The organism is Kingella bonacorsii (assembly GCF_016623605.1).
GTDB classification, from domain to species: domain Bacteria; phylum Pseudomonadota; class Gammaproteobacteria; order Burkholderiales; family Neisseriaceae; genus Kingella_B; species Kingella_B oralis.
On the sequence record NZ_JAEHNZ010000004.1, the window covers coordinates 57,672 to 114,776 of the forward strand.

Genomic DNA, 57,105 nt, shown 5'->3' on the forward strand with positions numbered 1-57,105 from the left:
GCGCAAATCAACGACTGCGGACACCGCGCCGCCGCGCATTATCCCAATATCGTGTATTGGGATTACAACTGGCGCAAGGGCGGCGGCTCAGCGCGTATGATAGAAATCAGCAAGCGCGAGCATTTTTATCAGCAGGAATACTGCGGCTGCGTGTACTCCCTGCGCGACACCAACGCATGGCGGCACGAAAAAGGACGCGAGGCGATTAAAATCGGCGTGAAGTATTACGGCGACGATGATGCCAACGATGCCAACGAAGGGCGGTAGGTTTTTGCTGCGTTCCATGTTTTCAGGCTGCCTTTGGTGAACATAGGCAGCCTGAAATGTTTGTTGTAGCACGCTTGGGCGGATAAGGGCGCGACGGGGGTTGGCTGATATGTTGAACAACGTGCTATTTTGTTTTTCAGGCTGCCTATTGCCCGCGCATTGAGGCAGCCTGAAAATAAAAATACCGTTATTCCTACGCGACACGAGTAGGGTGTGTGGCTTTGCCACGCACCGTTTAGCAAAGGTTCAATGAATGGTGCGTGGCAAGCCACACACCCTACGCCAACGGCATCGGCTATTTCTTATCATTCCTTCCACTATAAAACCGATACCGCCCTCATCCCCATCATTCTCTCGTAAACAAGAACAAGCGCATCAATTGCTTTTCAGGCTGCCTATCACCCACGCATTAAGGCAGCCTGAAAACGTTGCCAACCCTGCAATCAATAGCGCATCAGCAACTCGCCAACATTATGCCAATCAGCAAAGCCTTGTTGAATACCATTTGGCAACAAGCCGTTTCCGCTCCATTTTCGTTTTCAGGCTGCCTCTGTTTACCAAACCGTAAGCATAGGCAGCCTGAAACCTACCCCCGCCGCACAATATGCTCAATCGCCGCCGTGGCGCAATGTAAACCAAAACTCGCGGTTACCAGCATACTTGCGCCGTAGCCCGCGCAGGATAAGCCTTGTGGCGCATTCATTCTGTCTTCGGCTTTCAGGCTGCCTCGTGGCGCATCGCAGGCTTGGGCGATTTGCGGCGGCGTGATTTGCTCGCGCGAATACACGCAGGGCACGCGCATTTTGCCCTCGCGCGGAAAGCCGTGTTTTTTGCGCAGCGTGTAGCGCAGATTAGACAGCAACGGGTCGTGCGTGGTTTGGCTTAAATCGGCGGTGGCAATCAGCGCGGGATTGCGTTGTCCGCCTGCGCCGCCGCTCACGATAAACGGCTGCTTGTGGCGCACAAAATGCGCTGCCATCGCGGTTTTGATACGCACTTGGTCAATCGCGTCAATCACAAAATCAAACGGCAGCCTGAAAAGCTCGGCAAGGTTGCCCTCGTCCACAAAGTCTTCTATTTCAACCAGTTGGCAAGCAGGGTTGATTTGCGCGATGCGCTCGCGCAGGGCGGTTACTTTGGCTTTGCCAAAATCGGCGGTGAGCGCGTGGATTTGGCGGTTTACATTGGATTCGGCGATATTGTCCAAATCAATCAGCGTGAGCTTACCGACTCCGCTGCGGGCAAGCGCTTCCACCGCCCACGAGCCGACACCGCCCACGCCCACCACGCAAACGTGCGCGTGTTGCAAGGCGTGCAAACCGTGTTCGCCGTAAAGCCGTGCGATGCCGCCGAAGCGGCGGTTGGTATGTGTTTCCATGTTGCGTTTCCAAGAAAATTTCGCTGATTTGGATTATACTGTATGTGTAGTATCTTTATCGTGAACCCATGTTTAACAAGGAGAAGTGTGTGATGTACAAACATATTGTTGTGGCTGTTGATGGTAGTAGAACTTCTTTGAATGCGTTGCAGCACGCATCCAGCCTTGCGGTGGCGGGCAATGCGCGTTTGACGCTGATTACGGTCGCCAACCCAAGCGAATACATGACGCTTGCGCCTGAGTTTTTGCAACACGATAGCTACGAAGCGGCGGCGGTTGCGGGCGGCAACGAAGTGTTGGCCGAGGCGCGCGAAGCGGCGAAAAACGCGGGCGTGGCGGATGTGCAAGCGCATTTGCTGGTGTCTTCAAAAGGCGCGAAGGAAATGGCGCAAGGCTTGGTGGATTATGCCGACAGCCACGGCGCGGATTTGATTGTGATTGGCACGCACGGCCGCACGGGTTTGATGCATTTGCTGATGGGCAGCTTTGCCGAAACGGTGATGCGCCAAAGCCATTTGCCTTTGCTGGTGATTCGCAGCGTGTACAGCGAAGATGCGGATGAAAGCGAAAATGACCGCGAAGAGTTTTCATCTTCGGCGATGTAAACCGCTATGGATAGTCGGCAGCCTGAAAACGGATAAAGCGCGTTTCAGGCTGCCTTTGTTGTATATATTTTGATTTGATGATTGCGCCACTATGCTCCGTTCTCTTGCCCTCTTTGCCATTCGGCTTTACCAACGCCATTTGTCGCCCAAAAAAGGGTTTGGCTGCGCCTATCGCTTGGTGTATGGCGGCTGCGGCTGCTCAGGCGTGGGTTATCGTTTGATTCGGCGGTATGGCGTGTTTTCAGGCTGCCGCCTGTTGCGCCTGCGCTTGGCGCATTGCCGTTTTGCCTACACGCATTATTGCGCCCCCGCTAAACCGCCTGCCCCCGTAGTAAAACGAGTAAACGGCATGGCGTATTACCAGCGCGGCGATTGCGTGCCGTGCGATGCGGGCTGCTTGGATGTGGGCGGTTGCGATTCATGCGACTTGGGCGCGCCCGATGCTTGCCATTGCGACACGAAATCGCGCGCGTGCGACACATTGGGCGATTATGCCAACGCCTGCCCTTGCGATGCCTGCGATGCAATGGATTGCGGGCGCAAGGAGGAAGAGCGCGAGCCGAAGAAGAAACCAATTCGGATGCCGAATTTGAGGTGAAACGGTTTTCAGGCTGCCTATTCGTTGCAATGAATAGGCAGCCTGAAAATGTTTTAAATGCCAATTTGGTTTCGCTGGAACCCGTTTTAACTTTGTGGCAGCCTTCGTTTTAACTTTGCAAAAGCGCGTAAATCCGTTTTCAGGCTGCCTAATGTGCACGCGAAAGGCAGCCTGAAAACACACTTTCAGGCTGCCGCTAACGTTTGCCTACTCCCACTCAATCGTAGCAGGCGGCTTACCGCTCACGTCATACACCACGCGGTTAATCCCGCGCACCTCGTTAATAATCCGATTAGACACGCGCCCCAACAGTGCATACGGCAGCTCCGCCCAATGCGCCGTCATAAAATCGCTGGTAACCACCGCGCGCAGCGCCACCACATAATCATAAGTGCGCCCGTCGCCCATCACGCCCACCGACTTCACCGGCAAAAACACCGCAAACGCTTGGCTGGTCAAATCATACCAAGACACACCGTTTTCATCGGTCGTGTTACGCAATTCCTCAATAAAAATCGCGTCCGCTTGGCGCAGCAAATCCGCATATTCGCGCTTCACCTCGCCCAACACGCGCACGCCCAAGCCTGGGCCGGGGAACGGATGGCGGTACACCATTTCGCGCGGCAAGCCCAACGCCACGCCCAACTCGCGCACCTCGTCTTTAAACAAATCGCGCAACGGTTCCAGCAGCTTCAAATTCATGTTTTCAGGCAGCCCACCCACATTGTGATGCGATTTAATTGCGTGCGCCTTTTTCGTTTTCGCCCCCGCCGATTCAATCACATCAGGGTAAATTGTGCCCTGCGCCAGCCATTTAGCCTGCGTGAGCTTTTTCTCTTCCGCATCAAACACTTCAATAAATTCCGCGCCGATAATTTTGCGTTTTTGCTCAGGGTCGGTAACGCCCGCCAACTTCGCCATAAACTGCGCACTCGCGTCCACGTGCACCACTTTCACGCCTAAATTCTGCGCGAACATCTGCATCACATTTTTGCCCTCGTCCAAGCGCAACAAACCATGATCCACAAACACGCAAGTCAATTGGTCGCCAATGGCGCGATGAATCAACGCCGCCGCCACCGAGCTGTCCACCCCGCCCGACAAGCCCAAAATCACCTCATCGCTGCCCACTTGCGCGCGGATTTTCGCCACCGCTTCGTCGATGTAATTGGGCATCGTCCAGCTTGGGTTGGCGCCGCAAATGTCCAGCACAAAGCGGTTAAGCAACGCGCGGCCCTGCTTGGTGTGGGTAACTTCGGGGTGGAACTGAATGCCGTAAAAGCGTTTCGCGCTGTTTTCCATAATGGCAACTGGGCAAGAAGGCGTGTGCCCCGTGATGCGGAACCCCTGAGGCAGCCTGAAAACCTTATCGCCGTGGCTCATCCACACATCCAGCGTATGCGGTGCATCTTCAATGCCGCGCGTCAAATCGCCCTCTTCCGTGCGCACCTGAGCATAGCCAAACTCGCGCTGATTGCCCGCCTGTACCTCGCCGCCCAACTGATGCGCCATAAACTGCATGCCATAGCAAATCCCCAGCACAGGCACGCCCAAATCAAACAGCCCCGTATCCGCCTGATAATCCGAGTCATACACCGAATTGGGCCCGCCCGATAAAATAATCCCCTTAGGATTGAACGCTTTAATATCCGCCAGCGGCATATCATAAGGATGTAATTCGCAATAAACATGCGCCTCGCGCACGCGGCGGGCGATAAGCTGGGTTACTTGCGAGCCGAAATCTAAAATCAGAATTTTGTCTTGGGTCATGATGTTTAATCTTGTAAAGAAAAAGAAAGAATTGTGGCGCGATTGGCAACACAATAAGGGCTGAAAAACAACGCATATTTTAGCATAATGGATTGAAATTCAGGGCTTAACTATCACAGCAAACCCAAAAACAACCCCGCCATACTAACCATAACCAATTATTTTTTAACAAAAATTAAAACAAATCAACAAGCCGCCCTGCTTACCAACCCATCAAAACGCAAACCTATCTCATTATTTCAACAGCCAGAATTGGGTAAACAATCACAGCTTTTACCTTTACTAAATAAGGCACTAGTTTTATAATTTGCTCCTAGTTCCTAGGCAGCAAAACAAACCAGCAAGCGAATTTGTACTGGCTAGTGGGAACCTGGTAACGAATAGGCAATACATCCGTATGCCTTATGTTTATTTGGTTAAACCGCTATTTTGCGGTATAAATTTTATTTAAATTTCACGGAGTTTTATCATGAACTATGAAGGTGCAGTATCAGAATTATTGAATGTTGATGGCGCGTTGGCTGCTGCCGTTGTGGACTTTGCCAGCGGCATGCTGTTGGCTGGTAACGGCACTTCTGGCATTGATTTGGAAATCGCTGCCGCAGGTAACACCGAAGTGATGCGTGCCAAAATGAAAACCATGCAAATGCTTGGTTTGAAAGACAGCATTGAAGACATCTTGATTACTCTGGGCAAACAATACCACCTATTGCGCCCCTTGGCTAAACACGAAGGCTTGTTCCTTTACACTGTGTTGGATCGTTCAAAATCTAACCTAGCTTTGGCTCGCCGCGCGTTGATTGATACTGAACGCCACTTGGACGTTTAATTTAGCCGTTCAACGAATTTGCAAACCGAGTGATTTTCGCTCGGTTTTTTTGTAGCCAAACAAGTCATAGAATAAAAAATCTAGCAAATCAACAACAAGCGGCCGGCAGCTCAACAAGCGGCGTGTTTTGCAGCGTTTTGCGGATATTTTGCTAGACTTTTGCGCCTAACTTCGGGAAAATTACCTTTTTTTGTGCTGCGCAAACATAGCGCGTCAATCGCAACAGATTTTACCAAAAACCGCGTTTCAGGCTGCCTGAAACAACCCGTTTTATTTTTATAGGAATTGCTCAAAATGGATTTACGCAAACTCAAAAAACTGATTGATTTGGTTGAAGAATCAGGCATTGCCGAAATTGAAGTAACCGAGGGCGAAGAAAAAGTCCGCATCACGCGCAGCGTGGCCGCGCCTGCCATGCAAACGGTTTACGCAACCGCCGCGCCCGTTCAGGCTGCCCCTGCGCCGGTTGCCGCGCCCGCCCAACCGGCTGCGCCTGCGCCCGCCCCTGTGGCGCGCGATTTGTCCAACGCGCAAAAATCGCCCATGGTGGGCACATTCTATCGCGCTGCCAGCCCTTCTACGCCTGCGTTTGTGGAAGTGGGGCAAACGGTGAAAGCGGGCGACACGCTGTGCATCATTGAAGCGATGAAGCTGATGAACGAAATCGAAGCGGAAAAATCGGGCGTGGTAAAAGAGATTTTGGTGGAAAACGGGCAGCCTGTGGAATTCGGCGAACCCTTGTTTATCATTGAATAATGCGTTTCAGGCTGCCTGAAAAAGGAAAACATCATGCGCTTTCTCTTGGCTTTATTGCTGCCGTGGCTGCAATTTTTCACCATCGGCAAGCCCATTTCCGGATTGGTTTGCTTGCTTTTGCAGCTGACCGTTATCGGCTGGATACCGGCCGCCATTTGGTCGGTTTACGCGCTCAGCCAATATAAAACCGACCAAAAAATCCGCCGCGCGCTGGGCGAGCGTTGATTGAGGCAGCCTGAAATCCGATTCAAGTGAGTTAAACCATGCGGCAAAAATACCCTTTTTTCTATCTTTCCACACAAACGCGCGACATTCGCATCTCGGTTGAACCCGATCGCAGCCCGTTGGATTATTTTGCTTTGGAAGACATCGTTGCCCGTCTTTATGAAAACGGAGAAGATTTTGTCGTGTTGGGCTACATTCCGTCTGCCAAATACGCGCAAAACCACCACTATATCCAAACCACGTTGGAAGACGACGGCAACCCCCAAAGCCGCTATCTTTTGGAAACGCGGATTTGGGAGCAAAACGGCGATTTCAAGCATTACCGCACGTTTGCCGAGTTTCGCCCGCTGATGGCGGAATTCAAACGGTTTGCCGAGTTGAAAACGCCGACTGATTTGACACAATGGGAAGACGTTACCGCCGAATTTGCGGATTAGCTTTTCAGGCTGCCTGAAACGGCTGGTTTCTGCGCAGCGGCGGTGGCGTACCGCCCGAGCCTTTCATTTCCGCGCATCAAGCGCGTGGCACGTGCCACTCAAAAAACACGTTCAGGCAGCCTGAAAACGCTTTTGCGACGCGGTTCAGATATTGCTTCAAAATAGGGCGCATAAACAAAAAGGGCGTTCAATCTGCCCCGACAATCTAGGAAAATCTTATGTTAAAAAAAGTTCTTATCGCCAACCGAGGCGAAATTGCTTTGCGCGTATTGCGCGCCTGCCGCGAGATGGGCATTGCCACCGTTGCCGTGCATTCCGAAGCCGATAAAGACAGCTTGCACGTTAAGCTGGCAGACGAAAGCGTGTGCATCGGGCCTGCGCCCAGCCCGCAGAGCTATTTGCACATCCCCTCCATCATCGCCGCCGCCGAAGTTACCGGCGCGGATGCAATCCACCCCGGCTACGGCTTTCTGGCGGAAAACGCCAATTTTGCCGAGCAAGTGGAAAATTCGGGCTTTGTGTTTATTGGCCCCCGCGCCGATACCATCCGCCTGATGGGCGACAAAGTATCCGCCAAAAAAGCGATGATTGAAGCGGGCGTGCCTTGCGTGCCGGGGTCGGACGGGGCGTTGCCCGGCGACCCGAGTGAAATCTTGAAAACGGCGGATAAGGTGGGCTTCCCTGTGATTATCAAGGCATCGGGCGGCGGCGGCGGGCGCGGTATGCGCGTGGTGGAAAAGAAAGAAGATTTGCTCAAAGCGGTGGAAATGACCCGCGCCGAAGCGGAAGCCGCGTTTGGCAACCCGATGGTGTACATGGAACGCTTTTTGCAACGCCCGCGCCATGTGGAAATTCAGGTGCTGGCGGATGAACACGGCAATGCGGTTTATTTGGGCGAGCGCGATTGTTCCATGCAGCGCCGTCATCAAAAGATTATTGAAGAAGCCCCCGCGCCGTTTATCACGCCGGTGCAGCGCAAAAAAATCGGTGAGGCTTGCGTGGCGGCGTGCAAACGCATCGGCTATCGCGGCGCGGGCACGTTTGAATTCTTGTATGAAGACGGCGAGTTTTTCTTTATTGAGATGAACACGCGCGTGCAAGTGGAACACCCTGTTACCGAGCTAATTACGGGCGTGGACATTGTGCAGGAACAGCTGCGCGTGGCGGCGGGGCTGCCCTTGCAATACACGCAAAAAGACATTGTGATTGAAGGGCATGCGTTTGAATGCCGCATCAACGCGGAAGACCCGTACACCTTTATCCCCAGCCCGGGGGTGATTGAAAGCTGCCATCTGCCCGGCGGCTTCGGCATCCGCGTGGACAGCCACATTTATCAGGGCTACCGCATCCCGCCGAACTACGACAGCCTCATCGGCAAAATCTGCGTGCACGGCAAAGACCGCGCGCAGGCGATGGCAAAAATGCGCGTGGCGATGGCGGAATTGACCGTGGACGGCATCAAAACCAACGCGCCCCTGCACCGCGAGCTGTTCAACGACACGGGCTTCGCGCAAGGCGGCGTGAGCATTCATTATTTGGAGCATTGGTTGGAAGAGCGCAAAGCGCGGATGCGCAGCGAGAAGTAAGTTTGAGATAAATAGGCAGCCTGAAAATGGAAAATGGTTTGAGCTTGGCTAAACCTGTTTATCCGTTTTCAGGCTGCCTTTGTATGCCGACCAATAGGCAGCCTGAAACCCCTAACCCATTGAGAAAAAAATGAAAGCCATGATACTTGCCGCAGGGCGCGGCGAACGAATGCGCCCGCTCACCGACCACACCCCCAAACCCCTCCTGATGGCAGGCGGCGAACCGCTGATTGGCTGGCACTTGCGCCGCCTCAAAGCCGCAGGCATCCGCCAAATCGTCATCAACCACGCATGGCTGGGCGCGCAAATTGAAGCCGCGCTGGGCGACGGCGCGGCATACGGCGTGCACATCGCCTATTCGCCCGAAGGCGGCAAAGGTTTGGAAACCGCAGGCGGCATCGCCACCGCCCTGCCCTTGCTGGGCGACGCGCCGTTTCTGGTGATTAACGGCGATGTGCTCACCGATATAGATTTTCAGGCTGCCGCCCGCATCGCCGCCGCGCTGCCGCAAAGCGGCAAACTCGCCCATTTGTGGCTGGTGCCCAACCCGCCGCACAACCCCAACGGCGATTTCGGGCTGGACGACCACGGCACCGTTCACGCCAGCGCAGCCATCGGCACGTCCGCCACATTCAGCGGCGCAGGCGTGTATCTGCCCGAGCTGTTCCGCCACACCCCGCCGCGCCAGCCCGCCAAACTCGCCCCGCTGCTGCGCCAAGCCATGCAGCAAAACCAAGTTTCAGGCTGCCTGCACACCGGCTTGTGGCTGGATGTGGGCACGCCCGAGCGTTTAGCCGAGGCCGATAGCATTGTGCGGCAGCGGTTTGCGATACGTTGAGGCAGCCTGAAAACAATATAACCCACTCATCTTTTTAAAAAAGGAAAATCCCATGCTCTCCCAAGCCCACGCAACCATCAAACAACTTATCGCCCAATTCCAAGCCCACTCATCCCACTACCTCTCGCCCAAATACCAAGAAGCCGAAGTGCGCGCCGACTTTATCGACAAACTCTTCACCGCGCTGGGCTGGGACGTGGCGCACGATTATCAGAAAAACCCCTACGCCCAAGAAGTCAAAGTGGAAAAAGCCCAACGCCAAGCCGATGCCGCATCGCAAAAACGCGCCGACTACGCCTTCTCCCTCGCCCCCGACTACAAAACCGTGCAGTTTTTCGTAGAAGCCAAAAAGCCCAGTTTGACCCTGCGCCAAAACCGCGACGGCTACTTCCAAACCGCCAAATACGGCTGGAACGCCCAAACAGGCGTATCCATCCTCACCGATTTTGAAGAAATCGTCATCATCGACTGCCGCGCCAAGCCCGATTTTGACACCATCCTGCAAAACGAACTGCGCTACTTCAAATACACCGACTTGCAAGACGAAGACACCTTCGCCGAGTTCTACTGGCTCTTCTCCCGCGAAGCCGTTGCCGCAGGCAACCTTGCCCGCTACATCACCGATTTGCCCAAAGCCAAAGGCAGCAGCAAACAACTGCGCCTGCTCGGTGGGCGTTACCTCTCCATCGACGACAGCTTTTTAAGCTACATCGACGACATCCGCCTGCACCTTGCCCAAGCCTTCTACCAAAACAACCCCGCGCTCAACTCCTACCAGCTCACCGAAGCCACCCAGCGCACCATCGACCGCCTTGTGTTTATGCGCTTTTTAGAAGACAAGCAAATTGAACCCGAAACCCTGCTCTACAACATCGCCAGCGCAGCCCACCCATGGGCAAAATTCATCGCCGAATGCAAACGGCTAGACACCAAATACAACGGCATCGTCTTCAAACCCCACTTCATCGACCAAAACAGCTTTCTCGGCGCAGACGAAACCGCCTTCCGCGACATTGCCTCCGACCTAGACCACACCAACACCCCCTACGACTTCAACTACATCCCCGTCCACATCCTCGGCAGCATCTACGAGCGTTTTTTGGGCAACATCATCGCCATTGACAACGGCAAAGCCGCGATAGAACAAAAGCCCGAAGTGCGCAAAGCAGGCGGCGTGTTCTACACCCCCAAATACATCGTGGACTACATCGTAGAAAACACAGTCGGCAAAATCATCGCAGGCAAAAACCCCGACTACATCGCCAAGCTCAAATTCGCCGACATCGCCTGCGGCAGCGGCAGCTTCCTCATCGGCGTGTACGACTGCCTGCTGGACTACCACAAAAACTACTACAACCGCTATCCCGACAAAGCCAAATCCGCAGGCTGCCATTTTGACGAAGCCACAGGCACATGGGTGTTAAGCATCAAACAAAAACAGCGCATCCTGCTCAACAACATCTACGGCGTGGACATAGACCTGCAAGCCACCGAAGTAACCCAGCTATCCCTGTTTTTAAAACTGCTGGAAGACGAAACCATGGCCAGCGCCAACGATATGCAAGTGCTGTTTGCCGACAAAATCCTGCCTAATTTAAGCGGCAACATCTGCTGCGGCAACTCGCTAATCGGCTACGAAATCATGGACATCATGGGCAACGAACTCGCCCAAGACGAAGACATCCGCCGCAAAATCAACCCCTTTGATTTTCAGGCTGCCTTTGCCAGCGTATTCGCCACAGGCGGCTTCGATGCCATAGTGGGCAATCCGCCGTATGTGAAAGTGTCTGATAAAGAACTGCTGGCTTATTTCAAGCAGCATTTCCAGCATCAGAATTACCAATACGATTTATACCTGCTGTTTTTGGAACGCTATCACGCGCTGCTCAAAGAAAAAGGGCTGCTCGGCGTAATCGTGCCGAACACATGGTTGCAATCGGTAACGTTCACCAAAATCCGCAAGCATCTGTTGGGCGATTACCGCTGGCACAAAATCCTACACGGCAAAGAGCATATTTTTGACGCAGTAGTGGACACCCACGTTTTGGTATTTGAAAAAGGCAGCCTGAAAGGCAAAAGTCTGTTTGACGTGGACATCACCGAAAACCAAACCATCGTTTTCTATCAGCAGCTAGACCAAAACAGCTTTGACAAAAACGGCGGCATCATCAATATTCTCGCCAAACCTGAAGCCACCGCGCTGTTTAAGAAAATTCAGGCTGCCTCGGAAACACTGGGAACGGCAGCAACGGTTTACAACGGCATAAAACCGTTTGAAAAAGGCAAAGGCACGCCGCCACAAACCGAAGAAATCGTTGAAGCCAAGCCTTTTGTTAAAGAAAACCAGTCCAAGCCCGCAGGTGCAAACTGGAAACCCTTATTACGCGGCAGTTTAATTAACCGCTATGAAAACCTGTGGCACGAAGACAGTTGGATACAATACGGCGAATGGCTGGCAGCACCGCGAGACAGCAAAATTTTTGAAGCCGAAGAAAAAATCGTTGTGCGCCAAACGGGAGACCGCATCATTGCCACCGTTATCGGTAAAGACATCATCTGCCGCAATAATCTGCACATCGTTATCGCCCAACAGCGCAACCATAAATTTTTGCTGGGCGTGTTAAACAGCAAACTGGCGAATTTTTGCTATTACCAAATCAACCCCGAACGCGGCGAAGCCTTAGCCGAAGTAAAAAAAGCACACGTTGAGCAACTGCCTATGCCCAAAATCCGCAGCGCAGCACAGCAAAAACTGCACAACGAAATCGTCAAACTGGTGGAACAAATGCTCGCCGCCCAACCCAAAGCCCGCGCCGCCGTATCCGACAGCGACAAAAACTTCCACGAACGCTTTATCGCCAGCTTAGAGCAGCGCATCAACCAAGCCGTGTACCAAATCTACGGCTTAACCGCAGACGAAATCGCGCTGATTGAAGCAGCGGTTTAACACGCAAAAGGCAGCCTGAAAACGCATTTCGTATTTTCAGGCTGCCTCAGTTACCACGCCCCAAAGGCAGCCTGAGACGAAGTTCAGCGTAGCTAAAACACAAAAGGAGAAACCATGGCCGAATTCATCAAATGGTATTTGCTCTACACCAGCGTTTGCCTGGCGATGGCGATGCTGGACGCTTGGTCTGACGGCTTGCCGTTTGAAACCAAGCCGCGCCTGTGGCAATGCGCTGCGGCGGGCTTGCTGCTCACGCTGATGGATTATTGGTTTTAACCCGTCGGCAGCCTGAAACGCCGTCTTGCGCCGCAAACAAAAACCGTGCCCATTCGGGACACGGTTTTTCCGTTTGCCGTTTGGTTGAGCCACCCCGCGCCCAATGGCGTTTCAGGCTGCCTCAACGGCTATTTGTCGTGGTACTCATGCACCTCATAATCATAATCCACCGCCTTGCCCGCGCGCACTTTCGCCAAATAATCATCGTACACCGCCTTAATCTCGCCGCGCAGCAAAAACAGCGCAATCAAGTTGGGAATCACCATAAAGCCGTTGAACATATCCGACAACGCCCACACCAAATCCACCTTGCCCAGCGTGCCCAGCACAATCGCCAGCAGCACCAAAGCGCGATAACCGTTTAAAAACCGGCCCTTAAACAAAAAGCGCACATTCGATTCGCCAAAATAATACCAGCCGATAATCGTGGTAAACGCAAAAAAGGTGAGGCACACCGCCAGCAAGCCCGCGCCCCAGCCGCCAAACGCCATGCTAAACGCCTGTTGCGTAACCGCCGCGCCGTTCAAGCCCAGCGTGTTGGCTTCGGTGAGCAAGATGATTAACGCCGTTGCCGTGCACACCAAAATGGTGTCAATAAACACGCCCACAAACGCCGCCATGCCTTGCAGCGCGGGATGCGCCACATTGGCGGTGGCGTGCGCGTGCGGCGTGGAGCCCATGCCCGCTTCGTTGGAAAACAAGCCCCGCGCCACGCCATAGCGCACCGCTTCTTTCATGCCGATGCCCGCCGCGCCGCCGAGCACCGCCGCGGGGTCGAAGGCAGCCTGAAAAATATGGCGCATCATCGCGCCCGCATAATCGGCATACTGAAACAAAATCACCAGCGCGCACAAAATGTAAATCACCGCCATAAACGGCACCACAAACTGCGCGAAATTGGCGATGCGGTTGATGCCGCCGATAAAAATCGCGCCCGCCGCCGCCGCCAGCACCAAGCCCACGGCGATTTCAGGCAGCCCGAACGCGATATGAACCGCGCCCGCAATGGAATTCGCCTGCGTGGCGTTGCCGATAAAACCCAGCGCGATAATCAGCGCGATGGAAAAAAAGCCCGACAAAAAACGCGCCTTGCCGCGCCCGATTTTTTTGGTCAAACCGTGCGTGATGTAGAACGCGGGGCCGCCGATGTATTTGCCGTGGCTAATCACGCGGTATTTTTGCGCCAACAGCGCTTCGGCAAAAATCGTGCCCATGCCCAAAAAAGCGGAAACCCACATCCAAAAAATCGCGCCCGGCCCGCCCGACACAATCGCCGTTGCCACGCCCGCCACGTTGCCCGTGCCGATTTGCGCCGAAATCGCCACCGCCAAGGCTTGGAACTGCGACAGCGACTGCGCGTCTTTTTCTTTCTTGGCAAACAAGCCGCCGAACACCGATTTGAACGCCGCACCAAATTTGGTGATTTGCGGCGCGCCAAGGTAAACGGTGAAAAACAGCCCGACGCCGATGAGCGCGTAAATCAGCAGATAGCCCCACAGCGCGGTGTTAATCGCGCCGACGATGTTTGATAGTGATGCTTGCATAGTTGAGAAAGGTTAAGTTGTTTTAAGAAGGGCGGATAATACCCGAAACGGCGAGCGGTTTGAAATGGCGTTGCAGAAAAGCGCGGATATTTTGTTGAAACGCAAAAAGGCGGCATGCGGGGCGGCGCGAAATGGGGAAATAGGGTTTTCAGGCTGCCGATTGCCATTAGCAGCCTGAAAACCAGTTTGCGCGCTGCCGCAAAGCACGAACCGCGTTGTCCGACAAAAAAGCCGGGCAACGCTGCCCGGTCTCGTTCATCGCGCATCGCGCAAAAAATTTTCAGGCTGCCCCAACTCCTGCCAACACCGCCGCCACAATCTCATCTTCATCATCCAGCAGCGTGAGCAAATCCAAATCTTCCGCGCGGATTAAGCCCCGCGCCACCAGCTGCATATCCAGCCAATCCAGCAAACCCTGCCAAAACGCGCTGCCCACCAAAATAATCGGCTTGGCGGGCACTTTGCGCGTTTGCATTTGCGCCAGCGTGTCAAACAATTCGTCCAGCGTACCCAAGCCGCCCGCAAACACGACAAACGCTTGCGAATAGCGTACAAACGCCGATTTGCGCGAGGCAAAATATTGAAATTGCAGCGACAAATCCTGATACGGATTGGGGTGCTGCTCGTGCGGCAACGCAATGTTCAGCCCCACCGCCGCGCTTTTGCCCGCGTGCGCGCCCTTGTTTGCCGCTTCCATAATGCTCGGCCCGCCGCCCGAGAGCACTGCAAAGCCCGCATCCGACAGCCGCCGCGCCACGCGCTCCGCCAATGCGTATTCGGGCGCGGTGACGGGCAGGCGGGCGCTGCCGAAAATGCTGACGGCAGGGGAAACATCGGGCAAACGGGCATCGGCGATTTGCCATTCTTGGGCGATTTGCGGGAGTGGGCTGGTCATAACGGGGCGCATGGAAAAAAGGGAGCATTGTAGCGCGTTTTGGCTTTTCAGGCTGCCTTACTGCTGCGGATTAGGCAGCCTGAAAACGCAACACGCCTACCGCCCATACATATCGGCAATCCATTTAATCTGCTCTTCGCTTGCCGCCTGCTCGCCCAGCTTCGCCGCCACGGCAAATTCGCCGCTCAACCCCTGTTGCACGCGCGCCTGCTGCCAGCCCTGCACGCGCTGCTCGGCGGTTAAATCTTGCTTGGTTTGGCGGATGGTTTGCGCGGCTTTTTGGTTTGGGGATGGCATTTTGTTTACTCCTTTAACTTGGGCTGCATAGGCAGCCTGAAAACGTGTTGAAACGCTGTTTTGGCTTCGTTGCAACTCCGCGTTGTTTACTTTCAGGCTGCCTCAAAACAGCAATTCACAATATATAAAGCAACCTAAATGAGCGAACGCGGTAAAAACGTGTTTTATACCATTAAGCTATGATTTAAATGGCTCATCCATTGTTCGGCAATTATCATAACCACTTGTTTTATAACCACTGACTATTGCGATAAATGGCTCACAAATAGCTCATATTCCACTTTTCAGGCTGCCTCACAGCCCCAGTTTCTGCGCCAGCACGGCTTTTGCCGCCGCCCATTCCTCGCGCAGCATGCTGTATGCCACGGTATCGCGCACGGTGCCGTCTTTGCGGATTTTGTGGCAGCGCAAAACGCCGTCTTTGTTTGCGCCCAAGCGTTCAATCGCCGCTTGCGAGCGCGTGTTCAACACATCCGTTTCCCAGCACACCACGCGGCAAGCCAGCGTTTCAAACGCGTGCGACAGCAGCAGGTATTTGCAGGTGGTGTTGATGCGCGTGCGCCATGCCGATTGGCGATACCAAGTGTAGCCGATGTACACGCGGCGGATGGCGGCATCGGGCTGATAAAACGCCGTGGTGCCGACCACTTCGCCCGTGGTTTCGTCGATAACCGCAAACGCCATCCGCGTGGCAAGGGCAGCCTGAATATAGCCCGCCACATCCTCGGGCGCGGGCGCGGTGGTTACCAACATTTTCCAAAGTTCGCCGTCTTGCACGGCTTGGCGCAAGCCCGCTTCGTGTTGCGGCGCAAGCGGTTCCAAACGAACTTGGTTGGCGGATAGGGTAACGGGTTGGAGAAAATTTTGCATGACGGCTCCTGGTTGAAGTGTGGCGCGAGCATCTTCGCCTGAGCGGTTTTCAGGCTGCCCGCCGCGCTACGATACCACATTCGCCCATCCCCCACACCTGCGGCGCAATCGCCATCACGCGCAGCCTGAAAAACCCATGCGCCGTTTTCAGGCTGCCCATGCTGCCCCACCTGTTTTCAGGCTGCCTATTTGGGCTGCGTTTAGGCAGCCTGAAACCCCGTTTTTCGCTATAATTCGGCGTTTTTAATCTTACATAGGCAGCCTGAAAATCATGCTCGACAAATACTCCCCCTCCGACATCGAAACCAAACACTATCAAAACTGGGAAGCCAAAGGCTATTTCGCCCCCGATATGGATTTGGCGAAACCCTCGTTTGCCATCCAGCTTCCGCCGCCCAACGTAACCGGCACGCTGCACATGGGGCACGCGTTCAACCAGACGATTATGGACGGCCTCACGCGCTATTACCGCATGAAAGGCTGCAACACCGCTTGGATTCCGGGTACCGACCACGCAGGCATCGCCACGCAGATTGTGGTGGAGCGGCAATTGGCCGCCGAGGGCGTGTCGCGCCACGATTTGGGGCGCGAAGCGTTTTTGGAAAAAGTATGGGCATGGAAAAACATCTCCGGCGGCACGATTACGCAGCAGATGCGCCGCGTCGGCTGCTCGGCCGATTGGCAGCGCGAGTATTTCACGATGGACGAGGCGCGCGCGCAAACCGTTACCGAAGTGTTCGTGCGCCTGTTTGAGCAGGGCTTGATTTACCGTGGCAAACGGCTGGTGAACTGGGATCCCGTGCTGGGCACGGCGGTGTCGGATTTGGAAGTGGAAAGCGTGGAAGAACAAGGCTCGATGTGGCACATCCGCTATCCGCTGGCCGACGGTTCAGACGGCCTCATCGTCGCCACCACCCGCCCCGAAACCATGCTGGGCGACGTGGCGGTGGCCGTGCATCCCGAAGACGAACGTTACGCGCACTTTATCGGCAAAGAGCTGGTGTTGCCGCTCACCGGCCGCACCATTCCTGTCATCGCCGACGAATACGTGGAAAAAGATTTCGGCACGGGCTGCGTGAAAATCACGCCCGCGCACGATTTCAACGACTACGAAGTCGGCAAACGCCACGACACCAAGCTGGTAAACGTGTTTGATTTAACGGCGAAAGTACTGCCCGAAGCCGAAGTGTTCAACTACAAAGGCGAAGCGCAAACCGGTTTCAGGCTGCCTGAAGCCTACGCGGGGCTAGACCGCTTTGCCGCGCGCAAACAAATCGTCGCCGACCTGCAAGCACAAGGCTACCTGCAAGAAATCAAAGCCCACACACTAATGACCCCCAAAGGCGACCGCACCGGCAGCGTGATTGAGCCGATGCTCACCAGCCAATGGTTTGTCGCCATGAGTGCAACGCCCAACGGCGGCGAACCCGACAGCGAATTTAAAGGCTTGAGCCTCGCCGACAAAGCCAAACGCGCGGTGGACAGCGGTGCGGTGCGCTTTATCCCCGAAAACTGGGTCAATACCTACAACCAATGGATGAACAACATCCAAGACTGGTGCATCTCGCGCCAACTCTGGTGGGGGCATCAAATCCCCGCGTGGTACGACGAAAACGGCAACTGCTACGTTGCCCGCAGCGAAGAAGACGCGCAAAAACAGGCAGGCAGCCTGAAACTCACCCGCGACGAAGACGTATTGGATACTTGGTTCTCCTCTGCTCTCGTGCCCTTCTCCACGCTCGGCTGGCCGTCTGAAACGCCAGAACTCAAAGCATTCCTGCCCAGTAACGTGCTGGTTACCGGCTACGAAATCATCTTCTTCTGGGTCGCCCGCATGATTATGATGACCACGCATTTCACCGGCAAAGTGCCGTTTAAAGACGTGTACATCCACGGCATCGTGCGCGATCACGAAGGCAAAAAAATGTCCAAATCCGAAGGCAACGTGATTGACCCCGTGGATTTAATCGACGGCATCGACTTGGACAAGCTGCTTGTCAAACGCACCACAGGCTTACGCAAACCCGAAACCGCCCCCGCCGTGAAAAAAACCACCGAAAAACTGTTCCCCGAAGGCATCCCCGCCATGGGGGCAGACGCATTGCGTTTCACCATGGCCAGCTACGCCAGCCTCGGCCGCAGCGTCAACTTTGACTTCAAACGCGCCGAAGGCTACCGCAACTTCTGCAACAAAATTTGGAACGCCACTAATTTCGTGTTGATGAACACCGAAAACCAAGATTGCGGCATCGGCGCAACCGCCACCGAGCCACGCGCCTACTCCTTCCCCGACCAATGGATAATTGGGCGTTTGCAACAAGTAGAAGCCGAAGTCGCCACCGCCTATGAAACCTATCGCTTTGATTTGGCGGCAGAATTGTTATACAGCTTTGTGTGGAACGACTTTTGCGATTGGTATGTGGAGCTTGCCAAAGTGCAACTGCAAACAGGCTGCGCCAGCCGCCAACGCGCCACACGGCACACCCTGCTGAGCGTGCTAGAAGCCAGCTTGCGCCTGCTGCACCCCATAATCCCGTTTATCACCGAAGAGCTGTGGCAAACCATCGCGCCGATGGTTGATGCCAAAACCGCCGACAGCATTATGCTCGCCCGCTTCCCTGAAGCCGATTTAAGCCTAGTAGAACCCAGCGCGTTCAACAAAATGGCAGCGTTGCAAGATTTAATTGGCGCGGTGCGCAACCTACGCGGCGAAATGGGCGTGCAACCGAGCGTGAAAGCCCCACTGTTTATAGAAAGCGCAGACGACCTCAGCGAACTGGCTGCCTACCTGCCCGCGCTGGCGAAATTAAGCGAAGTACAACAAGTCGCCACGTTGCCTGAAAGCGAAGATGCTCCCGTTGCCATTTGCAACGGCGCACGCCTGATGCTGAAAGTGGAAGTGGACAAAGCCGCCGAAACCGCACGCCTCACCAAAGAAGCCGAGAAGCTGCAAAAGGCGTTGGACAAGCTGAACGCCAAGTTGAGCAAAGTGGGCTATGTGGACAAAGCGCCCGCGCATTTGGTGGAGAAAGATAAGGCGGAATTGGCGGAGTTGGCGGATAAGATGGGGAAAGTGAAAGCCGCTTTGGCTAAATTGGGGTGAGGGGTGTAGTTTGAATAGAGGCAGCCTGAAAATGAGGAATTTTCAGGCTGCTTTTTTATTAGCACTCAAATTAATCGTGAAATCGCGTGAAAAAATCTTCAAAAACACTTGAAATTCTACCCAATGATGATAAAATGAAAGTGCTTTAAGCTGTTCAGTATTATTTTACTGAATTTTTATCAAATTAATTTTTGAAAGATTTTTTTATGACATCTAAATATGACGAAAAAGATAAGCAACTTGTCCAAAAGATTACAATGTTACTACATCAACGGACACGTATGAATGTAAATGATAATCAAGGAGCTACATATTTCACGCCAAACTGGGAGCAAGAAATATATCCGCAAGCGACAGTAACTCATGAGGATATGCGAAAAGAAACAGGTAGAAAATCTATACGTAAGGTAGCCATTAACAAGATTGCAGGCATGATTAATGAACAAGGGCTCGAAGCTGAGGTTACAAACGATGGAATAAATGTGAAAGTGCCAGAACTTAGAGCGAGAGGCATAACAGATTTTTCAAGTATGAAAGCATTGGAGAGTGCGAATAAAGAACGAATCAGGGACTATCAAAATAGCCGTGCAGACTATGAAACGGACGAAGATTTTGAAGCAGATAATCCAGATAGAGACCCATATGAGTAAGATTAACTTCAACCCATCTTAAAATTTTCTCCTTTTCAGGCTGCCCCCAACGGCAGCCTGAAACCATTTACACCACCCCGCAAGCAACATAAAATCCCCTTTCCCATCAAACAAATAAAGGCAGCCTGAAAATGAATCGCTTCTATCCCCATCCCATCGTTGCCCGCGAAGGCTGGCGCATCATCGCCACGCTTGCCATGCTCACGCTGATTGCCTTTTTCTGCGCCAGCAACAGCCCCAAGCTTGCGCTGTGGCTGCTGCTTGCCACGCTGGCGAGTGCGCATCTGTTCCGCGACCGCGTGCGCAATATCCCGATGGATGCCAACGCCCTGCTCTCGCCCGCCGATGGGCGCGTGATTTTAGTGGAAAACGCGCACAATCCACACACCAATCAAGACGCGCTCAAAATCAGCATCCGCACCCGCTTTTTCCGCGCCTACGCCATCCGCAGCCCGATACGCGGCAGCGTGGTTGTGCAGCAAAACGGCAAACGCCACATCTTGCAACTGCAAACCAGCCAGCAGCAAGCGGTTACGATGGTGCAAAATTATGGCGATTGCTACGCGCAAACGGGCAGTCTTGTGCGCGGCGAACGCATCGGCTTTGCTCGTTTTGGCGGGCGCGTGGATATGTATTTGCCGCTGAGCAGCGTGCCCGCTGTGGCGATTGGCGACAGCATTAAAGCCAGCAGCACGATTTTAGCGCGCTTGCCCGATGGCACGGCAGAGGCAGCCTGAAACCTAAAATGGAACGGCGATGGCTCGTCGCCAAATGGTTGCATGATTAAACAAGCCGCGCTTTATTCGGCGTGATGTCGGCGAGCCACCGACGCTCCACTTGTTTACTGGTTCGCCCAAAGGTAGCCTGAAAATAAGCCCCGCGCGTTTCTGCAAAACCCAAACAGAAAACACGTTTTGCCATAAGCAAAGCGTGTTTTTTCATGCGCATCCAACCGAGGCAGACTGAAACCTTTGCTAAACCAAGTAGGGTCAGGCATTTATGCCCGACGTTGTTAGTCCGTGCTTGTCGGGCATAAATGCCCGACCTACGATAAACAACAGTTTTTACAATGATTTCTGAATCTCAAACAAGATTTTCGCTTGCGCGGAAAATAACAGCATTTCTTGTTTTCAGGCTGCCTCTGATAGTTGAAAAATGTCTCAACCTGAAAACAGCCCCCTGCCCCACTCTCATTTCAACCATCCCAAAATTCTCCAACCACTTGACTTAAAACAATTTTCAGGCAGCCTGAAAGCGTATAATTTTCTTATTGTCCAACGAAAAGGAGTTCACTATGAAAACCAAAACCGCTTTATTCGCCACCACGCTCGCGCTGCTGTTGTCCGCTTGCGCCCAGCAAAATAGCAGCCAAGCCGATGAAATCAAACAGCTTAATGCCAAGCTGGCGGAAAAAGAAATGGCGGTTAAGCTATCCGCCCAGCGCACCACGGAGCTGGAAAAACAATACACCGATATGTATTTTCAACTGGATAGCTTAACGGTGGACAGCTTCAAGGCAAAAGTTGCCAAGGGCGACACGTTTTACGCCTATATCGGGCGGCCCAGTTGCAGCGATTGCAGCGCGTTTGAGCCGATTTTTAAGCGTTACATCAAGGAGCATCAGCTCGGTGGCAAACTCTATTTTGTGAACGTGCATTTTTTGCAGCAGGACAAACCCGCGTGGACAGCGTTTAAGCAGCAATATGGTTTGCTGGGCACACCTGTGTTGGCGAAATACAGCGGTGGCAAGCAAATCAACAAGTTAGACAAGGAAGACAAGGGCGAAATGTCGCCACAGGACATTGAGGCGTGGTTGAAATTGAATAAGCTGTAACCCCGCGGATTGCTCGCCATTGAGGCAGCCTGAAAACGTGTAATGCGGTTTCAGGCTGCCTTTGGTTTGTGCTACCATGCGCCCTTTTTCAACGATGTAAGGAATGCAATCATGCAAACAAGTGCGCGTAATCAATTTGAAGGCACGGTTAAAAGTATTAAAAACGGCGCGGTGAACAGCGAAATCATCATTGCGCTGGCGGGCGGCAAGGAAATTGCGGCGGCGATTACTTGCGAGAGCGTGGCAGGGCTGGATTTAGCGGTGGGCAAAAGCGTGCTGGCGTTGGTGAAAGCGGGCAGCGTGCTGCTGGCAACGGATGCGGATGATTATGCGTTTTCGGCGCGCAATCAGCTTCGTGGCACCATCCGCGCCATCCATCGCGGCACGGTGAACGCGGTGGTGGAATTGGATGCCGATGGCTTGGCGGTGAGCGCGGGGATTACCTTGCACAGCGCGGATGCCTTGCATTTGCAAGTGGGGCAAACGGCGACGGCGTTGTTTAAGGCTTCGGCGGTGGTGCTGGCGGTGAAGAAATAGTTTGAGAGGGATGTAGATAAGGCAGCCTGAAAACGTGTGATGCGGTTTTGGGCTGTTTTTTTGTGGGCGGTGAGTGGCGTGGTGGGCTTGTTTCAGGCTGCCTTTATCACGCCCGCATTGAGGCAGCCTGAAAATAATTAAACGCCGTTTTAGCTTCGCAATCCCGCCGCCCTACGCAGGCTGTAGCTGTGGAGCGTTAGCGGCTTGCCGACATTGTGCCAACCGTAAAGCCTTGTTGAACGCGCTATTTTGGGTTTCAGGCTGCCTGTGCTTATTTTTTGCCATACCACGCCGCGCATCGCGGCGTACCCACGCGGGGAACATTGCCCGCAGCCCCGCCATGCCCGCCCGCGCCCCAAGCATTCCGCCCCAGCCGTTGCCCATGCCACGAAAGGCAGCCTGAAACCGTTTTCCCACGTTTCAGGCTGCCTTTGGGCATGGTGGAAAAATAAACCGCCGCTAGTCCACCGCCTTAACCAACGCAAACCGTGCCATGCTGCCCTGCTCCGTTGCCACGCTTTCGGTAAACATCGCCAGCGGACGCACCCACACGCCGTAATCGCCGTATAACGCGCGATACACGGCAAGCGGTTCTTCGGTTTCGCTGTGGCGGGCGATGTGCAGCAGTTGATAAAGGTTGCCTTTGTAGTGGCGGTAGATGCCGAGCGGTGGGGTGGTCATAAGGGGCTTTCGGTTGGTAAATATAGTTGGAACATGGGGCAGGCTGGAACTTTTGTAAAACTCTTGATGCAGCCTGAAAAACAAGAAATACCGTCATTCCCGCGTAGGCAGAAATCTTGGCTAAAATCAAGCAATAGATTGTTTTCACAACAATTTCTGAATACCAAACAAGATTCCCGCCTGCGCGGGAATGACGGCAGTTTAATGATTTTAGGTTTTGCAAAGTTTTCAGGCTGCCTTGGGGCTTAGCGGTTGAAATCGCTTTTGCCGCCTGATTTGTGCACCAGTTGCACGTTGCTGATGATGATGTCGTGGCTGAGGGCTTTGGTCATGTCGTACACGGTGAGCGCGGCGGCGGTGGCGGCGGTGAGCGCTTCCATTTCTACGCCTGTTTTGTGGGTTACGGCGACTTCGGCGCGGATGTGCAGGCTGTGGTTGTGGTCTTGGTATGCCATGTGGATTTGACAGCGTTCTAGCATCATGGGGTGGCATAGGGGGATGATGGCGGCAGTGTTTTTGGCGGCCATAATGCCTGCGATGCGGGCGATTTCGGTAATCGTGCCTTTGGCGGTTTGCCCGTGCGCGGCTTGGATTTGGGCATAGACTTCGGGCGGGAAGAAGACGCTGGCTTCGGCGATGGCGGTGCGGTGGGTGGTTTGCTTGGCGGAAACATCAACCATGTGGGTGTGTCCGTGTTCGGTGAGGTGGGTGAGGGGCATGGGGTTTCCTTTTGCGTGGTCGGATGGGTTTCAGGCTGCCTTTTGTTGTGTGCGGGGGCAGCCTGCGTAGCGCAGCGGAGTTGCGAAGCTAAAACGGGTAAAACGAACGAGGGGGTTGCCTAGTGGTGCTTTGAATGGGTTGTGTGCAGGCTGCGATGTCGGCAAGCCGCCGACGTTCCATTTGGGGTTTCAGGCTGCCTTTATTGCGCCCACGTTTAGGCAGCCTAAAATCTCTATAAAACTGAAAACCAATGGAGCGTTGGCAGCTCGCCCACATTGTTCCAATCAGCAAAATCTGTTGAACGCTGTTTGGCGGCGAGCCGCCGCCGTTCCATTTTCAGGCTGCCTGAAATGGGGTTGGGCGTGATGAAAACTTTTGCGCGGGTAATTTAATCGGCATAGGGTTGGGCTACCGGGGCGTGGTACGCGGCAAGACGCGTGCTCCGGCTAGGAATGAGCATCGGCGTAGATATTGAGCTGTTGGGCGGTGTGTTGGGCTTGGGCGTATTCTTGTGGGGTGTTGAAGTGGGCGATGCTGCGCCATTGGGGTGGCAGCGGTAGGGTTTGGTGGGGCTGGGATTTGACGTAGTGTTGCACGCGCTTGTTGCCTTGCGCCACGGCGGTTTTCAGGCTGCCCGCGAGGTGCGCTGACCAGTGGGCGAGCAGGGGGAGCAGTTGGTCGCCGTCTTGCAGGGCGGTGATGCCTTGGGTGAACGCGGGGCTTGCGGCGGCGGTGTTGAGTTGGGCTATCAGGGCTTCGGGTGGGATGAGGGTGTCGCAGGATAGGATGTATAGCCCTGCGTAGCCTTGGGCTTGGGCTTGGGCGAGCGCGGGGGCGATGGCGGAGAGTGCGCCTTGTTTGTTGGGCAGTTGGTCGGGCAGGTAGCGGGCGGGGGCGGTGTCGGGATAACGGTGGTTGTCGGCGGCGAGCCACACGGGGCGATGGGGGGCGGCGTTGGCGATTTGGTGGGCGATGAGCGGGCGGCTGCGGTAGGGAAGCAGGGCTTTGGGGCTGCCCATGCGGCTGCTTTGTCCGCCGCAAAGGATAAGGAGGGGGCTGGGGGTCATGGTTTCAGGCTGCCTTGTTGGGTGGCGAGGGCGTTTTGGGCTTGGTTGGTGCGTTGGATGATGCGAAGCAGGAAACAGAAGCAGATGAATGACAGGGCGTAGGTTGCGGTGTCCAAATAAATGGTGTTGATTTGTTGTTGGATGGCTTCGGGCGGGATGGCAGGGAGGCGTACCTCGCCTGCTTGTTCTATGGCGGCTTGGATGGCTTTGTCGCTTTGTTTTTCCAGCCATGATGAAATCGTGCTGATGATGCCGGATGCCAGCCATGTTGCCCACCAATAACCCAATAGGTTGAGGAATGGGGTTTGGCGGGCGGCTTGAGTGCTGTTTTCGGCGATTTGCCGCATGGCGCGATAAGGTACGATGAAATTAACAATGGGGATGATGTAGCCGGTTACCGACCAATGGGGTTTGTAGTAGATGGGGATGTTGAGGGCATAGGTGTTGGCGGCGGCGCGATATATCCAGCGGACGATGAGGAGGGTTTCAATCAACCAAACGATGATAAAGGGGATAAACAAGAGGTAAAACAAACCGACTTGTTCGTCAAAGGCATCTTCGGCGGCAAGGTAGTCAAACTCGGGGTTGGGGAGCTGGGCAAGGATGCTGTTGAGATGGGGAAGTTTGTAGTAATCAAGGGCGAGAATACACACCAAACCGAGAAAATAGGGGATGGCGAGTCGTTTTATCCAGCGGGCAAGGTTGGTTTGGTCGTGATAGGAGTAAGTTTTGTTTTTTGTCATGGTTGAGTAGGTATCTATTAGGCTCTGAGGCAGCCTGAAAGCATGGTTTTCAGGCTGCCTTGGGGTTTATTGGGCTTTGTCCCATGCATTAAACACGCGGGTGAAGCCGCAGGCGTTGATGCGGGGGTCTAGCTGGGGTTGGATGATTTGTTCCCATGCGGTGCGGCAGGCGTTTGTGGAACCGGGGAGGCAGAAGATGAGCGTGCGGTTGGCGATGCCTGCGATGGCGCGCGATTGGATGGTGGACATGCCGATTTCGTTCAGCGAAATGGCGCGGAAGATTTCGCCAAAGCCGTCTATGGTTTTGTCAAACAGGAGGGAGACGGCATCGGGGGTGATGTCGCGGTCAAACATGCCTGTGCCGCCGGTAATCAGGATGACTTGGATTTCGGGATGGGCGATGGCAACGGAGATGCGGGCACGGATGTCGTATTTTTCGTCGCGGCAGAGATCGCGGGAATGGAGAATGTGCCCGCTTTGTTGCAGGGCTTGGGCAAGGTAGTCGCCGCTGCCGTCTTCTTTGCTGCTGCGGGTGTCGGTTACGGTGAGGATGTGGATGTTGAGGGGGCGGAAGTTGGGGGTGGTCATGGGGAGCTCCTTATGATGTTGGTGGTTGGTGAGGTGGGATTTCAGGCTGCTTTGGGTTACATGATTGGGCAACCTGAAAGGGTTAGTGTTTTGTAGTTGAAGGCAGCCTGAAATTCAATCTATCCAGTAGAAAAATCGTTTGACTCAACATCGAGCGGTTTTGTTTTTTCAGGCTGCATCAGGCAATTAAGGCAGCCTGAAATCGTTTATACCTATGCGGTTTGCCATTTGGCGACGAGCCGTCGCCGCTCCATTTTAGGTTTCAGGCTGCATCAAGTTTGCGGCAGCCTGAAACGAAGTCCAGCGGAGCTAAAATGGCTTGGGATTGTGCACTTGTTTTTAAGGCGCGAACGGTTGGGCTGCTGGGCGTGGGTATGGCGGCGCAACGCCATGAAAACAGCTTATGTTCTGCGCGGTTAAGGCAGCCTGAAAAGGGTTGTTCAGCCGCCTGTCATGGATAGATTGGTAATCAGCCCGACTTTTTTATTGTGCAAGTAATGGTGTTCGGGCTTTTGTTGGACAAGCTGGGTGATTTGGTTTTTCAGGCTGCCTACGTCGTGCAAATAGGGGCGCAGATCGTGGGCGACGCTGCCAAACAGGCATAGGTGCATTTTGCCTTGGGCGGTGATGCGCAGGCGGTTGCAGTTGGTGCAGAAATCTTTGCTGTATGGGGCGATGATGCCGATGTTGCCGATGTAGTCGGGGTGGCTGTATTCGCGGGCGGGGCCGGCGTGGGGTTGGCGCGGTTGCAGTTGCCATCCTTGGGTGATGAGGTTTTGTTCCAGTTGCGCGGCGGTTTGGTGTTGCTGTTGGAAGTAGGTGGGGTTGTCGCCTGTTTGCATCAGTTCTATAAAGCGCAGGGCGATGGGGCGGCTGCGGATGTAGTCCAGTGCGTCGTGCAGGGTTTCTTGGGCGTGTTCGCGCAGCAATAGGGTGTTGATTTTGATGCTGGTGAAGCCTGTGTTGAGGATGGTTTCTATGTCGCGCAGGATGGTTTGGCTTTGGTCTTTGCCGGTGATTTTGTGGAAGGTTTGGGGGTTGAAGCTGTCTAGGCTGATGTTGAGTTTGCTTAATCCTGCGTCGCGGTAAACGGGGAAATTTTTGCCTAGCTGGTGCCCATTGGTGGTGAGCGCGATGTGTTGGATTTGCGGCTGGGCGTGGATGGTGGCGATGATGTCGGGCAAGTCGGCTCGCAGCGTGGCTTCACCGCCTGTGAGGCGCACTTTGCGCGTGCCGCTTTGGGCGAAGGCGGCGGCGATGGTTTGGATTTCGGGCAGGGTAAGCTCGTCGGGCTTGGCTTTGCCTTGGTAGCCGTTGGGCAGGCAGTAGCTGCATCGGTAGTTGCAGAGGTCGGTTACGGAGAGGCGCAGGTAGGTGAGCTGGCGGTTGTGGGGGTCTATTAGGGTGGTCATGGTGTGTGCCTTGGGTGTGTGGTTTTCAGGCTGCCTTTGGGGTGGTTGTGGATGGTGGGGTAGATGGTTTTTCAGGCTGCCTATGCTTGCCTACTGAGGCAGCCTGAAATAGTGTTTTCGCATCACAAAAACGCTTCATGCAACGGCTGCACAGTAACCATTTCCCCCGCCGCCAAATCGCCGCGCTCTTGCGGCAATATCATGTAGGCATTGGCTTGGCTTACGCCGAGGATGCGGTGGGAATCTTGTTTGCCCGTGGGTGTGGCTTGCCATGTGCCGTCGCTGTTTTGGCTGATGATGGCGCGTTGAATATCGGCGCGCCCTGCGGCTTTTTTCACGTTGCGGGTTAAGGCAGCCTGAAAACGCAAGGGCTGCGGAATCGGCGTTGCGCCCGCAATCTGCCAAAGCGCGGCGCGGATAAACAAATCAAAGCCCACATAGCCCGAAACGGGGTTGCCTGGCAATCCGAAATACCACGCGCTGCCCAGCTGCCCAAACACAAACGGCTTGCCTGGTTTCATGGCGACTTTGTAGTGATGAATCGTGCCCACTTGGGCGACGGCTTGGCGCAAATAATCATAATCGCCCACCGACACGCCGCCCGATGTGATGACCACATCGCTTTGCTCGGCGGCTTGGTGCAGCTTTTGCACGGTGGCATCTAGGTTGTCGGGCAGCTTGCCCAAATCAATAATCTCCACGGGGCAATCGCGCAATTTGCTGTGCAGCATTGGGCGATTGCTGTCGTAAATCTGATGCGCGGCGATGGGGTTGCCCGCTTCCACCAGCTCGTTGCCTGTGGATAGGATGCCGATGCGCAGCTTGCGTTGAACGGCAACGCTGCCAATGCCTTGCGCGGCAAGCACCATAATATCGGCGTGGCGCAAGATGCGTCCTGCGGCAAAAAGAATTTGCCCTGCTTGGATTTCTTCGCCGGCATAGCGGATGTTGGCGGCATCGGGCGCATCTTGTTGCAACACAATATGGTCGCCATCTCGGATAACGTTTTCTTGGATGATTACGGTGCGGCAACAGGCAGGAACGGTTGCGCCCGTCATAATGCGGATGCACTCACCCATTTTCAGGCTGCCTGCAAACGGGCTGCCTGCGGCGGATTCGCCCACGATTTTCAGGCTGCTTTGCGCGGGGGCGGCTTGGGGCAGCGCGTAGCCATCCATGGCGGAAACGTTGCTGCCGGGGATAGCCAGCGGGGCGACAATGTCTTGCGCCAACACGCGCCCTGCGGCTTGGGCAAGCGGCAAGGTTTGGCTATCAAGAGCCAGCGGGCGGTTGGCGATGTGGGTTTGGATGATGGTTTGCAGTTCGGCGATGGGCGTGAGCGGCATGGCTAGCTTTCGTTTTGATGTGTAAGGTTTTGTTAGGATTATAGTGGTTATGGCGGATGGACGGGGTAGTTATTTTGGGGGATTTTTGTTGTCGGTTTTGTAAACGATTTGGTAAACAGGTTTTGCAATCCGCGCTGTAAACAGAAGGCAGCCTGAAAAGCCCAATTTTGCTTTTCAGGCTGCCTTTGGCGTGAATACAGGTTCTTTCTACTTAACCAAGCGCAGCGCAAACGGATAGCGGTACGCCGTGCCTTTGCTGGCGGCAACGGCGGCAATGATGCACAACACAAAATTGGCAGCCAATACCAGCCAAAACAGCAAAATGCCAATCAGCACAATCATCAACAAGCACGACACAAACACCGCCAGAATCACGGTAATTTGGAAATTCAACGCTTCTTTGGCTTGGTCGCACACAAAATCCTTGCCTGCCTTGTCTTTGTGCATCAGCCACAAAATCAGCGGTGGGAGAAAGCCGAAAAAGGCAGCCAGCAAATGCGCCAGCATGGCAACGTTTTTATCGTCTTGGCTGATGTCGCTACTGCCTGTGTAAGGCTGCGATTGGGTGGCATCGCGCAAGGTTTGCTCGGCTTGCTGCAAGGCTTCTTGTGCGCCGCTGGGTTGGTTTTCAGGCTGCTTATCCAGGTTGGGTTGGTTAGGGTTTTCCATAACATCTCCTTGTTTACAAAAAATAAAATAGCTTTCAGGCTGCCCTACCCTGCTCTATTGAAGCAGCCTGAAACGGGGTTACCAATGCGTAGTAAACGCTTCCACATCGGTGTTTTTCGGCTCGGCTGGGTTGGGCTTATCCGCGGTGCCAATCATAATCAAGCCGATGATTTTTTCTTGCTCACCGCATTCAAACTCGCGCTGCAACACGGGCGAGTTCACCCACAGCCCTGTTATCCAAACATTGTCAAAGCCTTGCGCTTGGGCAGCCAGCTGGATGGCATAGGCGGCGCAGGCGGCGCTCATGTGCTGCTCCCACTCGGGCTTGCCTTCTTTGGGGCTGGCAATCACGGCAATCGTTAAGGGGGCGAAATTGCCCACTCGCTCGGCTTTTGCCAAGGTTTTTTCGCCCATGTTGAGCGTAATCGCCGTTTCGCGCAGGGCAGCCTGAAAACGCTGTTTGCCTGCCTCGCTTTGGATAACGATAAACCGCCAAGGGGTGAGATTGCCGTGGTCGGGCACTTGGCTGGCGGCTTGCAAAATGCTGTCCAGTTGCAATTCGTCGGGCGCGGGCGCGCGCAGGCTTTTGTTGGAACGGCGGGTGGTGAGCAGCTCTAAGGTATCCATGTTTTTCCTTTTCTGATGATGTGGAGGGGAAGCGCGATTATACGCGATTGATGGCTGGGGAGAGGCAGCCTGAAAAGCGGAATGGATTGAGAACCTGTTTTCAGGCTGCCTTACGGCGAGATAAAGAGGCAGCCTGAAACGGCGCAAACCTGCAACCGATGGCGCGGCGACGGCTCGCAGACATATCTTTAATCAGAAAAATTATGTTTGGCGACAAGCCATCGCCGCGCCATTTTAAATTTCAGGCTGCCTCATAACAGCATTCAAAGGCAGCCTGAAAATCATTCCGTATATCGCGCCAACAGCGTTTCTTGAATGCCCACCTCGTCGCCATCCGCCACAATCCGCGTGTAGCTGCCATCGCCGTGCATCTGCCACGCTTTCACATTGTCGCGCAACGCCAGCAGCAAGCCCTCTTCTATCACGCGCTGTTTGAGCGCGGGCGATTCAATCGGCGTGCAGGTTTCAATGCGGCTGAAAAAATTGCGCCCCATCCAATCGGCGCTGGAAATAAATACGTTTTCCGCGCCATCGTTGTAAAAATAATAAACCCGCGCGTGTTCCAGCAGCCGCCCAATAATGGAGCGCACGCGAATGTTCTCCGACAGCCCCGCCACTTGCGGGCGCAACGCGCACATCCCGCGCACAATCAAATCAATTTGCACGCCCACCGCGCTGGCGGCATACAACGCCTCAATCACTTGCGGCTCAATCAGCGAATTGAGCTTGGCGATAATCCGCGCAGGCTTGCCGTTTTTCGCGTTTTCGGTTTCGCGCGCGATGCTGTCCATAATCATTTTGTGCAGCGTAAACGGGCTTTGGTAGATTTTTTTCAGCTTGTTGGCTTGCCCCAAGCCCGTGATTTCCATGAATAATGTGTTGATGTCGCGCGTGATGGCGGTGTTGGCGGTGAGCAAGCCAAAATCGGTGTAAATGCGCGATGTGCCTTGGTGGTAATTGCCCGTGCCCAGATGCGCATAGGTTTTCAGGCTGCCTTGTTCGCGGCGAATCACCAACGCCATTTTGGCGTGCACCTTGTAGCCAAACACGCCATACACAACGTGTGCCCCCGCGTCTTCCAGCTTGGTTGCCCACGACACATTATTCGCCTCGTCAAACCGCGCCATCAATTCCACCACCACAGTTACTTGCTTGCCCGCCAACGCCGCCGCCATCAAAGCGCGCGCCAGCTCCGAATGGCTGCCCGTGCGGTAAATCGTCATCTTAATCGCCACCACATCGGGGTCGTGCGCGGCATCGCGGATAAATTTCACAATCGGCTCAAACGATTGATACGGATGATGCAGCAAAATATCGCCCTTGGAGATTTCGTCCAACAGCGATGCCGATTTGCGCAAGGCGCGAGGATATTGCGGCGTGAACGGCGCAAATTTCAAATCGGGGCGGTTCACCTTATCGGGCACCGAAATCAGGCGCACAAGGTTTACCGGCCCTTCCACCTGATACAGCTCATCGCGTGTGAGCTTAAATTGTTCCAGCAAAAATTGGCTAATGTAATCAGGGCATTGGTCGGCGATTTCCAGCCGCACGCCGTCGCCAAAATCGCGGTCGCGCAATTCGTTTTGAATCGCCGTGCGCAGGTTGCTCAAATCGTCCTCTTCCACCGTTAAATCGCTGTCGCGCGTGAGGCGGAATTGGTGGCAGCCTTTCACTGTCATGCCGCGAAACAGCTTGTACACATATTCGTGCAAAATGGACGACAAAAACACAAAGCCATCTTTGCCATCGCAGATATGCTCAGGCAGCCGAATCGCACGCGGCAAAATGCGCGGCGCTTGCACGATTGCCATGCCCGAAGCGCGCCCGAACGCATCTTTGCCATCCAATTCCACCACAAAATTCAACGATTTGTTCAGCGGGCGCGGAAACGGATGCGAGGCATCCAAGCCAATCGGCGTGAGAATCGGCAGCAGCTCGCGGTTGAAATAATCTTCAATCCACTCGCGCTGCTCGTTTGTCCATTGCTTGCGGCGGTAGAACACAATGTTCTCTTCGGCAAGCGCGGGCAGCAATTCTTGATTAAATATTTGATATTGCTCGGCAATAATCGCGTGCGCCTCGCGGGAAACCAGTGCGATGGTTTCGCCGGGCGTTTGCCCCGATTGAAACACTTGCGTGGGGTTGGCGCGTTGCTCGCGGCGCAAATACGCCATGCGCACTTCAAAAAATTCGTCCAGATTGGACGACACGATGCACAAAAAGCGCAGCCGTTCCAGCAAGGGCACGTGCGGGTCTTGCGCTTGCGCCAGCACACGGCGGTTAAACGCCAACAGCGACAGTTCGCGGCAGAGAATGTGAGGAGATTGCGGCATGGTTTATTCCTTAATATCGGTTTGAATAATGGGTTGGATTATAACGCTTTTTGTGTTTCAGGCTGCCTAATCATTGCGGATTGAGGCAGCCTGAAAATGGATAAACATAGTTGCTTGTTTCCCTTCAAAGTGAAACAAATCAAAATCAAATTATCTGATCCTTTTATTTAAATATTTGAAACTTCCACTTTTTGTTTTTCTTCTTCAAACCATTGATTAAAAATGTGCTCGGCTATTGTTTTATTAGACAAGAATGAATCATAAGAATAGTCAGCATGCGCCTTTTTATTGACTACATCATATACTAATTTTAACTGCGTTAAAGTTTTCCCCTGATATATTTCAAATAATCTACACAACTCTTTAAAATCATCCATACCCAAATCAAGAAATTTCATTTGCAATTCAATTGGAGCGAAAGCACTACCAAAAATTTTTAATTTATGTTTTTCAACAATAATTCCATCATCTTTGAAAAATGCGTTAAAAAACAAACTATTGTGCTCGTTTGAACCATAAATATATACAGTTTCAGTTGTATTTTTTGCATATTCAAGTGCCAATTCAACCAGACCAGTCTGTATTTTATTCAGTTTTTCTTCAAGTATAGAATTATTAAACATTATAATTTCCTTATTAAAATTTACCATCATTATATGGTATTTTATTTGGGATGATTGCTAAATTTTTCAGGCTGCCTCAACCAAACAAAGGCAGCCTGAAAACCCTTACTCAAAACATCGCTCATACAACGGCACCAACGCCCGCACCTGCGCCACAATCCAATCCACGCTGTCCACACCGTCCAAATCATCGCGCTCAACATGTCGCCCAATGCAAAAGAAATCATCCGCATCGCGCAGCGTCAAAGCGTTTTCAGGCTGCCGATTGAGCGGCGCATAATCTGCATATTCGTCCTCGCTGCCGTGCCACACATCAAATTCGCCAAACGCGTCCGCATCCAAACCCGCCAGCCATTGGTTGTATTGCGGCAGCGCAATCGTGGAGCGGTCTGCCTTGTAGCAATGCCAATCCAGCGACACGGTTAAACGGCGGCGGTTGAGCAACACGGACAAAATCGCCGCATCGTTTTCATGCCGGGCGTATTTGAAAAACGCAAAAAAATGCGCCCGCACCTGCCAGCCGTTGCACCAACGCTCAATATGCGGCGGCGCAAACTGCGGATTATCCCGCGCCAGCCGCTGTGCCACCTGCCCGATTACGCTTTGCCAATCCTGCCACGCCGCCTTGTAATCCGCTTTCAGCTGCGGGATGCTTTCGGGCGCGTATTTTTTCAACTGCGCAAATTGGAAAAACGGGCGGTTAAACAAATCACAATGGCGCGAAGTCAACATAAATCATCCTTTCAGGCAGCCTGAAAACCTTAAACCGCCAGCGATGGTTACTTTTGATAAAACGAACATAACAAAAAACCGCATTAAACAATGCGGTTTGGTCGTTTGAACGAATGGGGTGGCTGATGGGGCTCGAACCCACGACAACCGGAATCACAATCCGGGGCTCTACCAACTGAGCTACAGCCACCACTAGGAGAACAATAATGAAAAATTAAACGCGCCCGACAGGAATCGAACCTGTAACCCCCGACTTAGAAGGTCGGTGCTCTATCCAGTTGAGCTACGGGCACTTAGAAACTATCGGACTAAATTAGTGGTCGGGGCGGTGGGATTCGAACTCACGACCCTCTGCTCCCAAAGCAGATGCGCTAACCGGGCTGCGCTACGCCCCGACTGAAAGATGCGAATTTTAGGGGCAAACACCAAAGCAGTCAAGCAACAAAAAACTAACTAATCCTGCAAACCTTGTTTTTATTAAAAATATTTTTTAACGCAGGCAATTTATTTCAACAAAAGCGCCCATCATGTGCCGTATTGTGTGCAAAATAATCGTATAATCGCGCCCGTTTTCATTTTTCACATTGTTTTCAAACAACCGCCCACGAGTAAACACCATGAAAATCTCCGCCAATTTTGACGCAGGCAGCATCATCGTAACCGATTTATCCAATCCGTCGCACATTCGCTTGGCACTGCGCCCTGATACCGCTGCCGATTTCAAACAATGGTTCTACTTTCGCTTGCAAGGTGCGGCATACACTCATTGCGTGATGCACTTTGAAAACGCCGCTGATGCCGCCTATCCCGAAGGCTGGGATGGCTATCAAGCCGTTGCTTCTTACGACCGCCAAAACTGGTTTCGCGTGCCCACGCAATACGAAAACGGCGAACTCATCATCAACCACACGCCGCTTGCCAACAGCATTTATTACGCCTACTTTGAGCCTTATTCCAGCGAGCAGCATTTGAACTTGCTGGGCGAAGCGCAAGGCAGCGGCTTGTGCCAAATTGAAGATTTGGGCAGCACCGTGCAAGGGCGCGACATCAATTTGCTGACCATCGGCAACCAAGTGGACAGTGATTTGAAAATTTGGGTAATCGCGCGGCAGCACCCCGGCGAAACGATGGCGGAATGGTTTATGGAGGGCTTTTTGTCGCGCCTGCTGGACCACCAAGACCCCACCGCGCGCAAATTATTAGACAAAGCCACGTTCTACATTGTGCCCAATATGAACCTCGACGGCGCGGCTTTGGGCAATCTACGCACCAACGCGGCGGGCGCGAACCTGAACCGCGAATGGCAAAACCCCAGCATAGAGCGCAGCCCCGAAGTGTATTTTGTGCGCGAGAAAATGCACGAAACGGGCGTGGATGTGTTTTTAGACATTCACGGCGATGAAAGCATCCCCTACATTTTCGTGGCGGGCACGGAAGGCGTGCCAAACTACACCAGCCGCATCGCCGAATTGGAAACGCTGTTCAAAACGGCTTTTCAGGCTGCCTCACCCGATTTCCAAACCGTGCATGGCTACGAAAAAGACCATTTTGGCGAAGCGAATTTAACCCTTGCCACCAATTATGTGGGCAACACGTTTGGCTGTTTGGCGTACACGCTGGAAATGCCGTTTAAAGACAACGACAATTTGCCCGATGACGATTTTGGCTGGAACGGGCAACGCTCGCTGCGCTTGGGCGAGAGCATTTTGAGCGCGGTGCTGGCGGTGGCGGAAGAATTGCATCACGAGAGTGAATAACGCGCCAAAGGCAGCCTTGCCCCTTTGTCCAAATCTTTGATTTGGGTACAAAGGGGTATACCGCAAGGCAAAACACAAAAAACGTTTTCAGGCTGCCTCTGATTAACATTAACAGGAAAAATAACGATGCCACGCAAACCCACCAAAGATGCCATTGTTATCGCCGTTATCTATTTGAGCTTCATGCTTTGGATGGCAGTAAGAGTATGGTTTGACGCGCAAACCAACGCAAACGTAAACAAAATAAACATTCTACGAATTTTGCTTATGGGTGCGTCGGGATTTTTGTCCTTGTTATATGTGGATTGGGCGTTGCCACCGCAATTTACGCCGCTGCATCGGTTATCGTGGTTCGGCAGAATCTGGCGCATTGTAGTTGCCGTGTTGGCAATTTTGATTGGCAACGTATTTATTTTTGGCGGCTTGTTCCGCATTTGGCAACAACCCTCTACATCATCGTTGGTGTTTATGACTCTATCTACTGCCATATTGTATGCGGGCATCCGAATGCTGCGGGCGCGCTAATCCATCCGTTTTCAGGCTGCCTTTAAGCGGCTTGTTTAACCAACACACAAACAAAAAACGCGCCGAAAACGCCGTTTAACCAACCCATAGGCAGCCTGAAAACAGCTAAACCAACATTCGCCCAACCCATTTTCAGGCTGCCTCAACCCTATAACCCATCAAACCACACAAACCATGACCACCCAACCCATCCCCCAACACGAGCTGCTGCGCGAAAAATCGCTGCTCAAAACCCTTAATCTCACCGACTGGCTGTTTGCCGCCTGCATCGCCACCATTGGCGCGCTGGTTCAAATCAAGCTGCCGCACCACATGGACATCTACGAAACCGTTATCCTGTGGACAAGCACGCTTATCGCCACGGGCTTGGGCTGGTTTTTCAAGCCGATGCGCTGGTTTATTATCGGCGGCGTGTTGGCGGGCTATGCCGCAGTGGGGCTATACGATGGCAACATCGCCAATGGGCATGAGCAAAGCGGCAAATTTTTCCTGCGCTATTTGTTAAGCAGCCAATCGGCGATTATGTGGCAATGCGCCCTAACCGCGTTCGCCTTTGCCGCCTATCTAGTTGGCACACTCACCGCATGGCGGCAACAACAGAGGCAGCCTGAAAACGAGCAAAGCGCGTCTCAACAAAACCCAAACGCCCACAACACCAACGTGCTGCTCAAAATCGCCAGCGATTTGGCATGGGCGGCCGCCTTTATGGGCTTTGTCGGGCTGCTGGTGCGCTGGCACGAAAGCTATTTGCTGCGCCCCGATGCAGGGCATATCCCCGTTTCCAATCTATACGAAGTGTTTATCCTGTTTATGGTGATTACAGGCTTGATGTATCTGTATTACGAGCGCAAATTCGCCATGCAAAAACTGGGCGTGTTTATCTACGCCCTGCTCTGCGGCTTGGTGGGCTTCACGCTGTGGTACAGCCTGTCGCGCGGTGCGCACGAAATCCAGCCGCTGATTCCCGCGCTGCAATCTTGGTGGATGAAAATCCATGTGCCTGCCAACTTTATTGGCTACGGCGCGTTTTGCATGGCGGCGGCGTTTGGCGCGGCGGAACTCATCGCCCTGCGCGGCAGCAAATTTTTGCCCGATGCCGCGCAAATCGAAGAAGCCATGTATAAAGCCATCGCCGTGGGCTTCCTGTTTTTCACCATCGCCACCATACTCGGCGCGCTGTGGGCCGCCGACGCTTGGGGGCGCTATTGGAGCTGGGATCCGAAAGAAACATGGGCGTTTATCGTGTGGCTGAACTACGCCATTTGGCTACACATGCGGCTGGTGGCGGGCTGGCGCGGCAAAGTATTGGCGTGGTGGGCGGTTATCGGGCTGTTTATCACCGCGTTTGCCTTTGTGGGCGTGAATATGTTCTTGTCGGGGCTGCATTCTTATGGCGGGTTGTGAGGCAGCCTGAAAACAAAGGCAGCCTGAAACCCCACCCCCTTTTCAGGCTGCCTTAGAACCTGTATTCACTCTTTTCATAGGTAGATTTGATGACATAAAAACGCGGACACAAGGCAAAAAGCGCAGCAAGGTTGAACACCTTGCGCGCATTTTTAACGCAGTAGCCGCGTTTTTAGGACATGAAAGATGCCTATGAAAAGAGTGAATACAGGTTCTTATATTCAAAATTTACCCGCCTATCCCGCCAAATTCCGCTATGATATGCCCTTTCAACACCAGCAAAGGACCAGCCTATGCGCCGCATCACCGCCCTACTCATCAGCCTTTGGCTCGGATTTCACCTTAGCGTCGGTTGCGTGGTTGCCCCCCTCGTTGCCAACCACCTCAACACCTCAGACAGCGGCAAAGCCCTAGCCGACACACTTTCAGGCAGCCTCTTTCACATCGCCAACCTATTCACCCTTGCCGTTTGGCTCATCGTTTACTTCACCGCCCGCAGCGACAACCGCATGGCGTATCACAAATCCCGCACGCCCTTTTGGGCAGGCACGCTGCTTGTGTTCACCGCCATCAACGAATGGCTCATCACCCCCGTGGTCGCCGTCCTGCGCGCCAATCAAACCAACTGGCTGCACAACATCATCGGCGGACACGTCGGCACATGGAACGGCATCTCCTATCTTGTTTACCTGTTATGCAGCCTGATTGGCTTGGCACTCGCCATCCAGCTGCTGCGCCTCGCCAACCCACAACACTAACCCCGTCCATCCATCATGAACACCCCACTTCTCTCCTCCATCCAAAACCCAAACGACCTCAAACAACTGAGCGAAAACCAACTGCCCCAAGTTGCCCAAGAAATCCGCGAACTGCTGCTAGACAGCATCCAAAAAACAGGCGGGCATTTCGCCAGCAACCTCGGCGCGGTGGAGCTTACCCTCGCCCTGCATTATGTTTACAACGCCCCGCACGACCACTTGGTGTGGGACGTGGGGCATCAAACCTATCCCCACAAAATCCTCACGGGGCGCAAAGACCGCATGGACACCATGCGCCAATACCAAGGCTTGGCAGGCTTTCCCAAACGTTGCGAAAGCGAATACGACGTGTTCGGCGTGGGGCATTCTTCCACCTCCATCGGCGCAGCACTCGGCATGGCGGTTGCCGACAAACTGCACGGCAGCGATGCCCGCAGCGTCGCCATCATCGGCGATGGCGCGATGACCGCAGGGCAAGCGTTTGAAGCCTTGAACAACGCGGGCGACATGAGCGATGTGAACCTGCTGGTGATTTTGAACGACAACGAAATGTCCATTTCGCCCAACGTGGGCGCGTTGCCCAAACACCTTGCCCGCCATGTGATGCGCGATATGCGCGGCGTGTTGCACGAAATCAAAACCCAATCGGCAAAAGTGTTAGACAAACTGCCCGCCGTAAAAGAAATCGCCGAAAAAGCCGAGCAAACTATCAAAACCTACGCCAGCGAAAGCGAGCACGTGCAACAAAGCCTTGGTTTATTTGAAAACTTTGGTTTTGAATACACAGGCGCGGTGGATGGGCACAACATCGCCCAGCTGGTGCAAGTGTTGCGCGAATTGCGCGGCAAAAAAGGCCCGCAGTTATTGCACGTCATCACCAAAAAAGGCAACGGCTACAAGCTCGCCGAAAACAACCCCGTGAAATACCACGCCGTAGGCAAAGCCCCCGCCGCCGCCAATCCCGATTCAGGCAGCCTGAAAACCGAAGCCAGCGCAGCCCAAGCCGCCTCCGCGCCCACCTACACCGAAGTCTTTGCCGATTGGCTTGCCGACCAAGCCCAAGCCGATGAACGGCTGATTGCCATCACCCCCGCCATGATAGAAGGCAGCGGCTTGGTGGCCTTTGCCCAGCAATTCCCCAACCGCTGCTTTGATGTCGGCATCGCCGAGCAACACGCCGTAACCTTTGCCGCAGGCTTAGCGTGCGCCGAAGCCAAACCCGTGGTGGCGATTTATTCCACCTTTTTGCAACGCGCCTACGATCAATTGCTGCACGACGTGGCGCTGCAAAACCTGCCCGTGCTGTTCGCCATTGACCGCGCGGGCATCGTGGGCGCGGACGGCCCCACCCACGCGGGCGTGTACGATTTAAGCTATTTGCGCTGCGTGCCCAATATGGTGATTGCCGCCCCCAGCGACGAGCAAGAATGCCGCCTGCTGCTTTCCACCTGCTACGCACTCAACCAACCCGCCGCCGTGCGCTACCCGCGCGGCACGGGCATCGGCGTGAACGTGGTGCGCGATTTGGCGACCGTGCCCGTGGGCAAAGGCATTTTGCGCCGCCAAGGGCAACGCATCGCGCTGATTGCCTTTGGCAGCATGGTGCAACCCGCGCTGGGCATCGCCGAGCAACTCAACGCCACCGTTGCCGATATGCGCTTTGTAAAACCAATAGACAACGATTTGCTGCAAGAATTGGCGCAAACGCATGATTACTTGGTTTGCTTGGAAGAAAACACCACCCAAGGCGGCGCGGGCAGCGCGGTGCTGGAAAGCTTGGCATTTTCAGGCTGCCTCAAACCCACGCTGCTGTGCGGCATCCCCGACATCGTTACCGAACACGGCGACACGGCGTTGCTGATGGATAAAATGGGCTTGTCGGAACAGGCGTTGTTAAAACGGATTGAAGATTGGTTAGCAGCGCAGCAATAGGCAGCCTGAAAATAGAAATACACGCCAAAGCCAAAGGCAGCCTGAAAATGGGGATAGGGTTTTCAGGCTGAAACCTTTGCAAAACCCGTAACCGATGGAGCGTCGGCGGCTCGCCGACATTTTGAAAAATCAGTAATACTATGGTTTAACAAGCAATTTGGCGACGAGCCGTCGCCGCTCCATTTTAGGTTTTAGACTGTTGTTGGGGGTTTTGCAAAGGTTTCAGCCTGCCCCCTAATCCATCCCCAAAGGAAACCCCACCATGAAAAAACTCCTCTTCCCCCTCCTGCTTGCCGCCGCCATGCTGCCCGCCCAAGCTGCCGACTATTTCCTACCAGATATCGAATGCGACGGCAGCGCCAACGTCCGTGCCGCACCCGACACGCACAGCAAAATCCTCACCGAGCTGGATTACCGTAGCACGCAGCACAAAATCCTCGGCAGGCAGGGCAAATGGTTGCGTATCCAACTAAACGGCGGCCGCACGGGCTACGTCCACCAAAGTCAGGGCTATATCGTGCAGAACTACATCGTTGCCAGCCCCGACGGCTCGGCCAATGTCCGCGACAACGAAATGGATCAAGGTCAGCCGATTACAGGGCAGTCCGAAATCCTCACCACTCTGCCCAACGGCACGCGCGCGCAGATTATTCCGAAATTGAACAGGGGCGACTGGCTGTATTACACCAATCAGGGTGCCTATACCGAAAAAAACGAATACGGCAACAACAAACTTATTTCCGGCTATATCCACAAAAGCCAGCTGCGCCGCGCCGATTAGGCAGCCTGAAACGCCAAAAGCAGCCTGCATCCGCATCCTCCAAAGGAAACCCCATGAACATCAAAAAACTAGGCAGAGAGCCGACTACGCCTCCTCCTTTTAAGCCATGAAAACCTTCAACGCCGCGCGCACGCCCGACACCGAAGACGAAATCTGGCTGGTCGAACACCCGCCCGTGTTCACCCAAGCCCCATTCACAAAAATCGGGCATAAATACGCAATCTCCACACACAAAGGCAGCCTGAAAAACCAAATCCCGCTTTTCAGGCTGCCTTTATTTCACTCTGCGCTCAGCAATACCACATCACGCCGCTTCATCGCCCACCAATCTATCCATCAGCGCATCAAACTCGGCAACCAGATTCGGCTCAATATGCGGGCGCAGCAGGCTCAATGTGCGATACACGCCGCGCGCTTTCACTTCTTCGGCACGCAACGAATCGCGCCCGTTGATTGAGCCGTCAAAGTCAAACCAATATTTGCCCACCAGCCACATATTCACGGTTAAATCTTTCACGCCACGGTCGTCAATGTGAATCAGCCCTTTGTCACGCAGCATGCCAAACAGCTTGGTTGCCAGCGGGGCAAATTGGTTTTGCGTGAACTGGTTATGCTCGCCCAGCAGCGTTTTGCTGCGGTTAAGCAGCGCGTTCACATCGCTAAACAAAAAGCGGTAATCCCACAAAATATTGTACAGCCCTTTCATATACGCCACCGTGCCTTCAATGCCATCGGGCAGCTCGGTTTTGCCCAGATAGTCCAGCAGCTCTTGGCGATAGCGTTTGAAAATTTGCACGATGATTTCGTCTTTGTTGGCAAAGTGATAATAGAGATTGCCTGGGCTAATGTTGAGGTGGCTGGAAATATGATTGGTGCTGATGTTGCGCTCGCCGTGTTCGTTGAACAGCATCAGGCTGGCGTCGATGATTTTATTGTAAGTGTTGGTGCGGGGTTCTTTGCTCATGTGGTGCTCGCTAATATTTTGTTTGGAAAAGAAAATAGCGCGATTGTATAAGATTTTAGGCAGCCTGAAAACGCGAAGCCAAAACGTAATGCGAAACGTTTTGGCTTCTTGGCAATGAGCGGCGCGGGTTTTCAGGCTGCCGCATCAATCCCAATGCGGTTCAAGGTTCGGCTCGGGCTCTAATTGGATGTGGAATTTTTCCCACACCGCTTGACAGACAAAATCTGACAAATCCTGCACGTCCTGCGCGCTGGCGTGGTTTTTGTTTACCAGCACAAGGGCTTGCTTGTCGTGCACCGCCGCACCGCCGATTTGTTTGCCTTTTAAGCCGCATTGGTCAATCAACCAGCCTGCGGCGAGTTTCAGGCTGCCATCGGCTTGCGGATAGCTGGGCATGGCGGGGTATTGCTGCTGGATGCGCGCGGCGTGTTCGGCGGAAACGATGGGGTTTTTGTAGAAGCTGCCTGCGTTGCCCAGCTCGGCGGGGTCGGGCAGCTTGCTGCGGCGGATTCGAATGATGGCTTGGGCGACTTGCTGCGCGGTGGGGGCTTGGCTGCCGTATTGTTCGGCAAGCGTGGCGGCAAGCTCGCCGTAGCCGATTTTGGGCGCGAAGGTTTCGTCTAGCGCAAAGGTTACGGCGGTGATGACGTAGCGGCGTTTGCCTTGCTGTTTGAACAGGCTTTCGCGGTAGCCAAATTGGCATTGGGCGTTGGATAGCGTGATGAAGTTTTGCGTTTCCAAATCAAAGCATTGCACGGAAACGATGCGGTCTTTCACTTCCACACCATACGCGCCTACGTTTTGCACGGGACACGCGCCCACTGTGCCGGGGATGAGGCTTAAATTTTCCAGCCCGCTCAGCCCGAGCGCGAGCGTGTGCTGGATGAAGTCGTGCAGGATTTCGCCCGCTTGCGCTTCCATGTGCACGATGCCGCCCGCGCGATGGGTTTCGCGGATGCCGCGCGTGGCGATGTGTACCACCAGCGCGGGATAATCACGCGTGAACAGGGTGTTGCTGCCGCCGCCGAGCCAGCAGACGGTGCGGCGGTCGTATTCGGGCAGCTGGCACAGGGCGGGCAAATCGGCGCTGTCGGTAAGCTCAACGTAATGCGCGGCGGTGGCGGGCAGGGCGAAGGTGGTGCGGTTAATCAGCGGGTGGTTGTGTTGGAGGGTGAACATGGCTTTCAGGCTGCCTGAATGGAAAAAGGGCGCATTATAGCGGGTTATGCCAAGCGTGGGATTTCAGGCTGCCTTTTGCGGGAAAAACCTGGCGGTTAAACAAGCGGATTGGAGCTGTTTGGGCAGCCAAACGGGCTGAGAAACTAAAAGCATTGGCACGCTGCGGGCGAAGCCAAGCGTTAAAACAGGCTTGCTTGCTGCGGTGGGGATTCAAATGGATTTTCAGGCTGCCGCAAGCTCAGATATATAGCGTGTTGATACTTCTGAGGCTGATGCCGGCTAATCCGGCGGTATCGGAGGCGGTCAAATCCAAAGCAAACAGCCGTGGGCTTTGGCGGAATTGCGGCTCGAAAATTTTGCTGAACTTTTGATATTTGTTTTTTTTAACTTCATTTCAGAAGATTATCACCACTATTTGATGGTTTTGCTTCCTAAGCCCCTGTCTTAAATCTGCCACAAATAAAAACGTCGGGCATAAATGCCCGACGACCTACGGTTTTGCAAAGGTTTCAGGCTGCCTCATCCCCAAGGCAGCCTGAAACGAAGTTCAGCTTAGCTAAAACGCATCATCACCAGTAGCCCAACATTTTCCACCACGTGATGCCGATGGTGCAGAAAATCAGGATTTCCACCGCGCTCATCACAAAGCCCGCAATCCACCATTCGCCCATGGTGGTGTAGCCTGAGTTGTAGATAACGGGCGACGAGCCTGATGCGTAGTGGGTGAGCGACATCATAATGCCTGTGCTGGCGGCGAGCACCAACGCAAACAGCATCGGCGGCGCGCCCAGATGCAAGCCCACGGCGTAGAACGCGCCGAGCATGGCGGTAACGTGTGCCGTGCCGCTGGCAAACATATAGTGCGAATAGATGTACACCAAAGCCAGCAAGGCGCAGCCGACTACCCAGCTTAAACCCATGCCTTGAATTTGTTGCCCCATCAGGTCGGAGAACCATTTAATCAGGCCCAGTTTGTTCAAGAAGGTCGCCATCATCACCAAGGCGGCGAACCACACGATGGTGTCCCACGCGCCTTTTTCTTTCAGCACGTCGTCCCATGTCAAAACGCCGGTGAGCAGCAGCAGGGAGATGCCGAGGAAGGTGGTGGTGGTGGCATCCACTTTGATGCCAAGCGGTGCAAGCAGGCCTGCCCACAACACGAGCAACACAGCAAACACGCCCAGCGTGATTTTTTCGTTTCTGCTCATCGGCCCCATTTCTTTGAGCTTGGCGCGCGCCATTTCGGGCGCGTCGGGCGTACTGGTGATTTCGGGTTTATACAGGAAATACAAAATAATCGGCATCAGCACCATCGCCACCATCCCCGGCACAACCATGGCGACAAACCATGTGCCCCACGACAGGTGGATTTTGCTGTCGGTGGCTTTGGCAACCAAGTCCACCACCAAGGGGTTGGGCGCGGTGGCGGTGAGGAAAATCAAGCAGGAAATAATATTGGCGTGGTAGTTCACCAACGCCAGGTAGCGCCCGATTTTGTTTTGCGTGCCTTTTTCGGGGTCGGAATCAAAGCTGGTGGCGATGGCTTTCATGATGGGGTGAACAATCGCGCCGCCGCGCGCGGTGTTGGACGGGGTAACGGGCGCAATCAGCAAGTCGCACAAGGCAAGGCTGTATGCCACGCCCACGGTGCTTTTACCAAACAGCGACAGGAACAAATAGCCGATGCGCGTGCCCAGCCCTGTTTTGAGCAGGCTGCGTGAAATCATGATGGCGATACCAATCATCCAAATCAGCGGGCTGTTCAGGCTGCTTAACGCGTCTTTGGCGGCTTGGGCGGCGGGGTTTTTGATGGGATTGCCGTCTGCGCCCAGCTCGGGCACGGTTACTTGCAGCAACGCCACAATGGTCATGGCAAGCATCGCCATCGCGCCGATGGGCATGGCTTTGCCGATGATGCCCGCGATGATGCCGATAAACAGCGCAAGCAGATGCCACGCGTTGGGCGCGACGCCTTCGGGCGCGGGGATGAACCAGAGAATTAGCGTTAGGGCTAATGCTATGGCGGCTGGGATTGGTTTAAAGCCCATGATTTCACCTCGTGAAAGTTGAGTTAAGAAAGAAAAGGTTTAATCGGTTTCAGGCTGCCGCTGCGCGATTTGCGCCTGCCGGGGCGATTTAGGCAGCCTGAAACGCCATTTTAGCAAACATGATTTAACTCTTAAATAACACGTTTTGCCTTGATATAACTTAAATTAACAGTGCAACCGTTTTTCAGGCTGCCCGACTGGTTGCGGGCAGCCTGAAAAGTGTGTCGGGCGGTGTGCCATCCGTGATGGATAGGGCGCGGGAAGCCGCTCGGGCAGCCTGAAACGGCATTCATCCGTTTTCAGGCTGCCTTTGCGCCGCTTATTTGCTTTCGGGCAAGCCGTATTCAATCGGGAAGGTGCGCATGGAGCTGGCGACCACAGTTGCCGCGCCGGTAATCAAGCCGCAGCGCCCCGCTCCTGGCATGATGTTTACCAAATTTTGCAGGGCGTGCAAATCGTCTTCGGTGCTGGTGCCGTTGTCCACGCGTTCAACCAAGCGGGCGAGTTGATAAGTGCCGCCTTTGCAGGGCGGGCATTGTCCGCAGGAGTTGTTGGCGAAAAATTGGATGTAGTCGGCGGTTTTGCGCACGATGCTGGTGCCCTCGGAAACCACAATCATCGCGCCTGTGCCCAAGCCTGAATTGCGCTCTTTGGCGGAAACGAAGTCCAAGGGCACGTCTAAATCTTTGGCGGTGAGAATGTTGTTGGATGGCCCGCCCATAAACACGGCTTTAAACGTGCGCCCTTCTAGCATGCCGCCGCCGTAGTTTTCAATCAATTCGCGCAAGGTGATGCCCATCGGCAGCTCAAACAAGCCTTCGTTCAACACGTCGCCCGATAGCGAATAGAGCTTGGTGCCTACGCCGTTGGCACGTCCCAAGCTGCGGTACCATTCCGCGCCGTTGCGCAAGATATGGGGAACGTGCGCCAGCGTTTCGGTGTTGTTGAGCAAGGTGGGCTCGCCTGCCACGCCTTTTTGGAATGGGAACGGGGGTTTGTATTGCGGGAAGGGGAAGCCGCCGTTGAGCCATGAAATCACGGCGGTTTCTTCGCCGCCGATGTAGCGTCCTGATGATTCGGTTACTTTGATCGTGAGCGGTTTGCCTAGATGCGCTTCAATGCGCTGGAACAGGGCGTGTTTTTGCCATTGGGCGATGGCTTCGCGCGTGGCGGCGAGCGATTCGGTCAGATGGGGGTTGATGTAGAGAATGATGTTGTTGGCGCGGGTGTACACGGCGGCAATCAGCGCGCCTTCAATCACTTGATGCGGCGTATGTTCCAGCAAGAAGCGGTCTTTGAATGTGCCCGGTTCGTCTTCGTTGGCGTTGCAGACCACATAGCGGTCGCCGCTTTCGCTGGGGCTTTCCGCCATGGCTGTCCATTTGCGGTGGGTGGGGAAGCCTGCGCCGCCCATGCCGCACAAGCCTGCGTCTTCCAGCACTTGGGCGATGTTGTCGGGCGCGGTGAGGGCGTTGAGCAGGCCTTCGCCGCCGCCTACGGCCAGCCATGCGTTCAAGTCGGAGCCGACGAGGCGGCTGGGGTGGAGTAATACTTGGTTCAGTTCGTTTTTCATGATTTTGGTTCCGTATGGGGAATTGGGTGGTTGAGGCAGCCTGAAAGTGTGTTGGCGCGTGCCCAATGGTTTTCAGGCTGCCTTTGCGGTGGATGATGGCGCGGTTTGGTTTTCCGTTTTCAGGCTGCCTTTGCCGATGCGATTAAGGCAGCCTGAAAACGGGTTATCGCGTTCTCAATTAATCGCGCAAATCAATCCTGCGTGTTCTTTCCAATCAAATGTGCCGTAATCGGGATACAACACGGGGGCTTTTGCGTCGCTTTTCACGCCCGCTTTTTGTAAGGCGCGTTGGAAGTTGTGGACGTGTTTCAAACCGCCGCGCACATTGTTGCGGCGCGGGGCTTTGGCGGCGGCGCGCCCTGCACGGCGACCAAAGCTGATGATGTCTAGCAGCGCGTTGCCCATTAAGCGGTTGCGCCCGTGGATGCCACCCGACACTTCGCCTGCGGCATACAAGCCTTTCACGGTGGTTTCGCAATCGCCGTTGATTTCAATGCCGCCGTTTTGGTAGTGCAAGGTGGGGTGGATGATTAAAGGTTCGCTTTCGGGGTGAACGCCGCATTTGTGGGCAACGTGCCCCAGCGTTACCAAGCGTTTCATAATATCGGGCTGCTCGGCAATGATGCGCGGCGTATCCAAAAACACGCCCACTTGCCCATCGCGCACCACGCCGCGCCCCTCTTGCACTTCGCGCAAAATGGCGGCGGCAACCACATCGCGCGGCTGCAATTCGTCCACAAAACGCTCGCCCAAGCCATTGACCAATTTGGTGCCTGCCGAGCGCGTGGCTTCGGAAATCAACGCGCCTGCCATGTGCGGCGGATGGGCAACGCCTGTGGGGTGGTATTGGAAGCTGTCCATATCGCGCAGTTTCGCGCCGATGCGATACGCCAACACCAAGCCGTCTGCCGTTGCGCCGTAGTGGTTGGATGTGGCGAAGCCTTGCAAATGCAAACGCCCCGAGCCGCCTGTTGCCAAAATAACCGCGTTGGCGTGTATCGTTACCAGTTGGCGTTTTTCCAAGTCATACAACACCGCGCCCACGCAGTTGCCCTCGTTGTCGGACAACAATTCTACGGCGGGATGGCGGTTTAGCTGGGTGATGCGCGGTTCAATTTCCACCGCTTCGCGCAGCACTTTCATCATCTCTAAGCCCGTGAAATCGCGGTGGCACAAGATGCGTTGCGCGGTGGTGCCGCCTGCTTTTTTGCGTACCAATTTGCCGTTGCGATCACTGCCTTGGGTGTCAAAATCCATGCCCAAGCCAATCAACCAGCGAATTGCCGAGGGCGCATCGGTAACCATTTGCGCCACCAATTCTTTCTTGGCTGCCATGTGCCCGCCTTTGATGGTGTCTTCATAATGGCGTTGCAAGCTGTCGTCCTCGCCCACGGCAGCCTGAATGCCGCCTTCCGCCATCACGGTGTTGCTGTCGCCAATGCGCAGCTTGTTCGCCATAATCACGCTGGCGCCCTCCGCCGCGGCGGTTAAAGCCGCCGCCGCGCCCGCACCGCCGCCGCCAATCACCAACACATCGGTGCGCATGCTTTCCGCGCCTGCCAAATCGTAGTCTTCTATCAAGGCGTGGGCGGTCAGTAATTTAGCCAAATCGGGATGGCAGGAATCGCCTGCGTTCACGCCCTCGCTCAATGTGGTGTGCGCGCTGGGGGCGTAGTCGGGGTGGAAGGTTTTGAGCAGGACTTCTTTTTCGGGCAGCGTGCCGTTGAGCTGCGGCTCGGCGCGGCGCAAATTGGCCAACGCGGTTTCGTAATCAATGCCTTTTACGGTGTGGGTCATTTTCAGGCTGCCTTTCTTAATCAATTTCTACTTTAATCTTGCCGTTGTCGATTTCTTGCAAACGGCGCATCAAATCAACGGGGCGCAAGGTGCGCGCGGCTTTCATGCGGCGGGCGAACAGACCCAAATGGTTGGGGCGGATATGCTCGGGGCAGGCCAGCGTGCACAGGTTGCACATCACGCATTCGTCAAACGTGTTGGACGCGGTGGAAAAATCGCCCGACACCACTTGCGCCACGCCGTTTTGCACTTCCAAGCCCTTGGGGCAAGCCGCATCACAGCCGCCGCAATGGCGACAGTTTTTGGCTTCAGGGAAGGTTTCATCCACTTCGTCCAGCCAGTTCCAGCCATCGCCCACTTTGTTCATGTCGTAATAATGAATACGAGCCGGCAAGAAGTAATCAATAAAGCTCACTTGCATGCCCGGCTCAATTTTGGTTTCGCAGCCCAATTTGGTTTCCGCCTTGCGCTCGCCTTCTTTGCGCACCAAGCAACGGCAAGAGCCGCACACGCCCTGCCCCATGCAGCCCACGTTGGCGGTAATCGCCTTGCCTGCGCGGGCAAGCGCTTGGATAATGGACGAATTGGCGGGCGCTTGGATTTCTTTGCCGTCAATCACCAGTGTGTAGAGTTCTTCGCTCATGGTTGGGTTCCTGTGTTATCAAAAGGTTTGTTTTAAATATATGCATGAAATTCTACCAGCAAAGTTGTAATCCACACATGTAGTAAAAATACAAATATTTCCTGATAAATTTACTCATGTTTTATTTTGTTTATTTATGAAAATTTTTGTTTACTATATTGATTAAAAAATTATTTAATAGAGAAAAACTCTCAACAAAACCGCAAACCAACCCCAAGTCCCCGACTTTATATTAAGAATAGTAAACATTCTTAACTGCGGGCTTAACTTATCTTAATATTTTTAAAAGAGAAAATTTTTTCAGGCTGCTATTTGTTTAATTTTGTTAGATTTTTAAGAAATGAAGCATTTTTGACGATGGTCAAATTCCCCCTTTTTGCCTATGACAAAGCCCGCAAAAAACTGTAATTTTCGGCAACATAAGATTTAATTAAATTTCAGCCGCCGTGTAATCAATTACATTTTCAGGCTGTCTCCGTTTTCTCATCGCCTTATAAGGACACCAACCATGACCACAATCAAACAAGAAGACTTTATCCAAAGCATCGCCGATGCGTTCCAATTCATCAGCTACTACCACCCCAAAGACTTCATCGACGCGCTCAACGAAGCCTTGCAAAAAGAGCAAAACCCCGCCGCCAAAGATGCAATAACGCAAATTTTGGTGAACAGCCGTATGTGCGCCGAAGGGCATCGCCCGATTTGCCAAGACACAGGCATCGCCACCGTGTTTTTGAAAATCGGCATGAATGTGCAATGGGACGCGCAAATGAGCGTGCAGGAAATGGTGAACGAAGGCGTGCGCCGCGCGTACACCCACCCCGATAACGTGTTGCGCGCATCGGTGTTGGCAGACCCTGCGGGTAAGCGCATCAACACCAAAGACAACACGCCTGCCGTGGTGCACACCGAAATCGTGGCGGGCGATAAGGTGGAAGTGATTTGCGCGGCAAAAGGTGGTGGCTCGGAAAACAAATCCAAGCTGGCGATGCTGAACCCATCCGACAGCATTGTGGATTGGGTGCTGAAAACCGTGCCGACTATGGGCGCGGGTTGGTGTCCGCCTGGCATTTTGGGCATTGGCATCGGTGGCACGCCTGAAAAAACGATGTTGATGGCAAAAGAAAGCCTGATGGGGCATATTGACATCCACAAATTGCAAGAAAAAGCTAAATCGGGCGCAGAATTGAGCACGGTGGAGCAGCTGCGTTTGGAAATCTATGAAAAAGTGAACGCGCTGGGCATCGGCGCGCAAGGCTTGGGCGGCTTGACCACGGTGTTAGACGTGAAAATCTTGGATTACCCCACCCACGCGGCGGGCAAACCGGTTGCCATGATTCCCAACTGCGCGGCAACCCGCCATGTGGAATTTGAACTGGACGGCAGCGGCCCTGCCCACTTGCAAGCGCCGAGCTTGGAAGATTGGCCCGACATCACATACAGCCCCGACAACGGCAAGCGTGTAAACGTGGACACACTCACCAAAGAAGAAGTCGCCACTTGGAAAACAGGCGATGTGTTGCTGCTGAACGGCAAAATCCTCACAGGGCGCGATGCCGCGCATAAACGCTTGATTGATATGCTAAACAATGGCGAGCCGCTGCCTGTGGATTTCAAAAACCGCATTATTTACTACGTGGGGCCTGTGGATCCTGTGCGCGATGAAGTCGTTGGCCCTGCTGGTCCAACCACGTCCACCCGCATGGATAAATTTACCCGCCAAATGCTGGAACAAACGGGCTTGCTCGGCATGATTGGCAAATCGGAGCGCGGCGCGGACACCTGCAAAGCGATTGCCGACAACCAAGCGGTTTACCTGATGGCAACGGGCGGCGCGGCGTATTTGGTGGCGAAGGCGATTCGCTCTTCCAAAGTGTTGGCGTTCCCCGAATTGGGCATGGAAGCGATTTACGAGTTTGAAGTGAAAGATATGCCCGTTACCGTTGCCGTGGACAGCAAGGGGCAGTCGGTACACGCGATTGCGCCGAAACAATGGCAGGCGAAGATTGGGATTATTCCTGTGGAAAGCTGATGGCCTGATGCGTTTCAGGCTGCCTTGCGGCGTTTGTTGTTCAAGGCAGCCTGAAAATACAAAACACGATTTGGGATGCAAATGCCCGATCGTGTTTTTTGATTTTTTTGAGGATAAGGCAGCCTGAAACCATGCAACAAATGGCGAATACTACACGGGGTGCAGGGGCAAGCCCCTGCTCGTGGTAGGCGGCGAAACGCCTGCGCGGGCAAACAATAGGCAGCCTGAAACCCACCCCAACCATTTCCCCCGCTTTCAGGCTGCCTCATCTATAATCCACCCCCATCGCAACCCCAGCCCCGCGCCGCCATGCTCCATCTCTACCAATCCAACCGCCTAGAAGACATCGCGCAAATGCTCGCCCGCATCCAACAAGTCGCACCGTTGGAAAACCCTTTTGCTGCCGAAGAAATCATCATCCAAAGCCAAGGGATGCGCCGCTATATCAGCCAGTACCTCGCGCGTGAAACAGGCATTGCCGCCAACCTCCATTTCAGCCTGCCCGCAGGCTTGGCGTGGCGGCTGATGCGCGAAGCCATGCCCGATATTCCCGCGCTCAGCCCGTTTTCATCCGAAGTGATGCGCTGGCGGCTGCTCGCGCTGTTTCAATCCGCCGAGTTTGCCCAATCGCCCGATTTTGCCCAATCGCGCCAAGCCCTTGCGCCGTATTTGAACAACGGCGATTACGCCGCCTATCAGCTCGCGGGGCAACTTGCCGATGTGTTTGACCAATATCTGGTGTACCGCCCCAACTGGATAGAAGCATGGGCAGCAGGCAAACACGTCCCCGAGCTGACTCATAGCCGCAGCGCAGAGCAGCAAATCTGGCAAGCCCAGCTTTGGCAGCATCTGGACGACGGCAAACAAGGCGCGCCCCACCGCGTACAACTGTGGCGCACGCTGATGCAGTCGCTTGCCCGCCCCAATCCGCGCCTGCCGCAACGCTATTTTGTGTTCGGCATCGCCACACTCGCCCCCATGTATCTGCAACTGCTCGCCCAGCTTGCGCAGCACAGCCAAGTGCACATCTTCGCCCTCAACCCCAGCCAAGCCTACTGGGGCAACATCATTGAGCCCGCCCAAATCCTCAACCAAACCCAAACCGCCGATTTAAGCTACCAAGGGCATCCCCTGCTCGCCTCGCTGGGCAAACAAGGGCGCGATTTTTTCAACGAGCTTGCCGAAGTGCAAGCCCAGCTAGACCTCACCTCCTACACCAGCGAAGCCCCCTCCCCCAGCCTGTTGCACAGCATCCAATATCACATCCAAAGCCAAACCCTGCCCGAAACCGCCCATGCTAACGGCTGGCTTGCCGCGCATCAAGATTATGTGCGCAGCCAACCCCATTTTCAGGCTGCCCAACAGCAGCTTAATCAACAATACCAAACCGCCCTCGCTCCCTATCAAAGCAGCCTGAAAACGAACATCAACGAAACCCCCGACCTATTTTCAGGCTGCCTCAACACGCCCGAACAAAACGCCATCCAGCAAATCCAGCTTGCCCACCAGCAAAATCTCGCCCTTGCCCAACTCAACGCCGACCCCAGCATCCAAATCCACAGCGCGCACAGCCCCCTGCGCGAATTGCAAATTCTCAAAGACCAGCTACTTGTTTTGCTTGCCCAACACCCTGACTGGCAACCGCACGACATCGCCATCCTCACTCCCCATATAGAACCCTACACCCCCTATATAGAAGCCATCTTCGGCAAACACAGCCCCCACCCCCTGCCCTACACCCTGTCCGACACCCAAATCGCCCACCGCCAGCCCCTGCTGGATGCCCTTGCGCAAACCCTCGCCCTGATGGACAGCCGCTTTGAAGCCGACAAACTCATCGCCCTGTTGGATAACGAACTCATCCTCGCCACCCACCAGCTCACGCGAGACGACCTCCCCCTTATCCACGACACCATCGCCCAGCTCAACATCCGCTGGGGCAGCGATGCCTCCCAACGTAGCCAACACAGCAGCCAGCCCAACGCCCAATACACATGGCAACAAGGGCTAGAACGCCTCGTGCTCGGCTTTATGTTGCCCGACAACCCTGCAAACCCCCTCTGGCACCACATCGCCCCCCATAGCAGCAACCCCAGCCACCAAGCCCCCCTCAGCCGCTTCGCCGCCCTCGTCGCCACCCTTATCCGCCACCAAAACCAATGGCAACCCCCCGCCACCATCCCCCAATGGAACGAACGCATCCACAGCCTAATCAGCGACCTGATTACCCCGCAAAGCGATGCCGACCACCAAGTCCACCAGCAGCTAGAAACCGCCCTCGCCCAATGGCAAAACGAAGCCCAAACCGCTCACTACACCCAAGCCATCAACCAAACCATCGCCATCCAACACCTCAACCAATACCTAACCAGCCAAGACGATGCAGGCTTTTTGCGCGGCGGCATCACCGTATGCAGCATGGTGCCCATGCGCAGCCTGCCATTTAAAGTCCTCTGCCTACTCGGGCTCAACGACGGCGACTACCCCCGCAACACCAAAGCCGCCCCCTACGACCTTATCGCCCAACACCCGCAAAAAGGCGACCGCGCCCGCCGCGACGACGACCGCTATCTGTTCCTAGAAGCCATCCTATCCGCCCGCGAAGTCCTCTATCTCTCCTACATCGGCAAAGACATCCGCACCGACGAAGAACGCGCCCCCAGCACCCTCATCGGCGAACTCATCGACACCATCGCCGCGCTCAGCCAAATCCCCAGCAGCCAGCTTGCCCAACACTGGATAACCCAGCACCCGCTGCAACCCTTCTCCCCTAAATACTACACAGGCAGCCTGAAAAACCATTCCAGCGCAGCCAAACTCATCAGCACCCGCCAAGACTATGCCCAAGCACTCAATACCCCCCAGCCCCCCGTCGCCCCATTCCTGCAAAACTACACTGCCAACGAAACACAAGAGCAGCCTGAAATCCCCCAGCCACCTTTCTACAATACTGGCGCAACCCCAACCGCCAATGGCTCAAGCACGCCCTAGGCTGGCAAGCCCCCCACACCCAAGCCGCCCACCCCAGCAGCGAGCCATTTACTATCGACAACCCCCGCCAACTAGACACCGCCTACACCCAAGCCCGCCAACACCACCAAGACTTCGCTGCCCTCGCCGCCACCCTCACCGCCCAAAGCCAACTGCCCACAGGCGAATTCAACACCCTGATTGCCCAAGAACAAGCCATCGCCGCCGCAGGGCTAGACAGCGAACTCATCCACAGCCCCCGCCACCCCGACCACACAGGCAGCCTGAAACTCCCCACAGGCACGCTCCACTACACCCTCAGCCACAACCACCAACACGGACAAATTCTCTACGCCCACCAATTCCTCCCCAACCACAACACCCAAGCCAAACTCCAAGCCAGCGACAGCATAGAACTGCTGCTGCGCCACATCATATACAGCGCCGCCGCCCCAGCCAGCCACCACTACCTCTCCCTACACCAAAGTATCACCCTCCCCCCCATCGCCCAAGAAACCGCCCAAGCCACCCTCGCCCAATGGCTCACCGCCTACCAGCAAGGGCAACAATACCCCATCCCCTTCTTCCCGCGCGTAACCCTAGCCGCCGCCCAAGCCTACTACACCAGCAAAACCCCAGACTGGGACAAAGCGCAAAAAGAAGCCCAAACCGTGTACCACAAAGGCTACACAGGCTTTGCCCAAGCCGACTACCCCGAAACCAAACTCATCTACGGACGCGACGACGACACCCCCATCAACAGCCCCACCTTCCGCCACCTCACCGAAAACCTATTTGCCCACCTAGCCGACTGCCTCGCCGCGCTAGACCCTGATTAAATTGCATTACCCAAAGGCAGCCTGAAAATGGAACGGCAACGGTTCGCTGCCAAATAGCCCACCATCCCACAAAGGCAGCCTGAAATCCCAAATAGCCCAAATGTAGGTCGGGCATTTATGCCCGACAAATGCAGCCTGAAAACCAACCCACCACATCTCCCCAACACCCCACCATGACCATCGCCTACCTCTTCGGACAACCCGTAACCGACCTCCCCAAAGACCTCTTCATCCCCCCCCAAGCTCTACAAGTCGTCCTCAGCAGCTTTGAAGGCCCGCTGGATTTACTGCTGTATCTCATCCGCAAGCAAAACCTAGACGTGTTGGACATCCCCATGCTGCAAATCACCGAGCAATACCTCGGCTACATCAACCAAATGGAAGCCCGCCAATTTGACCTTGCCGCCGAATACCTGCTGATGGCCGCCGTGCTCATAGAAATCAAATCCCGCCTGCTGCTGCCGCAAACGCAGCCTGAAAACGAAGAACCCGAAGCCGACCCCCGCGCCGAGCTCGTCCAACGCCTGCTCGCCTACGAACAAATGAAACTCGCCGCCCAAGGCTTAGATGCCCTCCCCCGCGCAGGCCGCGACTTCGGCTGGGCATACTTGCCACTAGAAATCGCCCAAGTTCAACGCCTGCCCGAAGTCCAACTCGCCGACCTCACCCAAGCGTGGCTCGGCATTCTCTCCCGCGTCAAACACAACCAAAACCACCAGATAGAACACGAAGCCGTCTCCGTGCGCGAACGCATGAGCGCCATCCTGCGCAAACTCAACGCCCAAGCAAGCTGCGCCTTCTCCCAGCTGTTCCAGCCCGAGCTGGGCGCAGCGCATGTTGTCGTCAATTTCATCGCCCTGTTGGAGCTGGTCAAAGAAGGCTTGGTGCGCGTGCAACAAGAAAACCAGTTTGGCGAAATCGCCATCGTGCTCGCGCAAAATAACCGCCCATCCATCGTTTAAACCATTTTAGCTTCGCAACTCCGCTGCGCTATGCAGGCTGCCTTTGGGTGTGTGCGTTTCCCCAAAGGCAGCCTGAAAACCCAATAGCGCGGCAATGACTCATCACCCAATAGCAAACATCCAAGCCCGTAGGATGGGCAACTTGTTACCCATCCTACTACTGCATTTCAGGCTACCTTAAACACACAAAGGCAGCCTGAAACGCAGTTCAACATAATCGGAACAATAATCCAGCCAAACCAAAAGCAGCCTGAAAAACAAAATCGCTTGATATTCTGCCAAGCGAATTTTTACCGAATAAATTGAATTTAGCTTCGCAACTCCGCTACGCTCCGCAGGCTGCCTAACGCTTCACAACAGTTTACTACTGCCGCTCTCTCCCCTACGTCCAGCCGAACGGAGCATCCTTTTTTCGGGAAAAAGCGTGCGCTTGTCCGACGACGCGCGTAGCGCGGCTAGTTCGCACGCGCCAAAAAAGGATGCGCAGTGAGGGAAGTTTGGCGCAGCCAAACCTGCACGTCGGGGTCGCCTTTCTTTTGCCAGAACCTGTATTCGTTATCTGCGCGAGCGGATTTTGTATTCAGTGAATACGAATACAAGGCGACAAGCCAAGTTAATAGTGGTTCTATTAACTTGGCTTGGCAACGCAGTAGGCGTGTTCAATGAATGCAAAAGCAGCCGTGCAGATAGCGAATGCAGGTTCTCATTCTTTGGCGAAGCAAAGAAAAGTAAGTGCCCCGTCGGCACGAGACGCATGGTTAAAGCTACACCACAAACTAACCACAAAGCACAAACCATTTTCAGACTGCCTTAATGCCCTCAAAGGCAGCCTAAAAACCAAACCCATCTGCTATTCCGCCAAATCATTTCGTTTTACTGGATAGATTGACTTTCAGGCTGCCCCAAAGCAGTCCACCCCATTTTTTAGTAAAATGCCCCCCTTTGTTCACCTCCATCCCCCACCATGTCCCAACACCCCCACTACACCGAATCCAGCATCAAAGTTCTCAAAGGCCTAGAACCCGTCAAAGAACGCCCAGGGATGTATACCCGCACCGACAGCCCCACCCACATCATCCAAGAAGTCATCGACAACGCCGCCGACGAAGCCCTCGGCGGCTACGCCACCCGCATCAGCGTAGAAATCCACAGCGACCA

The 57,105-nt window shown here is 54.3% G+C and carries 56 protein-coding genes, 3 tRNA genes and 3 pseudogenes (2 of these 62 running past the window's edge); 34 read left to right on the forward strand and 28 right to left on the reverse strand.

Going from position 1 to position 57,105, the window contains the following annotated elements; genetic code table 11:
• A protein-coding gene (locus JDW22_RS10830; protein ID WP_200523068.1) for an epoxyqueuosine reductase QueH crosses the window boundary here: on the forward strand, positions 1-267 show its final stretch. Its footprint begins 426 nt before the window's first position; the window shows 267 of its 693 coding nt (coding positions 427-693); the start codon falls outside the window, past its left edge; it ends in the stop codon at positions 265-267.
• A gap of 253 nt (positions 268-520) precedes the next feature.
• Positions 521-835, forward strand: coding sequence for a hypothetical protein (locus tag JDW22_RS10835; RefSeq protein WP_200523069.1), 315 nt, complete (start codon positions 521-523; stop codon positions 833-835).
• A gap of 18 nt (positions 836-853) precedes the next feature.
• On the opposite strand, the gene JDW22_RS10840 is transcribed toward JDW22_RS10835, so the two are convergent.
• A complete protein-coding gene (locus JDW22_RS10840; RefSeq protein ID WP_200523070.1) occupies positions 854-1,645 on the reverse strand; it encodes a tRNA threonylcarbamoyladenosine dehydratase in 792 nt (263 codons plus the stop codon).
• 92 nt (positions 1,646-1,737) lie between these two features.
• Between JDW22_RS10840 and JDW22_RS10845 the strand changes: the two genes are divergently transcribed.
• The gene (locus JDW22_RS10845) at positions 1,738-2,250 is read left to right on the forward strand and encodes a universal stress protein (protein ID WP_050755538.1); all 513 of its coding nucleotides are present in this window, start codon (positions 1,738-1,740) and stop codon (positions 2,248-2,250) included.
• 91 nt (positions 2,251-2,341) lie between these two features.
• The gene (yidD, locus tag JDW22_RS10850) at positions 2,342-2,848 is read left to right on the forward strand and encodes a membrane protein insertion efficiency factor YidD (RefSeq protein ID WP_200523071.1); all 507 of its coding nucleotides are present in this window, start codon (positions 2,342-2,344) and stop codon (positions 2,846-2,848) included.
• A gap of 207 nt (positions 2,849-3,055) precedes the next feature.
• On the opposite strand, the gene guaA is transcribed toward yidD, so the two are convergent.
• A complete protein-coding gene (guaA, locus tag JDW22_RS10855; protein WP_200523072.1) occupies positions 3,056-4,618 on the reverse strand; it encodes a glutamine-hydrolyzing GMP synthase in 1,563 nt (520 codons plus the stop codon).
• Positions 4,619-5,087: 469 nt separating this feature from the next.
• On the opposite strand from guaA, the gene JDW22_RS10860 reads away from it, so the two are divergent.
• From JDW22_RS10860 to JDW22_RS10895, 8 genes are all read left to right on the forward strand, one after another.
• Complete coding sequence (locus tag JDW22_RS10860) at positions 5,088-5,447, forward strand: hypothetical protein (protein ID WP_200523073.1); 360 nt, start codon at positions 5,088-5,090, stop codon at positions 5,445-5,447.
• A gap of 294 nt (positions 5,448-5,741) precedes the next feature.
• The gene (accB, locus tag JDW22_RS10865; RefSeq protein ID WP_200523074.1) at positions 5,742-6,203 is read left to right on the forward strand and encodes an acetyl-CoA carboxylase biotin carboxyl carrier protein; all 462 of its coding nucleotides are present in this window, start codon (positions 5,742-5,744) and stop codon (positions 6,201-6,203) included.
• A 33-nt stretch (positions 6,204-6,236) separates the two neighbouring features.
• Positions 6,237-6,428 carry a YqaE/Pmp3 family membrane protein gene (locus JDW22_RS10870; RefSeq protein WP_003794023.1) on the forward strand — a complete coding sequence of 64 codons (192 nt, stop codon included), beginning with the start codon at positions 6,237-6,239 and terminating at the stop codon, positions 6,426-6,428.
• A 38-nt stretch (positions 6,429-6,466) separates the two neighbouring features.
• A complete protein-coding gene (locus JDW22_RS10875) occupies positions 6,467-6,865 on the forward strand; it encodes a hypothetical protein (protein WP_003794020.1) in 399 nt (132 codons plus the stop codon).
• Positions 6,866-7,083: 218 nt separating this feature from the next.
• On the forward strand, positions 7,084-8,451 hold the full coding sequence (gene accC / locus JDW22_RS10880) for an acetyl-CoA carboxylase biotin carboxylase subunit (RefSeq protein ID WP_200523075.1): 1,368 nt from the start codon (positions 7,084-7,086) through the stop codon (positions 8,449-8,451).
• Between the two features lie 130 nt (positions 8,452-8,581).
• Positions 8,582-9,289, forward strand: coding sequence for an N-acetylmuramate alpha-1-phosphate uridylyltransferase MurU (gene murU, locus JDW22_RS10885; RefSeq protein WP_200523076.1), 708 nt, complete (start codon positions 8,582-8,584; stop codon positions 9,287-9,289).
• A gap of 52 nt (positions 9,290-9,341) precedes the next feature.
• Positions 9,342-12,236 carry an Eco57I restriction-modification methylase domain-containing protein gene (locus tag JDW22_RS10890; protein ID WP_200523077.1) on the forward strand — a complete coding sequence of 965 codons (2,895 nt, stop codon included), beginning with the start codon at positions 9,342-9,344 and terminating at the stop codon, positions 12,234-12,236.
• 114 nt (positions 12,237-12,350) lie between these two features.
• Positions 12,351-12,512: a hypothetical protein gene (locus JDW22_RS10895; RefSeq protein ID WP_003794007.1), complete on the forward strand. Its 162-nt coding sequence runs from the start codon at positions 12,351-12,353 to the stop codon at positions 12,510-12,512.
• Between the two features lie 128 nt (positions 12,513-12,640).
• Here JDW22_RS10895 and JDW22_RS10900 read toward each other — a convergent pair whose 3' ends face one another.
• From JDW22_RS10900 to JDW22_RS10915, 4 genes are all read right to left on the reverse strand, one after another.
• On the reverse strand, positions 12,641-14,056 hold the full coding sequence (locus tag JDW22_RS10900; RefSeq protein ID WP_200523078.1) for an alanine/glycine:cation symporter family protein: 1,416 nt from the start codon (positions 14,054-14,056) through the stop codon (positions 12,641-12,643).
• 280 nt (positions 14,057-14,336) lie between these two features.
• A complete protein-coding gene (locus JDW22_RS10905; RefSeq protein ID WP_200523079.1) occupies positions 14,337-14,951 on the reverse strand; it encodes an LOG family protein in 615 nt (204 codons plus the stop codon).
• A gap of 96 nt (positions 14,952-15,047) precedes the next feature.
• Positions 15,048-15,248 (reverse strand): hypothetical protein, encoded by a 201-nt coding sequence (locus tag JDW22_RS10910; protein ID WP_003794001.1) that lies wholly within the window; start codon positions 15,246-15,248, stop codon positions 15,048-15,050.
• Between the two features lie 294 nt (positions 15,249-15,542).
• Positions 15,543-16,118 carry a GNAT family N-acetyltransferase gene (locus JDW22_RS10915; RefSeq protein ID WP_200523080.1) on the reverse strand — a complete coding sequence of 192 codons (576 nt, stop codon included), beginning with the start codon at positions 16,116-16,118 and terminating at the stop codon, positions 15,543-15,545.
• Positions 16,119-16,137: 19 nt separating this feature from the next.
• Here JDW22_RS10915 and JDW22_RS10920 point away from each other — a divergent pair, with 19 nt between their 5' ends.
• The 7 genes from JDW22_RS10920 to JDW22_RS10950 all read left to right on the forward strand — a co-directional run bounded on the left by JDW22_RS10920 (position 16,138) and on the right by JDW22_RS10950 (position 22,694).
• Entirely contained in the window at positions 16,138-16,365 is a 228-nt protein-coding gene (locus JDW22_RS10920) for a hypothetical protein (protein WP_200523081.1), read from the forward strand.
• Positions 16,366-16,389: 24 nt separating this feature from the next.
• A complete protein-coding gene (locus JDW22_RS10925) occupies positions 16,390-19,221 on the forward strand; it encodes a valine--tRNA ligase (protein WP_200523082.1) in 2,832 nt (943 codons plus the stop codon).
• A gap of 206 nt (positions 19,222-19,427) precedes the next feature.
• Positions 19,428-19,871, forward strand: coding sequence for a hypothetical protein (locus JDW22_RS10930; protein ID WP_200523083.1), 444 nt, complete (start codon positions 19,428-19,430; stop codon positions 19,869-19,871).
• A gap of 131 nt (positions 19,872-20,002) precedes the next feature.
• A complete protein-coding gene (locus JDW22_RS10935; protein WP_200523084.1) occupies positions 20,003-20,608 on the forward strand; it encodes a phosphatidylserine decarboxylase in 606 nt (201 codons plus the stop codon).
• Positions 20,609-21,165: 557 nt separating this feature from the next.
• On the forward strand, positions 21,166-21,705 hold the full coding sequence (locus JDW22_RS10940; protein WP_200523085.1) for a thioredoxin family protein: 540 nt from the start codon (positions 21,166-21,168) through the stop codon (positions 21,703-21,705).
• Positions 21,706-21,816: 111 nt separating this feature from the next.
• Positions 21,817-22,242: a TOBE domain-containing protein gene (locus tag JDW22_RS10945; protein ID WP_200523086.1), complete on the forward strand. Its 426-nt coding sequence runs from the start codon at positions 21,817-21,819 to the stop codon at positions 22,240-22,242.
• Positions 22,243-22,520: 278 nt separating this feature from the next.
• A complete protein-coding gene (locus JDW22_RS10950; protein ID WP_200523087.1) occupies positions 22,521-22,694 on the forward strand; it encodes a hypothetical protein in 174 nt (57 codons plus the stop codon).
• A gap of 7 nt (positions 22,695-22,701) precedes the next feature.
• On the opposite strand, the gene JDW22_RS10955 is transcribed toward JDW22_RS10950, so the two are convergent.
• Together JDW22_RS10955 and moaC are read right to left on the reverse strand one after the other, a co-directional pair.
• Complete coding sequence (locus JDW22_RS10955; RefSeq protein ID WP_200523088.1) at positions 22,702-22,923, reverse strand: DUF1653 domain-containing protein; 222 nt, start codon at positions 22,921-22,923, stop codon at positions 22,702-22,704.
• Positions 22,924-23,168: 245 nt separating this feature from the next.
• Complete coding sequence (gene moaC / locus JDW22_RS10960) at positions 23,169-23,642, reverse strand: cyclic pyranopterin monophosphate synthase MoaC (RefSeq protein WP_200523089.1); 474 nt, start codon at positions 23,640-23,642, stop codon at positions 23,169-23,171.
• Between the two features lie 115 nt (positions 23,643-23,757).
• Here moaC and JDW22_RS10965 point away from each other — a divergent pair, with 115 nt between their 5' ends.
• Positions 23,758-24,009 (forward strand): hypothetical protein, encoded by a 252-nt coding sequence (locus JDW22_RS10965; protein WP_200523090.1) that lies wholly within the window; start codon positions 23,758-23,760, stop codon positions 24,007-24,009.
• An 80-nt stretch (positions 24,010-24,089) separates the two neighbouring features.
• Here JDW22_RS10965 and mobA read toward each other — a convergent pair whose 3' ends face one another.
• From mobA to JDW22_RS11030, 13 genes are all read right to left on the reverse strand, one after another.
• Complete coding sequence (mobA, locus tag JDW22_RS10970) at positions 24,090-24,710, reverse strand: molybdenum cofactor guanylyltransferase (protein WP_200523091.1); 621 nt, start codon at positions 24,708-24,710, stop codon at positions 24,090-24,092.
• A complete protein-coding gene (locus tag JDW22_RS10975; RefSeq protein WP_200523092.1) occupies positions 24,707-25,453 on the reverse strand; it encodes a DUF4328 domain-containing protein in 747 nt (248 codons plus the stop codon). Before JDW22_RS10975 ends, mobA begins: the two co-directional genes overlap by 4 nt.
• A 66-nt stretch (positions 25,454-25,519) precedes the next feature.
• Positions 25,520-26,041, reverse strand: a complete 522-nt coding sequence (gene moaB / locus JDW22_RS10980; protein ID WP_200523093.1) for a molybdenum cofactor biosynthesis protein B — start codon at positions 26,039-26,041, stop codon at positions 25,520-25,522.
• Positions 26,042-26,481: 440 nt separating this feature from the next.
• Positions 26,482-27,453: a GTP 3',8-cyclase MoaA gene (gene moaA, locus JDW22_RS10985; protein WP_200523094.1), complete on the reverse strand. Its 972-nt coding sequence runs from the start codon at positions 27,451-27,453 to the stop codon at positions 26,482-26,484.
• 122 nt (positions 27,454-27,575) lie between these two features.
• Positions 27,576-28,799 (reverse strand): molybdopterin molybdotransferase MoeA, encoded by a 1,224-nt coding sequence (moeA, locus tag JDW22_RS10990; RefSeq protein WP_200523095.1) that lies wholly within the window; start codon positions 28,797-28,799, stop codon positions 27,576-27,578.
• 207 nt (positions 28,800-29,006) lie between these two features.
• Positions 29,007-29,468 carry a DUF4870 domain-containing protein gene (locus tag JDW22_RS10995; protein WP_235965493.1) on the reverse strand — a complete coding sequence of 154 codons (462 nt, stop codon included), beginning with the start codon at positions 29,466-29,468 and terminating at the stop codon, positions 29,007-29,009.
• Between the two features lie 78 nt (positions 29,469-29,546).
• Complete coding sequence (locus tag JDW22_RS11000; RefSeq protein WP_200523096.1) at positions 29,547-30,095, reverse strand: nitroreductase family protein; 549 nt, start codon at positions 30,093-30,095, stop codon at positions 29,547-29,549.
• Between the two features lie 281 nt (positions 30,096-30,376).
• On the reverse strand, positions 30,377-32,428 hold the full coding sequence (ppk1, locus tag JDW22_RS11005) for a polyphosphate kinase 1 (RefSeq protein WP_200523097.1): 2,052 nt from the start codon (positions 32,426-32,428) through the stop codon (positions 30,377-30,379).
• Between the two features lie 167 nt (positions 32,429-32,595).
• Complete coding sequence (locus JDW22_RS11010) at positions 32,596-33,051, reverse strand: hypothetical protein (protein WP_200523098.1); 456 nt, start codon at positions 33,049-33,051, stop codon at positions 32,596-32,598.
• 105 nt (positions 33,052-33,156) lie between these two features.
• Positions 33,157-33,783 (reverse strand): HI_0552 family protein, encoded by a 627-nt coding sequence (locus JDW22_RS11015; protein WP_200523099.1) that lies wholly within the window; start codon positions 33,781-33,783, stop codon positions 33,157-33,159.
• Positions 33,784-33,897: 114 nt separating this feature from the next.
• Positions 33,898-33,973 (reverse strand) — tRNA-His (locus tag JDW22_RS11020).
• 29 nt (positions 33,974-34,002) lie between these two features.
• A tRNA-Arg gene (locus JDW22_RS11025) sits at positions 34,003-34,076 on the reverse strand.
• A gap of 24 nt (positions 34,077-34,100) precedes the next feature.
• Positions 34,101-34,178 (reverse strand) — tRNA-Pro (locus JDW22_RS11030).
• A 222-nt stretch (positions 34,179-34,400) separates the two neighbouring features.
• On the opposite strand from JDW22_RS11030, the gene JDW22_RS11035 reads away from it, so the two are divergent.
• From JDW22_RS11035 to JDW22_RS13735, 7 genes and pseudogenes are all read left to right on the forward strand, one after another.
• Positions 34,401-35,540, forward strand: a complete 1,140-nt coding sequence (locus tag JDW22_RS11035; RefSeq protein WP_200523100.1) for a M14 family metallopeptidase — start codon at positions 34,401-34,403, stop codon at positions 35,538-35,540.
• Between the two features lie 126 nt (positions 35,541-35,666).
• Positions 35,667-36,065, forward strand: coding sequence for a hypothetical protein (locus JDW22_RS11040; protein ID WP_200523101.1), 399 nt, complete (start codon positions 35,667-35,669; stop codon positions 36,063-36,065).
• Between the two features lie 174 nt (positions 36,066-36,239).
• A complete protein-coding gene (gene ccsB, locus JDW22_RS11045; protein ID WP_200523102.1) occupies positions 36,240-37,469 on the forward strand; it encodes a c-type cytochrome biogenesis protein CcsB in 1,230 nt (409 codons plus the stop codon).
• Between the two features lie 293 nt (positions 37,470-37,762).
• Positions 37,763-38,227, forward strand: coding sequence for a DUF4149 domain-containing protein (locus JDW22_RS11050; protein WP_200523103.1), 465 nt, complete (start codon positions 37,763-37,765; stop codon positions 38,225-38,227).
• A 15-nt stretch (positions 38,228-38,242) separates the two neighbouring features.
• Positions 38,243-40,159 (forward strand): 1-deoxy-D-xylulose-5-phosphate synthase, encoded by a 1,917-nt coding sequence (gene dxs / locus JDW22_RS11055; RefSeq protein ID WP_207748836.1) that lies wholly within the window; start codon positions 38,243-38,245, stop codon positions 40,157-40,159.
• A 262-nt stretch (positions 40,160-40,421) separates the two neighbouring features.
• Entirely contained in the window at positions 40,422-40,940 is a 519-nt protein-coding gene (locus JDW22_RS11060) for an SH3 domain-containing protein (protein WP_200523104.1), read from the forward strand.
• Positions 40,941-41,046: 106 nt separating this feature from the next.
• Positions 41,047-41,151, forward strand: a pseudogene (locus JDW22_RS13735) (lipoyl(octanoyl) transferase LipB); the annotation flags it as partial.
• Between the two features lie 93 nt (positions 41,152-41,244).
• Here JDW22_RS13735 and JDW22_RS11065 read toward each other — a convergent pair.
• The 7 genes and pseudogenes from JDW22_RS11065 to JDW22_RS11090 all read right to left on the reverse strand — a co-directional run bounded on the left by JDW22_RS11065 (position 41,245) and on the right by JDW22_RS11090 (position 49,144).
• The gene (locus JDW22_RS11065) at positions 41,245-41,904 is read right to left on the reverse strand and encodes a TetR/AcrR family transcriptional regulator (RefSeq protein WP_200523105.1); all 660 of its coding nucleotides are present in this window, start codon (positions 41,902-41,904) and stop codon (positions 41,245-41,247) included.
• Positions 41,905-42,048: 144 nt separating this feature from the next.
• Positions 42,049-43,083 carry a UDP-N-acetylmuramate dehydrogenase gene (gene murB, locus JDW22_RS11070; protein WP_200523106.1) on the reverse strand — a complete coding sequence of 345 codons (1,035 nt, stop codon included), beginning with the start codon at positions 43,081-43,083 and terminating at the stop codon, positions 42,049-42,051.
• A gap of 241 nt (positions 43,084-43,324) precedes the next feature.
• A pseudogene (locus JDW22_RS13740) lies at positions 43,325-43,438 on the reverse strand (IS1595 family transposase); the annotation flags it as partial.
• A 214-nt stretch (positions 43,439-43,652) separates the two neighbouring features.
• Entirely contained in the window at positions 43,653-45,131 is a 1,479-nt protein-coding gene (locus JDW22_RS11075; protein ID WP_200523107.1) for a DASS family sodium-coupled anion symporter, read from the reverse strand.
• A 319-nt stretch (positions 45,132-45,450) separates the two neighbouring features.
• Positions 45,451-46,704, reverse strand: a complete 1,254-nt coding sequence (locus JDW22_RS11080) for a complex I 51 kDa subunit family protein (protein ID WP_200523108.1) — start codon at positions 46,702-46,704, stop codon at positions 45,451-45,453.
• 174 nt (positions 46,705-46,878) lie between these two features.
• On the reverse strand, positions 46,879-48,501 hold the full coding sequence (locus tag JDW22_RS11085) for an FAD-binding protein (RefSeq protein WP_200523109.1): 1,623 nt from the start codon (positions 48,499-48,501) through the stop codon (positions 46,879-46,881).
• Between the two features lie 16 nt (positions 48,502-48,517).
• Complete coding sequence (locus JDW22_RS11090; protein ID WP_003793885.1) at positions 48,518-49,144, reverse strand: 2Fe-2S iron-sulfur cluster-binding protein; 627 nt, start codon at positions 49,142-49,144, stop codon at positions 48,518-48,520.
• Positions 49,145-49,652: 508 nt separating this feature from the next.
• Here JDW22_RS11090 and JDW22_RS11095 point away from each other — a divergent pair.
• The 7 genes and pseudogenes from JDW22_RS11095 to parE all read left to right on the forward strand — a co-directional run.
• A complete protein-coding gene (locus tag JDW22_RS11095) occupies positions 49,653-51,176 on the forward strand; it encodes a fumarate hydratase (protein WP_200523110.1) in 1,524 nt (507 codons plus the stop codon).
• 181 nt (positions 51,177-51,357) lie between these two features.
• Complete coding sequence (locus tag JDW22_RS11100) at positions 51,358-51,516, forward strand: hypothetical protein (protein ID WP_200523111.1); 159 nt, start codon at positions 51,358-51,360, stop codon at positions 51,514-51,516.
• A complete protein-coding gene (locus JDW22_RS11105; RefSeq protein WP_235965494.1) occupies positions 51,486-54,167 on the forward strand; it encodes an exodeoxyribonuclease V subunit gamma in 2,682 nt (893 codons plus the stop codon). Before JDW22_RS11100 ends, JDW22_RS11105 begins: the two co-directional genes overlap by 31 nt.
• 5 nt (positions 54,168-54,172) lie before the next feature.
• Positions 54,173-54,706: pseudogene (locus tag JDW22_RS13745) on the forward strand (exodeoxyribonuclease V subunit gamma); the annotation flags it as partial.
• A gap of 111 nt (positions 54,707-54,817) precedes the next feature.
• A complete protein-coding gene (locus JDW22_RS14110; protein ID WP_329610747.1) occupies positions 54,818-54,985 on the forward strand; it encodes a hypothetical protein in 168 nt (55 codons plus the stop codon).
• 128 nt (positions 54,986-55,113) lie between these two features.
• Complete coding sequence (locus JDW22_RS11110) at positions 55,114-55,947, forward strand: segregation and condensation protein A (protein WP_235965495.1); 834 nt, start codon at positions 55,114-55,116, stop codon at positions 55,945-55,947.
• Positions 55,948-56,911: 964 nt separating this feature from the next.
• Positions 56,912-57,105: the start of a DNA topoisomerase IV subunit B gene (gene parE / locus JDW22_RS11115; RefSeq protein WP_200523112.1), read on the forward strand. It continues 1,795 nt past the right edge of the window; 194 of the gene's 1,989 nt are visible here — the first part of the coding sequence; it begins with the start codon at positions 56,912-56,914; its stop codon lies beyond the right edge, outside the window.

Bases quoted from the DNA above. Each gene is read 5' to 3' on its own strand.
- murB (WP_200523106.1), bottom strand. From the start codon at position 43,083: ATGTTCACCCTCCAACACAACCACCCGCTGATTAACCGCACCACCTTC.
- JDW22_RS10930 (WP_200523083.1), top strand. From the start codon at position 19,428: ATGACATCTAAATATGACGAAAAAGATAAGCAACTTGTCCAAAAGATT.
- JDW22_RS10895 (WP_003794007.1), top strand. From the start codon at position 12,351: ATGGCCGAATTCATCAAATGGTATTTGCTCTACACCAGCGTTTGCCTG.
- JDW22_RS11065 (WP_200523105.1), bottom strand. From the start codon at position 41,904: ATGAGCAAAGAACCCCGCACCAACACTTACAATAAAATCATCGACGCC.
- JDW22_RS11085 (WP_200523109.1), bottom strand. From the start codon at position 48,501: ATGACCCACACCGTAAAAGGCATTGATTACGAAACCGCGTTGGCCAAT.
- JDW22_RS10905 (WP_200523079.1), bottom strand. From the start codon at position 14,951: ATGACCAGCCCACTCCCGCAAATCGCCCAAGAATGGCAAATCGCCGAT.
- JDW22_RS10840 (WP_200523070.1), bottom strand. From the start codon at position 1,645: ATGGAAACACATACCAACCGCCGCTTCGGCGGCATCGCACGGCTTTAC.
- JDW22_RS10925 (WP_200523082.1), top strand. From the start codon at position 16,390: ATGCTCGACAAATACTCCCCCTCCGACATCGAAACCAAACACTATCAA.
- JDW22_RS10875 (WP_003794020.1), top strand. From the start codon at position 6,467: ATGCGGCAAAAATACCCTTTTTTCTATCTTTCCACACAAACGCGCGAC.
- JDW22_RS10835 (WP_200523069.1), top strand. From the start codon at position 521: ATGGTGCGTGGCAAGCCACACACCCTACGCCAACGGCATCGGCTATTT.
- JDW22_RS11060 (WP_200523104.1), top strand. From the start codon at position 40,422: ATGAAAAAACTCCTCTTCCCCCTCCTGCTTGCCGCCGCCATGCTGCCC.
- JDW22_RS11110 (WP_235965495.1), top strand. From the start codon at position 55,114: ATGCAGCCTGAAAACCAACCCACCACATCTCCCCAACACCCCACCATG.
- JDW22_RS10955 (WP_200523088.1), bottom strand. From the start codon at position 22,923: ATGACCACCCCACCGCTCGGCATCTACCGCCACTACAAAGGCAACCTT.
- yidD (WP_200523071.1), top strand. From the start codon at position 2,342: ATGCTCCGTTCTCTTGCCCTCTTTGCCATTCGGCTTTACCAACGCCAT.
- JDW22_RS10910 (WP_003794001.1), bottom strand. From the start codon at position 15,248: ATGCCATCCCCAAACCAAAAAGCCGCGCAAACCATCCGCCAAACCAAG.
- JDW22_RS11015 (WP_200523099.1), bottom strand. From the start codon at position 33,783: ATGTTGACTTCGCGCCATTGTGATTTGTTTAACCGCCCGTTTTTCCAA.
- JDW22_RS11040 (WP_200523101.1), top strand. From the start codon at position 35,667: ATGCCACGCAAACCCACCAAAGATGCCATTGTTATCGCCGTTATCTAT.
- ppk1 (WP_200523097.1), bottom strand. From the start codon at position 32,428: ATGCCGCAATCTCCTCACATTCTCTGCCGCGAACTGTCGCTGTTGGCG.
- murU (WP_200523076.1), top strand. From the start codon at position 8,582: ATGAAAGCCATGATACTTGCCGCAGGGCGCGGCGAACGAATGCGCCCG.
- JDW22_RS10995 (WP_235965493.1), bottom strand. From the start codon at position 29,468: ATGGAAAACCCTAACCAACCCAACCTGGATAAGCAGCCTGAAAACCAA.
- JDW22_RS10940 (WP_200523085.1), top strand. From the start codon at position 21,166: ATGAAAACCAAAACCGCTTTATTCGCCACCACGCTCGCGCTGCTGTTG.
- accB (WP_200523074.1), top strand. From the start codon at position 5,742: ATGGATTTACGCAAACTCAAAAAACTGATTGATTTGGTTGAAGAATCA.
- moaB (WP_200523093.1), bottom strand. From the start codon at position 26,041: ATGACCACCCCCAACTTCCGCCCCCTCAACATCCACATCCTCACCGTA.
- guaA (WP_200523072.1), bottom strand. From the start codon at position 4,618: ATGACCCAAGACAAAATTCTGATTTTAGATTTCGGCTCGCAAGTAACC.
- mobA (WP_200523091.1), bottom strand. From the start codon at position 24,710: ATGACCCCCAGCCCCCTCCTTATCCTTTGCGGCGGACAAAGCAGCCGC.
- JDW22_RS10845 (WP_050755538.1), top strand. From the start codon at position 1,738: ATGTACAAACATATTGTTGTGGCTGTTGATGGTAGTAGAACTTCTTTG.
- JDW22_RS11010 (WP_200523098.1), bottom strand. From the start codon at position 33,051: ATGTTTAATAATTCTATACTTGAAGAAAAACTGAATAAAATACAGACT.
- JDW22_RS11105 (WP_235965494.1), top strand. From the start codon at position 51,486: ATGCTCCATCTCTACCAATCCAACCGCCTAGAAGACATCGCGCAAATG.
- accC (WP_200523075.1), top strand. From the start codon at position 7,084: ATGTTAAAAAAAGTTCTTATCGCCAACCGAGGCGAAATTGCTTTGCGC.
- JDW22_RS10915 (WP_200523080.1), bottom strand. From the start codon at position 16,118: ATGCAAAATTTTCTCCAACCCGTTACCCTATCCGCCAACCAAGTTCGT.
- JDW22_RS11090 (WP_003793885.1), bottom strand. From the start codon at position 49,144: ATGAGCGAAGAACTCTACACACTGGTGATTGACGGCAAAGAAATCCAA.
- dxs (WP_207748836.1), top strand. From the start codon at position 38,243: ATGAACACCCCACTTCTCTCCTCCATCCAAAACCCAAACGACCTCAAA.
- JDW22_RS10860 (WP_200523073.1), top strand. From the start codon at position 5,088: ATGAACTATGAAGGTGCAGTATCAGAATTATTGAATGTTGATGGCGCG.
- JDW22_RS11080 (WP_200523108.1), bottom strand. From the start codon at position 46,704: ATGAAAAACGAACTGAACCAAGTATTACTCCACCCCAGCCGCCTCGTC.
- moaA (WP_200523094.1), bottom strand. From the start codon at position 27,453: ATGACCACCCTAATAGACCCCCACAACCGCCAGCTCACCTACCTGCGC.
- JDW22_RS10935 (WP_200523084.1), top strand. From the start codon at position 20,003: ATGAATCGCTTCTATCCCCATCCCATCGTTGCCCGCGAAGGCTGGCGC.
- JDW22_RS11050 (WP_200523103.1), top strand. From the start codon at position 37,763: ATGCGCCGCATCACCGCCCTACTCATCAGCCTTTGGCTCGGATTTCAC.
- moaC (WP_200523089.1), bottom strand. From the start codon at position 23,642: ATGCCCCTCACCCACCTCACCGAACACGGACACACCCACATGGTTGAT.
- JDW22_RS11035 (WP_200523100.1), top strand. From the start codon at position 34,401: ATGAAAATCTCCGCCAATTTTGACGCAGGCAGCATCATCGTAACCGAT.
- ccsB (WP_200523102.1), top strand. From the start codon at position 36,240: ATGACCACCCAACCCATCCCCCAACACGAGCTGCTGCGCGAAAAATCG.
- moeA (WP_200523095.1), bottom strand. From the start codon at position 28,799: ATGCCGCTCACGCCCATCGCCGAACTGCAAACCATCATCCAAACCCAC.
- JDW22_RS11000 (WP_200523096.1), bottom strand. From the start codon at position 30,095: ATGGATACCTTAGAGCTGCTCACCACCCGCCGTTCCAACAAAAGCCTG.
- JDW22_RS11095 (WP_200523110.1), top strand. From the start codon at position 49,653: ATGACCACAATCAAACAAGAAGACTTTATCCAAAGCATCGCCGATGCG.
- JDW22_RS10945 (WP_200523086.1), top strand. From the start codon at position 21,817: ATGCAAACAAGTGCGCGTAATCAATTTGAAGGCACGGTTAAAAGTATT.
- JDW22_RS10900 (WP_200523078.1), bottom strand. From the start codon at position 14,056: ATGCAAGCATCACTATCAAACATCGTCGGCGCGATTAACACCGCGCTG.
- JDW22_RS11075 (WP_200523107.1), bottom strand. From the start codon at position 45,131: ATGGGCTTTAAACCAATCCCAGCCGCCATAGCATTAGCCCTAACGCTA.
- JDW22_RS10890 (WP_200523077.1), top strand. From the start codon at position 9,342: ATGCTCTCCCAAGCCCACGCAACCATCAAACAACTTATCGCCCAATTC.
- JDW22_RS10975 (WP_200523092.1), bottom strand. From the start codon at position 25,453: ATGACAAAAAACAAAACTTACTCCTATCACGACCAAACCAACCTTGCC.
- JDW22_RS10870 (WP_003794023.1), top strand. From the start codon at position 6,237: ATGCGCTTTCTCTTGGCTTTATTGCTGCCGTGGCTGCAATTTTTCACC.